A 57,671-nucleotide genomic window follows, 5' to 3' on the forward strand; every position below is an offset into this window, starting at 1 on the left:
GATATTCTTAAGTGTTTTACCTTTTAATCCCATTTCCTTTTGGTAATTAAGATCTATGGTTATAATGTCTTCATTCTTATTTAATATTAAAACAACAGTTTCATCTCCTAATGTTCTATACATAAAATATGTACCTGCAAATGGTGCAAAATGTGTTGTTTTGCCCTCATGAATAGCTTTGCTATTTTTTCTATAATTGAATAGCTTCTTAATGAAAGATTGCATATCCTTTTGCGCATCGGTCAAACCTTCTCCAGTAAACGCATTAACAGCATCACTTTCCCAACCACCAGGAAAATCTGTACGGATTAGTCCATGGTCTCCAGGTTTTGCAAAATCATTCATCAAAATTTCCGTACCATAATACATTTGCATAATTCTTGGTATAGTGGCATAAGTAGCCATAGCCATCTTTGTATTTGCTATATCACCATCTAATTGCGTAAAAATGCGACTCATGTCGTGATTATCCGAAAACACCATAATATCTTTTGGGCTCGGATAGTGAAAATCATTGGCCAATCCTTCATAAATTTTAACCAAGCCTTCGTCCCAAGATTCTTTCTCTTTGATCCCTTCAACTACCAAATTTTGCATGGCGAAATCCATAGTTGATCTTAGATTAGAATCATATCCATCTTTGTTATGAGCACCTTCTTGCCAATACCCTATAAGTAGTGGATTGTAGCTCCACTCTTCACCCACAATGCTAAAGTTTGGGTATTCGGTCATAATTGCCCCAGCCCAATCACTCATAAAATCTTTATCAGGATAAGGATAGGTATCTTGGCGAATCCCTCCTAATTGTACAGTCTCAATCCACCAAATACTATTTTGAATAATATATTTGGCCATAAACGGATTGCGTTGATTTAAATCTGGCATTGTAGCCACAAACCAACCTTGACTCATGCCATTTTTATCTGCTTCGGATGCATATATATCTTGATTTGTTGTACGCCTGTGGTTAGAGTTTATAGTATAAGAATTATTCCAATTGGCTTTATTTTCTTCAAAATTTTCCTGAAGATTCACCCAGTCCTTAAACGGTAAATCCTTCATCCACCAATGGTACAAACCACAATGATTTGCCACTTGGTCCATAATAAGCTTCATCCCTTTTTCTCTTAGTTTGGCCGATAAATCTTGGTACTCTCCTAAGGTTCCGAAACGTGGGTCTATCTCATACAAATCTGTAACTGCATAACCATGATAAGATCCTTTTTTCATATCATTAGTTAAAAGTGGTTGAGGCCAGACTGCTGTAAATCCTAAATCGTATATGTAATCTAAATGCTTGGTTACACCAGCTATATCTCCACCATGTCTGGCGTAATCATCAGTTCTATCTATGGTCTGTTCCAATAATGCGGGTTGTCCTTCGACACCTAATGGCGTATCGTTAGTTGCAATACCATTAACAAAACGATCTGGTGTAATTAAATAAATAGCATCAGAGCTATCAAAACCAACAAAGTCTTCAGCAGGTTTTACACGTTCCTTTAATTCGTATGTAGCTACTAGTTCTTGGCCTTTATCGTTCTTGAATTTAATATTGAATCTACCAGCAGAAGTCGTTTTGGATATATTAAGATCTATAAATAAGTAATTATTACTATTATTTCCTTTTGAAACTTTTTTAATGGAAACCCCAGAATACGCTATGCTCGGTTTATAATCTGAAATGTTTGGGTGCTTCACTAAAAGTTGAAGGCTATCACCCTTAAAACCAACCCACCAATTTGATGGCTCTATACGTTCTATGTCATTAGCCTCAATGAGAGGTGTATCTAATGAAGAAGATGTATCAGAATTTGGTGAATTCTCTTTACAAGACATTAAAACAAATACCAAAGCTATTAGAATACTACATATATTTTTCATATTAATAAAGTTTTTTAATGTTCTCGATTAACGACATAATCAATCTTCTAAAACTGTAACCAAATTGTTTGGTGAAATAGATACCGCTTTATCATTAACCACGATTTCTATGTCTTCATTACCTTCCAATTCAAAATGTGTATGGCCTTGACAAACATTAACTTTAAGTATTTGGTTTCTAAAGTTGACTTTAAAAGAATAGCCATCCCATTGTTTAGGAATTCTAGGCTCAAAGGTTAATGCATTGTTCTTAACACGCATACCTCCAAAACCTTCAACGATACTCATCCATGTACCAGCCATTGAGGTAATGTGCAACCCTTCGTGAACTTCGTGATTGTAGTCATCTAAATCCAATCTAGATGTTCTTAAATAGAATGTATATGCTTGTTCCATACGATCTAATTTTGCCGCTTGTATACTGTGTACACATGGTGACAAAGAACTCTCATGAACCGTAAATGGTTCATAAAAATCGAAATGGCGTTCTAGTGCTTCGGTTGTAAACTGATCCTCAAAAAAGTAGAAACCTTGTAAGGTATCTGCTTGTTTAATGTATGGGGAACGTAAAATACGATCCCATGACCATTTTTGATTTATTGGCCGTTGCGATTTATCTAAATCGGAAACAGTAATGAGTTCTTTATCTAAGAAACCATCTTGTTGCAAGTAGACGTTATGCTTTTTGGAATATGGAAAATATATATTATCAGCTACTGTTTTCCACTCTTTAACCTCAGCTTTGGAGAGCTTTGCTTTATTCATTATACGCGTATAATCGGTAGAAAACTCAGATGCAACACGTTCTATATTTTCAACGGCATAATTAATACACCATTGTGCAATGTAATTAGTGTACCAATTATTATTAACATTGTTTTCGTACTCATTAGGTCCTGTTACACCTAGAATGACATATTTATTTTTATCGGTCGAAAACGTGGCGCGTTGATGCCAAAAACGTGCAATACCAATAAGGACTTCTAAGCCCATTTCTGGAATATAGCTATAGTCGCCCGTGTAACGATAGTAATTAAAAATAGCAAAGGCAATAGCGCCATTTCTGTGGATTTCTTCAAATGTAATTTCCCACTCATTGTGGCATTCTTCACCATTCATAGTTACCATTGGATACAATGCGGCTCCGTTTGTAAACCCTAATTTTTCAGCATTTTCAATGGCTTTTCCTAAATGTTTGTAACGGTATGTCAATAAACTTCTGGCAACACTTTGATCTTTGGTTGCCATGTAAAATGGAATACAATAAGCTTCGGTATCCCAATAGGTACTACCGCCATATTTTTCACCCGTGAATCCTTTTGGACCAATATTTAATCTGGCATCGGTACCTAAGTAAGTCTGATTTAAATGAAAGATATTAAATCGAATGCCCTGCTGAGCTTTAACATCACCATCTATAGTAATATCTGCCATATCCCAAATCTTGGACCATGCATTTTTTTGAGCTTCCAATAAAACAGTGAATCCTGATTTGGTTGCTTTTTCTAAAACAGATTTTGCTGCAGTGACCAATTCGTATTTATCATGGTTTCTATCAACTGTATATCCTCCAAATTTATGTATGGTATATGTTTCATTCTGCTTTACCTCATAATTATAGCTAAATGAAGCACTATTAGAATCGGCATTAATATTAGGATTTACAAGAATGGATTTTCCATCAATAAAGACTTGAGATTCCATAAACGTACAGGTATAAAAGTCAGTCTTCATTGTCTTTGCCTGAATAAACGCCTGATTATTTTCGTGGCTTACATTCAAGGTATCCCAAAACTTATCGTCCCAATTGGTGTCTTCGTTTGTAATACCACTATCAATATATGGCCTATAGGTTATAGAAGCATTAGAGTTTAGAGGTGTAACCGAATAGTTAATAGCACCTAATTCATCTAAATCCAAACTCAAAAACCGTTTTGTATTTACTTCTATTTTTATACCATTTTGAAGCGTGGCAACAAAACTTCTGGATAGCCAACCTTCTTTCATGTTAAGTTCTCTTCTGAAGTTTTCAATGGCCCTACAAGTATGAAGGTCTAATCCTTCATCATTAATAAAAACATTGATACCAATCCAATTTGGTGCATTTAAAACCTTAGCAAAATACTCTGGATAACCATTTTTCCACCAACCTACTCTAGTTTTATCGGGGTAGTAAACGCCTGCAATATAACTTCCTTGAAATGTAGGTCCTGAATATTTTTCTTCAAAATTGGCACGTTGCCCCATAGCACCATTACCTATACTAAATAAGCTTTCGGATGCCTTTACATGGCTTGGATCAAATCTTTCTTCTATGATTGACCAATCATTGGGTATGATATAATCTAAATTCATATGCTTTTTTGTTTTAAAAGCCCATATGAGCCTTCTATGTTTTAATTTTTGATTAATGACTTTATAAATGTATCTGAGATTTCCGTGAAATCTTTAAATACGTAATCTGCATGCGCTAAGACTTCTTCGCTTCCAATTCCGATGGAAATCATGTTCACAATATTAGCGGCTTCAACACCAGCTACTGAGTCTTCAAAAACAATGCAGTCTTCAGGCTTTGTGTGTAACAGTTCTGCTGCAATTAAAAAGACTTCAGGATCTGGTTTTGCTTTGCTTACATCATTGCCATCTACAATGGCGTTAAAATTCTCTTTGAGATGAACACGCTCTAAAATGGTTCTGGCATTTTTACTGGCAGAGCCTAGTGAAATGAGCTGTTTATTTTCTTTTAATAGGTTTAAAATTCTTGGAACATCTGGTAATATTTCATTCTCATCCATTTTAGAAATATGGCTTAAGTAATCATCATTTTTCTTAGCCATTAATTCTGTAAACTTTTCTTCGGAAATTGTTTTATTTCCCCAAGACAATATTTTTTCTAAAGAACGGACACGACTAACACCTTTAAGTTGTTCGTTTTCTTCTTCTGTAAAATCTATATCTAAACTTTTAGCGAGTTTTTTCCAAGCCAAAAAATGATATTTGGCAGTGTCAACAATGACACCGTCTAAATCGAATATGAAGCCTTTTTTTTGCATTAGGATAATTTTATTCTACTGATTGATAAGAAATTGCAGCTTTATCAGTTATTAAGAAATTACTTAAACCAGCAATGAGTAAGCTTACCCCTGCAATGGTCATGGCATTAATAGCTTTATCCCCCAAAAGTCCTGATATAAAATTAATACCACCTAGTGCTGCAATGATTTGAGGAATTACAATGAACATATTGAAGATTCCCATAAACATTCCCATTTTCTTAGGATCAACTGAACTGGACAACATAGCGTATGGCATCGAAAGAATACTTCCCCACGCTATACCTATTAACATAAAGCAATATTTGAGTTGTTCTGGTGACACCACCATCATTAGTAGAAATCCTAATCCGCCAATGCATAAAGATAGCATGTGTACGTATTTCCTATTGACATTACGTTTAGATGTGTAAAAAACTAGTAATAATGCAAAAGCCATAGATGACAAACCATAAACTCCCATGGCTGAACCTACAGAATTTGACGCCTTCTGAAATGCTGTATTTTCTACATCAAAAGCTTCCTTATCTGCAGCATTCGTCATATCATAATTTGTTTCAATTGGTGCAGGCATCTTGTATACATGCTCAGTTAATGCAGGGTTTGCCATACTCCACATAGTAAAAAAAGCAAACCAGCTAAAGAATTGTATAACACCTAATTTCTTCATGGTAGAAGGCATGCTGCCTATATTGTTAATGATGTCTGACACAAAACTATTTTTCTCTGCCTTCTCCTTTTCAAACTCTTCCATATTTTCAGGTGGGTACTCTGAAGTTGTAAAAACGGTGTAGAGAATACTAATTAAAAACACAAAAGCCCCAATAGCAAAAGCAACTTTAACTGAGTTAGGTACAATACCTAAATCCGCAGAATCACTTACACCCATTTCAGAAACCATCCAAGGTAAATTACTAGCTACCCAAGTACCTATTCCGATAATCAGTGTTTGCATTACAAAGCCATAAGTACGCTGAGATTCATCTAGTTTATCTGCAACCAGAGCTCTAAAAGGCTCCATAGAAACATTAATAGAAGCATCTAGGATCCAGAGAAAACCAGCCGCTACCCATAAAGCTGGTGAGTAAGGCACAAAAAACAAGGCAATAGAACTTAAAATAGCTCCAACTAGAAAATAAGGTCGTCTTCGCCCAAAGCGTGAGTGCCATGTTCTATCACTCATATAGCCAATAATTGGCTGCACAATCAAACCTGTTAAAGGTGCCGCAATCCATAACAGTGGAATATCGTGTTTATCTGCACCAAGGGTTTGGAAAATTCGTGACATAAAGCCACCTTGTAAAGCAAAACCAAATTGAATTCCTAGGAAACCGAAACTCATGTTCCAAATTTCCCAAAATCCGAGAATACGCTTTTTCATTAAATAGTATGTTTAAATTAATACTATTCTGACAAGCAAAGCTTATCAAAACCTATGTGTTGAAGTGAAAATATAAGTTTTGATTTGCGGTAAAGATATAAAAGATTTTAAAACCGCAATGTTAAATTTCTATTTGGTAGATTCGCGCTCAATCAAATCAGTAGCAATGATTACAGTTTGGTATTCCTCATCAGCATCCTCATTAATCTCATTCTCTAATTTATCAATTAAAAGGTCTGCTGCTTTTTCACCCATATGTTGTGCATGTTGACTCACAGTGGTAAGACTTGGAGTTGAGTGCTTGGATAAAACACCATCCGTAAAACCAATAACTTGTACATCGTTAGGGATATCTAAACCTAGCTTTCTGGCAACTTTCATTGCAGAAAGTGCGTATAATTCATTGACCGCAAAAACACCATCAATTTTTTTATTAGACTTAAATAACTGTTCTATTTCTGATTCGAGCTCTTCTAAGTCCACTTTATAATCTAGTGTGTCGTCAATTTTTAATATCAAATCTGCCTTAGGGGTCATTTTATGTTCTTCCAATGCTTCCAAATAGCCCTGTGTCCTTAGCTTTCCAACACTAACATAATCTTTAGTAGTTATTAAAGCAATGGATTTACATTTGTTTTCAATTAATTTTTTCACTGCATTTTTCGCACCGTTTAGGTCGTCAACAATAACCTTATCACACTTAATATCTGACACCACTCTATCAAACATAACAATGGGCATACCTTGGCTCATGGTTTCATTAAAGTGGTGATAGTCTTGTAGCTGTAAAGTCTCTTTAGAGATAGATAGTATAAACCCATCTATACTGCCATTGGCAAGCATATCCATGTTTATAACTTCTTTAGAAAATGACTCATTGGACAAACCGATGATTACATTATAACCCCTATTATTGGCAACCAATTCCACACCTCTAATTACCTTAGAAAAGAAATGATGTACAATTTCTGGAATTATAATACCAATGGTATTCGTTTTTCTGTTTTTAAGACTAAGTGCAATATTGTTGGGCCTGTAATTATAAAGCTTAGCAAATGCCTGTACTTTTTGCTTAGTGTCTTCACTTATTTCTGCACTATTTCGAAGTGCTTTTGATACTGTTGAGATGGACACATCCAATTCTCTAGCAATCTGTTTTAATGTAATTTTTCTCTTCATAATCTCCTTAACTCAAAGGACGAATATAACTAAATTATAAAATTTAAATTTCGAATTTCATAATTAAAGCTATATCAAATTGAAAATGTGGCATTTTTTGATGTTTTTATCCATATGTTAAACAAAACTTAAAAAGTTTTTAACACGAAAACGTTTTCGTGACATCTGTCATGTTTTTTAACACACAAATCACGCTAAATTTACATAGATTTAACACCAAGAAGTGAAAATATAAATCAATTAACTAAGCAATTAACTTAAAAATATTGTATGAAAACATTCTTAAATGCTTTACTATTCTGTTTAATTATGGTACCCGCAACACTGTTGGCACAAACAACAGTTTCTGGTACAGTCACAGATAAAGCAGACGCAATGCCTTTACCAGGCGTAAACATTATTGTTAAAGGAACTTCTCGTGGAACCGCTACCGATTTTGATGGTAAGTTCTCACTAGAGGTTAACCAAGGTGAAACTATCGTAGTATCTTATCTAGGCTATACGTCACAAGAAATTGTCTACAATGGACAATCCACATTAGATGTAGTTCTCCAAGAAGATGCAGCACAGCTCGATGAAGTTGTACTCATCGGTTATGGTTCTACAACTAAACAAGACGCCACGGGTGCAGTTGAAAAAGTTGGAGATGAAGAATTTAACCGTGGTGCCATAGTTGCCCCACAACAACTTATAGCGGGTAAAGCCGCAGGTGTACGTGTTACAACTGGTGGGGGTGCTGCAGGTGAAGGCGGTGAAATTAGAATACGTGGTGGAGCATCACTAGGAGGCGATTTTGGAGGAACAAATGACCCTTTAATCGTAGTCGACGGTCTACCTATTGATCAACGTGGTGGAGCGCAAGGTATTACAAATGCCTTGAACGCCGTTAACCCAGCAGACATTGAGGACTTTGTCGTCTTAAAAGATGCATCAGCAACAGCTATTTATGGTTCTAGAGCCTCTAATGGTGTTATTTTAATTACCACCAAAAAAGGACGGGCAAATTCACCTTTTAAAGTTGAATATGGCTTACAAGCTTCTGTACGCAATGTAGCAAATACTGTAGATGTATTATCGGCGAGCCAATACAGAGCTTTAGCGTCTGATCCTCGTTTTGATACGTCTTCTTTAGGTAATGCCAGCACAGATTGGCAAGACGAAATCTATTCTACAGGTGTAGGTATGATACATAATATAACTGTATCTAAAGGTTACGAAAATTTTAATTTTAGGGTTAACCTTAACCACTCTTCACAAGAAGGGCCATTAGATGGTCTGTTTGAGAGATCGGGTATTAACATGGCTTTTGTACACAGATTTTTAGACAACGATTTAAAATTAACATTAACGTCTAATCTTACATCTAGTGAATCTGATTTCGCTAATGATGGTGCCATAGGTTCAGCCGTTAGGTTTGATCCAACATTACCTGTGTTTGATGAGAATGGTGACTACACACAATATCCACTAAACCCTAATGCGCCAATCAATCCACTTTGGTTTTTAGATCCTGCCAACGATAACGACAGACAAACCGTTAAACGTGCCATTACAAACTTCAATGTAGATTACAGATTTTGGTTCTTAAAAGACCTGCGCTTTAACTTAAATGCTGGTATCGATTACGCAGAGAATGATGGTCACAGATTTGAGGCAGCAAGACCTAACATCGCAAATGGAGTACCTTTAAGTGAAGTGTCTTCTGGTCTTAATAGAAATACATTATTGGATTTCTATTTAAATTATAAAACTGATATTGAATCTATCAATACAAATATTGATATTACTGCTGGACATTCTTTTCAAGAATTTTATATTGAAGGTTTTTTTGATAGAACATCTAATGCAAGTATTAGTCAAACAGATATTAATAGAAATGCCCTTGAGTCTTATTTTGCCAGAGCAAGTTTTGATATTGCGGATAAATATTTAATATCTGCCAGTTACAGACGTGACGGTTCTTCTAGGTTCAATGAAAATAATCGTTGGGGTAATTTCCCTGGGGTTTCTGTGGGATGGAAAATATCCAATGAAGCGTTCATGGAAGACTCTTTTTTCTCTAACTTAAAACTTAGAGCAGGCTGGGGTGTTACAGGACAGCAAGAAATAGGTGAAAATTATGGCTTTTTAGGTATTTATACCCCATCTCGTAATGATGCAGCTAACATACAGTTTGGTTATCAACTATCCAATGGACAAATAGATTTATCTCAACCTATATTCTTACAAACACTTCGTCCAGAAGGATTTGATGAAAACATTAAATGGGAGGAAACAGATCAGTATAATGTCGCTTTAGATTTCGGATTTTTCAATAATCGTTTAAATGGTACTATTGATGCTTACTACAGAGAAACAAAAGATTTATTATCTAGAATTCCTACGGCTGCAGGATCAAACTTAGAGGATCTTCTTATAACCAATGTTGGAGAGGTTACCAGTAGAGGTTTGGAATTATCGTTAAATGGTGTTATATTCCAGAAAGAAGATTTTGGATGGGATGCCAATGTTAATGTCTCGTTTCAAGAACAAGAGATTACGAGTTTAAGCTTAAATAATGATCCAAACTATTTTGTTTTAACAGGTGGAATTTCTGGTGGTGTTGGTAACAATATCCAAATTTTAAGAGAAGGGTTTGATCCGACAACATTCTTTGTCTTTAGACAGGTTTATGATGATAATGGAAACCCAATTGAAGGGTCTTATGTAGATGTCAATGGTGACAACCAAATTACTGAAGCAGATAGACAACCTTATAAGAAAGCGACACCCGATGCCTTTATTGGTTTTACCAATAATTTTAGATACAAGAGTTTCGATTTAAACTTCACTTTTAGAGGAAGTTTTGGTAACTATGTATATAACAACAGTGCTTCTGCAAATGGTAACATTACCGCGGTAGTAAACCAAGCAGGTTATCAGGCCAATGCTCATTCTAGTTTCTTAGATACAGGATTTCAGAATCAAAATCTGTTTTCAGACTATTATATAGAGCGTGCTGATTTTGTAAGATTAGATAACATCTCTTTAGGTTATACTTTACCATTTGAAAAGATGACCTTAAGAGCATCTTTAACAGCAACAAATGTATTTGTCATCACAGAGTATGACGGCCTTGACCCTGAAATTGGTAATGGTATAGAAAATAATTTCTATCCAAGAACCAGAGATATTGTATTAGGGTTAAACTTTACATTTTAAAAAAAATGAAAATTAATTATATAAACAACAAAGCTATGATGTTAAGAACAATTAAAAGTATCTTAATGGTATTCGCACTTGTATTTATGGTACAATCTTGCGAGGACCGTTTAGACCTTGAGCCAGAAGACGCGCGTCTTACTGCAGAAGCTGCTTTTGAAGACCCTGCTGCATATAAGCAATTTTTAGCGAAAATTTATGCTGGAATTTCTTTAAGTGGGCAAGAAGGCCCTGCAGGAGATCCCGATCTTCAAGGGTTAGATGAAGGATTTTCCAATTACTTAAGACTGTACTGGAAAATGCAAGAATTGACTACTGACGAAGCTCTTATTGCTTGGAATGATGGTACAATTCAAGATTTACACAGCCAAGTATGGACTTCTGGTAATGAATTTATTAGAACTATGTACAGCCGTTTAATGTATCAAGTCGCCCTTTGTAACGAATTTTTACGCCAAACTACAGATGCTAAGTTAGATAGTAGAGGTGTATCTTCAGAATTACGAGCTGAAATTGAAACTTATAAAGCAGAAACGCGATTTATGAGAGCATTAACGTATTGGCATGCTATGGATTTATTTGCCAATCCCCCTTTTGTAACCGAAGATGACCCTATTGGTGCATTTCTTCCTCCTCAAATTCAAAGAGCTGATTTATTTGATTATATAGAAGCTGAATTATTGGATATTGAAAACGACATGGTTGCTCCACGTGCTAATGAATATGGTAGAGCCGATAGAGCTGCTTTATGGATGCTATTATCCAAGCTTTACCTTAATGCTGAAGTCTACACTGGAACTTCACGATATGCGGATGTTGTTACTTACACTAGTAATATTATAGGTGCAGGTTACACGATTCCTAATATTCCATATCCTAATTTGTTTTTAGCAGATAATAACTCTAATGGAGCTCAAGATGAAGTCATTTTCACTATTCCTTTTGATGGACAAAGAACACAAGTATTTGGTGGTATGACATTTTTAACCCATGCACCAGTCGGTGGGACAATGGATCCAGTTGATTTTGGTATCAATGGTGGTTGGTTTGGTATTAGAACTACACCAACCTTTGTAGAAAAATTCCCAGGGGAAGAAAACTCACTTGACGGCAGAGAATTGCTTTATACAGATGGGCAAAACAAAGACATTGCAGATGTTAGTACATTTACAGACGGGTTTGCAGTTGCTAAATATAGAAATGTAGATGTGAACGGTAACCCAGGTTCTGATGTTTCTGGAGATCATACAGATATTGATTTTCCAATGTTTAGATTAGCAGATGCTTATTTAATGTATGCTGAGGCTGTTCTACGTGGTGGTGGCGGTTCTACAAGTACTGCAGTAGACTACATTAATGAGTTGAGAGAGCGTGCGTATGAAAATACTAGTGGTAATATTTCTGCGGGTGATCTTACTTTAGATTTTATTATAGACGAGCGCTCAAGAGAATTATACTGGGAAGCGCATAGAAGAACCGATCTTATAAGATTTAATCAGTTCTCAAGTAACGGTGTTTGGCAATGGAAAGGCAATGTACAACAAGGTACAACAACTGAAGCATTCAGAGATATTATGCCATTACCAGCAACGGATTTAGGTATCAACACCAACTTAGAACAAAATCCTGGTTATAACTAAAATTAAATTATGAACAAAATGAAATTAATAAAAGTATTACCATTAGCATTATTGTTGGTGTTCTTTATGGCAGGTTGCGAAAAAGAAGATTCTGATTTCGTAGCTTCCAACAGTACTCCCATAGTGCTTGAAGAACTATCAATTTCTGATATAGTAATCGATGGTTCAAACCCAAATAATCCCGCAGTAACCTTTAATTGGGATAATGCAGACTTTTCTGAAGCTGTAGTAGAAAATTACTCGGTTGAGTTTTCATCTGACCAAGCTTTTACAAGCCCTGTTGAAGGCACAAGTACAGCTGGTACAAGCTCTGCAACTATGTCTATGAGTGCCTTAAACTCAACGGCTGACAATATAGGACTTGACCCATTAGTATCAGGTACAGCATATGTTCGTGTTGTTGGATCATTAGGTACCCAAAATGAGCTACCTGTAGTCTCAAACATTATTAGTTTTAATGTTACTCCTTTCTTTAACTACACATTTAACGACTTTTATCTAGTTGGTAATGGACTTGATATTGATGGTAATGGAATTTGGAACGATGACGACTGGAATAACAATAGCATTAATCCCCCTTTGTTTAGAGATCCAGTTGATAGTGATTTCTATACTTTTACAGCTTACTTTTCAAAAGGTAGTGGTGGCTTCGATAATGGGCGGTTTAAAGTATTAGAAAGCCGTGGAATGTGGCAACCTCAATGGGGAGTGATACCAGAACAAGGATCAGATACTATTGAAACTTCAGGTACTATTGCAGGTAACCCTACTACTCAGGATAGTGATCCAGGTAGATTCGGAGTTCCCTCTGATGGTTTCTACACTTTTACAATAGATTTTGATGCTATGACTTATACTATGAATCCTTATGATGCAAGTGGTGCGAGCGACTTTACGAGCATGACGCTTCAGGGTTCTGCACTTTCTACCAGCGTAAGCATGCAGCAGTCTACTTTTGACTCACATCTATGGTATATTAGTAGTGTTTCGCTATTACCAGGCGATCTTCAATTTGAAACTAATACAGGTTCAACTTGGGGAGGTACAACAGAATTTTCTGGTCTGGCAACCGAGGGGTCAAATAACATTCCTGTTATAGTAGGTGATGATTACGAAGTTTGGTTTAGCGACCTTACCGGTGACTACATCATGATTCCATTAAATCTCTAAAAAAATAATTATGAAAAATAACATCTATAAATTTTTAGGACTTTTCTTCATCATTGCAGTTGCTTTTACTGCTTGTGAAGAAGATGATTCCGTTAATATTACGGAGCCTGATCCAGCACTTATGCTAGATTCACCAACATCGTCAAATGTTGTTTTAAATTTTGGCTTACCAGATAATCCTGCATTGACCGTTACATGGACCGATGAAGTTACAGGAAGTAGTTCATATGATATTCAGATGGATATTGTAGAGGATTTTAATAACCCTTCTACTGTGGGGACTTCTTCAACTAATTCATTTGCTTTATCTACATCAGAATTAAATGCTATTCTAAATTCTTTAACTACCAGTTCATTAGAAAATGTACCACTTTTTGTTAGAGTTAGTGCTGGTGGTACTTTAAGTAACGTTATAGAGTTTTCTGTAACTGCATATCCTGTTGACGGTGCGGAAATAACAAATCCTTCTGCAAATGATAGTTTTCTATTGTCTTCATCTACCGTAGATGATACAGCAATAACTATAGATTGGGAAGATACTAATACAACTTCTACAACGCATGAGGTACAATTAGCAATTTCCGGAACGGACTTCGCAAACCCAGTACCATTAGGAAGTGTAACTGATGAAAGTAGTTTTTCTGCTACTCATGGTGATTTAAATGCTGTAGTACTAAGCTTAGGTGCACAGGCAGACAATGCTAACGATATAGATATCAAAATTGTTTCAACTAGCGTTAATACTTCAGGAGCGACAGACACTCGCACTTCTGAATCTGTTACAGTTTCAATTACACCTTATTCAGCAGCTTTTCCAAATTTATACTTAGTTGGAGATGCCACTACTCCTGGGTGGAATAACAACAATAATAATACTGTTGTTTTTAGAAATCAAGATGCTGCAAATAATTACGTTTATACAGGGTATTTTAATGTAGGGGCATTTAAGTTACTAGAAACGCCTGGCCAATGGCAACCTCAGTGGGGAACTAATGATGGTTCTACTTTAGCAGTAAACCCTGGAGGAGGATCTGACCCTGGAACATTCAATGTGGCAACAGCTGGTTATTATACCTATAATTTTACAACAGTAGGGGAAGGAGGTAGTTTCACAGTTACGTCTTATGATGCAACGAGTGATCCAATATACGGATCTATTGCTATTATAGGTACTGCTACACCAAATGGTTGGGATGATACAAACGATACCAATTTAATTCAAGATTCTAATAACCCACATTTATGGTACTTGAACAATGTAGAATTAACCAATGGTGGTGAAATGCTTATAAGAGCTGACGATCAATGGAATAACGTTTGGAGATATACTGGCTCTGATGAACTCTACGGACAAGCCAACTTAGCTGGAAGTGGTGATAATTTCCCTTTTAATGCACCGACCGGTTTCTATGATATTTGGTTCAATGACTTAGATGGTAGCTATGTTATTATTCCTAATTAATTAATATCATTTTTTTTAAAAGGGCTGTTTTAATCGACAGCCCTTTTTATTAATTTTTAAAAAAATAACTATGAAGAAAACTTTATTAATTAGCTGTTTATTTATTGCTGGCCTTATTTACGGTCAACAACAAACTGTGACCTATAGCATATTTCCTTCTTCTTTTGAAGATACTGATAACATTACCATAACTTTTGACGGAACAAGTATAAATGAGGGTTTATGGGGAGTTACAAATAATCAATTATATCTTTGGTCATGGTCTTTTGATATAAATGACACCAACGAACAAGATTGTCCAACAAATGGTGCTTGGACCAATTCTAGTGAGGACAATGTACTTACTTACAACAGTGGTACAGACAATTACTCTATTAGTTTTGTCCCAACAACGTTTTACCAGAGAACGGGTGTAGGCCGTATAGGTTTTTTGATTAAAGCAAAAGATGGCACTGGCGATAAAAAGAGTCAGGATATTTTAGTCGAAGTTGGTTCATTTCAAGTCACCTTAAATTCACCAACTGAAAATGAAGCCCAAATTGTGACTTCAGGCTCAAACCTTTCCATCTCTGCAACGAACACAAATGGCGATGCCAATTATGTACTTTCGTCGAATGGTCTAGTTATTGATACTCAGAATAGTATATCTAATTATAGCTATGATGTTAATAACATTACATCAAATCAATTTTTTAGTCTGGATGTCACACAAAATGGCAATACTATTACCAAATCATTCTCAGCAGTTGTAAATCCTGGCAGTAATGAAGCAGCAATACCTTCAGGACTTAGTGATGGCATTAATTATAATTCTGGTGACCCAACGAGTGTAACCCTTGTTTTAGATGCGCCACTGAAAGATTTTATTTATGTAGCCGGAAGTTTCAACAATTGGCAGCCTACATCAGCTTACGCAATGAAAAAAGACCCAGGCTCTACAAAATTCTGGTTGGAACTAACAGGTTTAACATCTGGGCAAATTGAAACTTATCAATATTGGGTTTTAGATGAAACACCAATTGCAAATTCTCCAACATTAGTTAAAACTGCAGATCCGTTTTCTACTTTGGTTTTGTCTCCTTTTGATGATTCGGGCGTTCCTGCATCTTCTTTTCCAAACCTTCCTGCATATCCAAGTGGTCAGGAACGTGAGGTAACAGTATTGCAAACAGGTCAAACACCTTACAATTGGCAGGTCACAAATTTTAACAAACCAAATAAAGAAGACCTCATTATTTATGAAGTTTTAATAAGAGATTTTGATGCCAACAGAAACTATCAAGATTTAATAAATCGCATGGATTATTTTAAAAATCTGAACATCAATGCTATTCAATTGATGCCAATTATGGAATATGATGGCAATGAGAGTTGGGGCTACAATACTGGATTCCATATGGCTTTAGATAAGTATTATGGTACACCAGATAAATTTAAGGAATTTGTGGATTTGTGTCATCAAAATGGTATTGCAGTAATATTGGATATCGCACTTAATCATGCCACTGGTCGTAATCCTTTGGTACGCATGTGGATGGACGATGCCGATGGAGATGGTTGGGGCGGACCAAGTTCAGAAAGCCCTTATTTCAATACTGTACCTCAACATAACTATAATGTTTTCAATGATTTTAATCATCAGAGCACTTTAACTCAAGATTATACCAAGAGAGTGGTACGTCAATGGATAGAAGAATATAAAATTGATGGATTTCGTTGGGATTTAACCAAGGGGTTCACCCAAAATTGTGGCCCTGGTTCAGCAGCAAACTGTACAGATACATATCAGCAAGATCGTATAGATGTCCTTAGGTCTTATGCCGATTATTCTTGGGCATTGGATGATACACATTATGTAATTTTTGAACATTTAGGACAAGATGGTGAAGAGCAACAATGGGCAAATTATCGTCTTAATGAATCTGTTCCTAAAGGTATCATGATGTGGGGTAAAATGACCAGTGAATATACAGACTTAGCCCAAGGCTTTGGTGCAAGTATTAATCGTATGGGACATCAAAGTCGTGGATTTACAGAACCGCGTTTAGTTGGCTATCCTGAAAGCCATGATGAAGAGCGTGTAATGTACGAAGCCGTTACCTTTGGAAATAATTCAAATCCATCGCACAATGTAAGAGACTTAAATACTGCACTCTCAAGAATGTCTGCAATAGGTGCCGTATCGACAATGATACCTGGACCTAAAATGATTTGGCATTTCGCCGATTTAGGAATGGATGATTCAATCTGGACTTGTTCTGATGGTGTTACTGTTCAAATAGGTGATGATGGTTGTAAACTGGCAACAAAACCACAACCCCAATGGGCAAACAATTGGCTTTCGGATGCATTAAGAAGCCAGATTTACGAAGATTGGTCCAAGCTACATACATTAAAAGTTGAAGAACCTGTTTTTGAAGGTGATTACAGTATCACTACCAGTAATGGAAACCTTACACAAAGGATAGATATTTTTGATACCTCAATTCCGACTTCACAGTTGAGAAATGTGATTATTTATGCAAATTTTGATGTTAACACTAGAAGCATAAATACAGATTTTCCTAACGGTGTTACTTCTACTTGGTACGACCTTATGGATCCGACAGGAAATACAACAGTGAGTGATATATCGCTTTCAATAACCATACCTGCTGGTCAGTTTAGAATCTTAGGAAATCAGCCTTCAGATGTTTTGAGTATAGATGATAAAGAATTATTTGCTTTTACTATATACCCAAACCCATCTAGGTCAGCATTTAGTGTTAATACAAATGTCTCAGATATTGAAATCTATGACTTAACAGGAAAAATGGTAAAATCTTTTAATGGCGATTTTACAAGAACAGATACGTTTGATATTTCTAATCTTAATACTGGAATGTATATAGTAAGAGTAGAAAATGGCAATAAACAAACCATGACAACCAAGTTAGTCAAGCTCTAATTATTAAGTGTTATTTGAGCAAAAAAGGGCTTCTCGACGAGAAGCTCTTTTTTTTATTGCTTTTAAATATCAATCCTATTCTCAATGAAATATTTTGTGTTTACTTTGTTTGTATCATTATTCATATCTGTCAATGCGTAGCAAATAGAAAAACACCTTTGGAAAAATCGTGTAATACTTGTTATTTCAGAAAATAAAAAATCTGATTTATTAATGTTCCTGTTAGAATTACTTGATAAACCTAAAGAAATAAAAGAGCAAAAGCTTATCATCTATCAATTACATCCAAAAAAGTACAAGATCGTGAACGCAAAATGGAAATGGCTGGATTGATGGTTCTAAAATACATCAAAAACACAATCCAAATGACCACGAGTTTAAAGTTGTTTTAATTGGATTAGATGGTGGAATGAAACTTAGTCAAAATAATATCTTGACTGCTGAAAATTTATTTTCAAAAATTGATAGTATGCCTTTGCGCAATAGGGAGATAAAAACAGCCATAAATAAAAATCTTTTATATCTAAGGAAATTAAGTATTATGCACACTTTGTTGTGTTTTATGATTACAGCATTATGATTTTTTGACCATTAAGTTTAGACTTAATCCTATTAGGTGATTATATACTTGTTTAACCCAAAAGCCCCTAACTTAGCTGCCATTCCCGCGAATCCTGATAAGGTACCTACGGACTTTCCACCAAAAAAATCACTTGGTAAGGTTTGAACATTTCCGATTGCAATTTGAAAACCAAATAGTATGACTGCCATTAATATTACAGCAATTTCTTGCCCGCCAGGATTAGACATAGCAAATAAAAAGTTGGTGGCATAATTACAAATCCGAGTGTAATTATGCTACCAACTTACGGATTTTGTTTACTGACCATCCTGCTTTTATACAATTTTGCGCCAACAACCCTCCAAACCATGCGCCAACCATTGCCCCAACATAAGGTACCCAAGCATAGAAACCAATAGATTTTACATCCATACCGTAAACTTCAGGTATCCAGAAAATAAAGAGCCACCGTATTGGATCTATAGCTGCTGCTGCAATAATACCCCCAACTTTCTTTATGAGATAGCATTTTACCAGTATCTGGATTATAACCTTCATCAAAATCCCCATCTTCGTCTAAATCCTGATTTTTCTGACCAGTTAATATATATTTGCGTTCTTCTTTTGTAATCCATGGATGTTTAGATGGCGATGATTTTACCAATATCCACCATGGTATAAGCTACAATAAGCCCACCAATCCCACCAAAATAAAAATATAGTGCCAATCAAAATCCAAGTGTAGGAAATGCAATGATACCACCTATGGCTGCACCAGAATTAAAAATCACCTGCGCGAGTGCACGTTCTTTTGTTGGAAACCATTCTGCATTGCCCTTTGCAGCACCTGGCCAATTTCCTGCCTCAGAAACACCAAGGAGTGAACGGAAAATAGTAAGACTTACCACTCCTCTTGCAAAAGCATGTAAAGCTGTCGCTATTGACCAAAACCCTATAGAGAGTATAAAGCCAACTCTTGTTCACAATTTATCAAAGATTTTTCCGAAGATAGCCTGCCCAAAAGCGTAGGAAAGGATAAAAAATATTGAAATTAACGCGTATATCTCTTTTCGTTCGTCGGCTGTTCTTTCAGGATAAAGCTCCTCGGCCATATCAGGCCACAATACAGGAAGTGCCTGGCGATCTATGTAGTTGATTACCGTGACCAAAGCTATTAAGCCAATAACCCACCATCTTAAACCTTTAATATTCATCTATTTTTGATATAATTTTATAAATTTTAGGACTGATAGCAATATTGATACAGCACACTAAAATGATCTTTCATTTTCTTTTTGGCCAGTTGCGGATTTTTTTGCCTTATGACATCAAAGATTGCTTGATGCTCATCTATACCTTTTGTTGCCAAATCTTTATCACATATATGATATTTTTCAAAGTTGGTTATGATTCCAGGTGTTATAATTAACATAAATGTATTCATGGTGCTATTTCCACTAGCTTTAGCAATAGCTAAATGAAATAATAAATCTTCTTGAACGGCATCTTTGCCTTCATTTACTTTTTTAGTGTAGGCATCCAAGGCCTCTTTCATTTTTTGCAAATCTTTTTCAGTTCTTCTAAGAGCTGCTAATCTTACTGTTTTAAGCTCTAGTAATATTCTTGTTTCAACTAATGATTTAAAATCAGGATCCTCAAGTCTTAATATATCCTCAATCATCCCGTTCATTGCTATAACTCCTATGTTTGCGACAAATGTTCCGCTTTGAGGTATAGATTTCAACAAACCGTAAAATTCTAACTTTTGAATAGCCTCTCTAACACTGCTCCTCGTTACTTCAAACTTTTCTGACAACATCCTTTCTGAAGGCAGCTTGTCACCTGGCTCAAGATTCTTATAATTAATAAGGTCTCTTATTTGAGAGATAATAGTCTTTTGAAGACCAAGACCATCCATTTTCTGTAATGTTTCTAAGTTCATATTTCCCTGTAAATTATTGATTGGTTAACCAGATTAATGCTCTTAAATTTATGTAATTTAATTTACAACAAGTAATAATTATTGAAGTTCTATTATGTTAAAAAAGAACTCAATACTTCAAGGTAAAATATGGTACAATTTCCCATGGATAACATTTTTTAGCTCTTTAATGACTAACCTCTAATTCATAAAACTTCTCTTTTGCGTATGCTCCTTCATCTCTTGTCTGGAAATAATTACCTGCTTTAAAATAATTCTCGAAAGGCCATTTATCTAGACTAATATCTTCATAGACATATGATTCATCTTCATTTAACTGAACTTCAATTCTAGCATCTGACGCTGAAATCATAAAATCAAAAGTTTCATAACCAACATAACATAAATTAACCTTGATATCTGCCCAGGTATTGTTGTACACATCAAATAAATCAAAACCCGAAGTGGATTCATCTACCAATGATTTTTTATGGGGACCATACGTAACCATCTTTCCAATATATCTTAATTAATGGTGGGCCGTTATTTCCACTAAAGCCATAGGTATTGATGTCTGCTTGGGGGATAATGCCATGTATCTGCATTACTATTACTTTATGGTAATCATCTGAGGAAGAATTGTTTTCTGAAACATCGACTAATTTTAGCCTACCACGCATTTCACCTCCTTCAAGTAAAGTTCAATTTTCCTTAGAATTATTCGGATTTATTAATTCTCTTAGTTCTGTTCTGGAATAAGAACTATTTGTTGTTGAAACATCAGGAAATGTATAGAGCACAAGTGATGAATCTTCCGTATCGTCATACATGTAAAGCTGAACAGCCTCCAAAGTTTGATACCCGTAATTGGTAAGCTCATGGGGTTTATATTCATCTGGTTTGCCATTATTGTCTTCATCAATAGGTAAAGTGACTTTCCAATTGGAAAAATCAACATCAGCAAATTCTTCTTCGTCAATACCATTACCTACACCATCATCTATTGTAGATGGATCATTGGGTTCAGCACGATCTGTATCATCACTTTTAGAACAACAAAACACAAGTGATGTACATAATACTAAAATGAGCTGTTTGGCTTTCATTATAAATTGGTTTACCAGATATATAAATATTTTGCTAAAGTGCAAACATCTGACCGAATTTAATATTGATAAGAATGAGAAGCCTTAACTGTTTTACCGATTACAAAAACAACGAAAAGTGACTAATTGAAATTAAAGACCATAAGTCTAAAAGAAAGGTTTTTGTTTTTTGTTCAAGCAGACAAGCAAAGCATATATCCATAAAAAAAGCCTCAGTTATATACTGAAGCTTAATTTAGTACAGGCGGCGAGACTCGAACTCGCACACCTCGCGGCACTAGATCCTAAGTCTAGCGTATATTGCACCAAAGAAACACAAATACTCTCATTTTTAATGATTTAAGTGTTTGTCAATTTTCTTTAAAGTCATATAATATCATATGATATCAATATTTGTTGTACCTATGTTGTACCCAAACGCAGATAATAATTTGTATCTTTACATAAGTACTTAATCAAATGATATCCTGATTTGACTTTCGCAAAATAGGTCAACGATGTCAGCAAGTGCAAAAATAGTTCTACGTAAAAAGCCCAACACCAAAGGGCTTTATCCACTTGCAATTCGAATAACTAAAAATCGACGCTCTACTTATAAACTTATTGGTCATTATATAGATTTAGAGGATTGGGATTCAAAAAATAATGAAATCAAAAAATCCCACCCAAATTCTGAAAGTTTAAATAACCTCATAACGTTAAAATTATCTGAAGCTCGGAAAGGTCTTATTGCTCTACAAACCAACAATAAAGATGCTTCTGCAAATCAAATTAAAAAAGAGATTTACAAACCCACATCAAACCTAACATTTTTTGATTTTGTTGATGAACACCTTGAAGCTCTAGAAGTTGAGGGGAAAATGAATCGTCTTTCTACTGACTCAGCTTGGGTTAGTTATATAGAAAAATATTGTAAAGTAAGACATCTAACTTTTCAAGAAATCGATGAACGGTTTCTCAAAAAATTTAAAATATATTTAAAAGGCAACTGTTCTCTTACCGAAACTACCGCAATGAATGTCATGGTTTTTATTCGTCTGTTATTCAATAGAGCGATTAAGGATAAGGTTGTAAGTAAAGAGCTTTATTGTTTTGGGCCAGGAAAATTCAAAATAAAATTTCCAGAAACTGTCAAAGTTGGACTCTCAGAGAAAGAGTTAAAAGTCATCGAGAGCTTAGATAACCTATCTGATGTAGAACGTCATTCATTGAATGTATGGCTTTTTAGTTTTTACTTTGCTGGAATGAGGGTTTCAGATGTTCTAAAAACAAGATGGTCTCAAATTTATGATGGTAGATTACATTACAGAATGGGTAAAAATTCCAAATTGCTTTCTCTCAAAATACCATTAAAAATCTATATAATTTTAGAGGAATATGTTTGCAATAAGAATTATGATGATGACTTTATATTTCCAGAATTAAAAAAAGCTAATCTTGACGATGCTAAAGACTTATACAATAAAATTAAAACTGCTAATAAAAAATTCAACAAGAACTTAAAGTCTATTGCTCTGAAAGCTGGAATAAATAAGAAAGTAACAATGCACATTGCTCGCCACTCATTCGGAAATATTGCTAGAGACACCATCCACCCATTGATGCTTCAAAAGCTGTATCGTCATAGTGATTTAAAAACTACAATTAATTATCAAGCTAACTTCATTCATACAGAAGCTGATGATGCTTTGGAAAGTGTAATCAACTTTTAAGTTATTTTAAAAGCTCTTCGGAATAATAAAAATTTGCCGGCAAACCACCTGTATGCCAAAAGAGCACATTAGAGTTTTTCTCAATTTTGTTATTTTGAAGATGGTCTATCATTCCGTAAAACGCTCTGCCAGAATAAACAGGGTCTAACAATATACCTTCACTTTGAGCCAATTGCTTTATGGCCATCTTTTCGTTTTCAGTAATTACTCCATAACCAGGTTTATCATAATCTCTAATAAGTGTTGCATCTTTAATTGAGTATGTTTTTTGAATACTCAATTCTTTTTGACCTTGATGCAGTATCTCTAAAACAACATCGTCTAGTGTTTTATCTCCTAAACCAATTTTATCTATACTAATTGGCATTAGTTTTATATCAAGATCGTATAAATCTATACCAAGTTTAAGCCCAGCTTGTGTTCCGCCAGAACTTGATGCAAAGAAAATGTAATCGATTTTCAAGTTATTTTCTAAAAGTTGTTCCTTCAATTCTTTAACAGCATCTACAAAGCCGTAAGCTCCAAGTAAATTAGATCCACCATAAGGAATTTCGTAAACATTTCTTTTCTGTACTTCTAAATCTTGCTTTAATTTAATTATATCTTCCCCTTTTCTATTATCTCCAGTAAAATGAATTTTAGCTCCTAATAAATGAGAAAGCAATAAATTACCATTGTAATTTTTAGGCTTCTTACCACCTAACAGTAGATGGCATTCTAGTCCTGCTTTAGCACAAGCTGCTGCTGTTTGTCGGCAATGATTAGATTGTTGGGCTCCAGCTGTAATAATCGTATCACATCCTTTACTTAAAGCTTCATAAATAAAAAACTGAAGCTTTCTTACTTTGTTTCCGCCAGATGCTAAACCTGAATTATCATCTCTTTTGATATACAAATTATAGTTTGGATAGACTTTGGATAAGTTATCCATTCTCTCCAAAGCCGTAGGGAAAAAACCTAGTTTATACTTGTTATTCAGCATTTTACGCTTTATAATTTTTGATTCACACTAAGATAAGTTATATTTAGTACTCTCGGAATTTTAAGTTAAAATATTGTTGTACATGTGGTTATATGTTTTACTTAATTCAAAAATATCGATTTGTCCCAGAATACACCTACGCTTCTTCTATGCATTGGGTGGTGCTTTTCTTGTGCATAGTTATTAGCATAATCATAATTTTTCAACTTTTTAATATTGGATTTGGTAAGCGTCAAAACATTAAATCTAAGTATCGATATCTAATTTTAGCTATTATTTTTCTACTATATAATCTTTTGAATGGTTTATTACCAGACGATAACTTTCCTGGTCCTAGATTCCTTCAATACATAATAACTTATTCAATTTCAATTGTAATGTGCATCTATCTAGTTTGGTATTTATATAAAGAATTTAATATTAAAACACCAAATACATTTTTCAAAATAAAGAACTTAATTATCATTCTTTCCCTTTGTTTTGCATTACTTTTTGTAATCCCCTATTACTATACAGGCTCTCTAGATTTCGCTAGAAGTCTATTTCTAATTTTCCCTACTATACTTTCCATAGTTTTTATTGTGTATTTCTTTCTAGTGATTAAAAAGAAAACTAAAAGAGACCGCTATTTTAAAATCCAAACAGATTTAGGTTTAAGCTCAATTTTCTCTTTAGTTATGCTTCCTGCATTAACTTATTTCGGCGATTTTCAACCTATAACACATTCCATAATGACGTCATCATTCTTTTTCGTGACTATAATGGAAGTAAACAGCTATTTATATCGTTTAAAGAACACCTACAAATTAGATCAAGATATTGCAGACCTATACGGCCTTACAAATAGAGAAAATGAAATTGTACTTCAGATAATAGAAGGCTACAGTTATAAAAAAATAGCTGAAAACATGTTTATATCCTATGGCACAGTTAGAAAGCACGCTTCTAATATCTTTAACAAATCAAACTGTTCGAGCAGGCAAGAACTTATTGATAAAGTGAATTGATAAACTAATTTCAATAGCATTTATGAATTGTGTATAAAGTTCACATAGTAAATACGCAAAATTTACACAGTTTATAGTCATTAATCTGTCTGATTCTAACCATCTTTATTAAACTAACCTAAATCCGACCAAATACTACTAAAAAACCAATAGAAAATCTATTGGCTACTGTGTGCATAACTAAACCTTTGTGATGGATTTTACTTTACGCAATTCTATTTACGCTAATGAACTAGAAGAAATTGAACAACGTTCTTTACCTATTCTCGATACATCCAGACAAATTATCATATTATCACGAAACACATTAAATGATTTTAAAAAAGCCATTATTGAAAATGATTTTGATTCGGTGGTCAAGGAAGTAGAATTCTTCAAACACCAGAAGCAAGTCTCTTTAATCCAACTCATTTATTATACTGAAATAAGGTCGTTTGAACTTCAGTTTCCAAAATCAGAAGTTCAGAAACAAGAAAAGGTATTAAAGAAAAAACTTCGAAAACTCAACCGTTTTTACCTTTACAACATTGACTTTAACCAATATGTAGAACACAAGCTTAAACATTTTGATACGCAATATTACACCAGAGGCCATTTAGATAGTTTCTCAATTACATCATCAAAATTTTATTTTCAAGATCCCGATTTTAGCACACCACGTGATATGCTTTTAGGTAAAATACGAGCTTACAAGCTACTTATTGAGTATCTAAAAAATAAACTTCAACTTATTACCAAAAAACCTTCTATTTTAATAGACAATCCAAACCTAAAATGGACATCAACTAAATCTGCACTAACGGAATTAATCTATGCACTTTATTACAATCGTGTTATAAATAATGGAAATATTGATATTAAAGAAATTGCTATTGCACTACAAAGCGTATTACATTTTGACCTTGGCGACTTCTATAAAATATTCTCAGAAATTAAATCTCGTAAAATAAGTAGAACTAAATTCTTAGATGATTTATCTAATGGGTTACTTCTACAAATGGAAAATTCTGAAGAGTAAAAACACCCTATAATTTTAACCACATATGGTTGACCTCCTGCTTTCTATTTTTTTTATTAAACTCGCTTACTTTCCAAACACTAAAACCAAAAAAACACAATCAAATCGCAGCAAATAACAGCAAATGTTATACTGTTAAATTTTGACCGTATCAGGTTCAACTTGTGATTAAAATCCATCAATACTATTCAAATTTGTAGAACGAAAGTCAAATCAGGTCAAGGACTATCATTTTAGTTGAAAGAAAAATGGTAGTTCTTTTCTAAAAATAGTTCTACTATGCCAGCAACAATTATTACTACAGATGATCTCAGAGATTTTAAACTTGAATTGCTCGACGACATCAAAAAACTATTAAGTAAACAAGCACAAGGTAAACTGAAGAAATATCTAAAATCTTCAGAACTCATGGACTTACTGCAAATTAGCCCTGGCACTCTCCAGAATCTTCGAATTAAAGGCACACTACCCTATACAAAGGTTGGTGGAATTATTTTTTATGATTCCGAAGAAATCCAAAAGGTTATGGACAACAACCGTGTGCATCATAAAACGGAATAAATATGTATGAATTATATAAAACATCTCAATGCTGTATTTCAAAAATTCTATGCAGACAAAAGGCTAAACACAACTCATGTCAGCTTGTATATGGCTTTGTTTCAGTTTTGGAATTTAAACCGATTTCGAGAAGAATTTTACATAGACAGGCAAGAAGTTATGGAACTCTCAAAAATTGGTTCGACAGCAACCTATCATCGCTGTTTAAAACAGATGGATTCATGGAATTATCTAAAATATTTCCCTTCACACAATCCATATAAAGGCAGTAAAATCAAGTTGTTCAATTTCGGTACAACCTCTGAACAAGTTGTGAATGAGTTTGAAACAAGTAGTGAACAAGCATTGATACATAATACAAACATTAATAAACAAATAGAAAACATAAATAAAACTAAGCTACCAAAAAATGAATTTGAAGTGATTGATTTTTTTAAAAAGAAAAAATGGCCTGCTAATGAAGCCAAGAAATTCTATAACCATTATCAAGGCATCGGATGGAAAATTGGTGGCAAAATAAAAATTGAAGATTGGCATGCTACAGCGAGTAATTGGATACTAAAAGCCAACGAATTTGAAACTGCAGATGCAGTTCCTCAAAAAAAGGACAACCTGAGAACCAATAAAAACAAAGATTATGGTCAACCCTTGTAAAATAGTCGAAGAACACAAAACATATGACATTGGCACGTTTGATGGCAAAGAAGTGATATACGATTTTGAAAAAATCTTAATCTACCTCGATGTTAAAGGAAAAATGCTCTTTGGTAACCAATTTAAAATCTACGAAGAAGACCGTCCAATCATTTTAAAACTCTGCCATTATTTTATAAAAGATAAAGAAAACTGTGAAAAAAACGAGATTGATCCCAACAAAGGCATTTTACTTTCCGGACCTGTTGGTTGTGGTAAAACGAGCTTAATGATTTTGCTAAAAAATATCGTTCCATTGCAAAAACCATACATCCTAATTCCTTCCAGGAATATCGTATTTGGTTTCAATCACATTGGTTACAAAACTATTGAAGACTATGGCTGTAGGCAGTTTTTCTGTTTTGATGATTTAGGTGTAGAACCCATTGGAAGACACTACGGAAAGGATTGTAACGTCATGGGCGAAATATTACTATCACGTCATGAACTTTTTATAAACCATCATATAAAAACACACGGAACTACAAACCTAAATGCTGAAGAATTAGAAGATTTATATGGCAATAGAGTCCGAAGCAGAATGCGAGAATTATTTAACCTCGTAGCATTCGATCAAGATACTAGCGATAAACGAAAATAAAAACTTAGAAATTATGAAAATAGCAACTTTTAATGTTCAGAACTTATTTCACAGAGACAGAAGCCTGTTAGAAAAATTAACCAAAAATTTAACTGTCGATTGGACAATAGAGCTTGACAAACTCATGGTCAAACCTTCTAAATCATTAAACCAACAAGATCGGATTAGAGAACTCTCATTTTTAATAGGCTTTGAAAAATCAAGTCCTCGACCTTATGCGGTTTTAAGACGAAAAGCAGGTTTTCTCTTTATGAAAGGTCTTAGCCATTCTATTGACAATAAAGCTGGAAATCTCACAGATTGGAATGGATGGATAAAACTTCAAACCGTTCCTATACATCCAAAGTCCACACAACATAAAGCTCAGGTCATCGCCAATGTAAATCCAGATATTTTACTATTACAAGAGATTGAAGACAGAGCATCGTTTGAGGATTTTAACCAACTCATTTTACCAGAGTTTGACTGCAAACCTTTTAATCACTCTTTTGTGATTCAAGGCAACGACATGAATAGTTTAGAAATGGGAATAGCATTGCGACAAGGCTATAATCTAGAAGCTGTTAGAACTCATAATATCAATGCAGCAACTAATGATGATGGCAAAAATTTGATTGAATATGAAATTAGTACACCATCAAAAGAAACTATTTGGTTATTAAATGCCTATTTAAAAAAATCCTCTAAAGACAGAAAGCAATCTGATAATATTAGAAAAAAACAAGTGTGCAAGATTGCTGAAGTTTATAAAAGAATGATAGCTGAAGGTAAAACCAATGTTATCATCGCAGGCACATTTAACGCGCCATCTTATTGTAATTCTTTATCGCCTTTAATTCAGGATACAGATCTAAAAGATATTACGAAACATCTCTCTTTTGAAGTTGATATCGATAAGGGTAATGATGGTACTTATTTTAGATTGGGCGCTTACAGAATGGGTGTAAATATTAAGCAAAAAGATTACATGTTGTTCTCTCCAGCTCTATTTGATAAAATGAAGGATAGTGGCTTAAATCGAAAAGCGATGTGGCCAGAAAAGCATCCGCAATGGTCTATCTACAAATCTGTTTCTAATAAAAATGTTGCTGCTAGTGAGCATCCTTTGGTTTGGGGGAATATTGACATTTAAACTACTTAATTTTATTTATCTCCTTAAAAGAAAAGTCTTTTAAAGCTTCATTTATGAAGGTATGTAGACCATTTTTTATTTCTTCAATCTTATCATTTGACAAATGGTTTGCGATTGAAGGATGAAATAAAATTCTCAATTGTTTATAAAATATAATCAGTCGGTTCGATGTATCTAAGATCGAATTATAATCCTCTTTATTGACAGTTTTTTGTGGAATTAAAATTTCATCTCTATAATCTACATAAAAACCAGCATTTTTTAGGTCATTAAACTTTTTAATGCCCTCAATCCTGCTAATAGCCGAACTAACATTTGATAGTACAAATGATGCATCTGATAAAAATTGCAATGTATTATTAAGCCATTTCTTTTTCGTGTTAGGAATTTGCCTTTTGAGTTTTCTATTTTCCCATCTATCAATTGTATCAAATAGAGACATTCCTGTTTCAATAAGCATTTGAAGCGAATGTCTTATTTCATGATTTTTAAAAAATCCTTTAGCATCTTTAAGTAAATACACTCTATACCCATGACTATGCAATAATACCAATATTGCTTTTATGACTTCTTCGGAACTCAAAATAAGTAAAGAACTTGCGCTGCTATATGATTTATTTACATCAACTAATACTGAAGAATCAGATTTTAAACGTTTTGCATTTTCAAAAATGTCTCTGTTTAAATCTTTAGAATCCTTTTTAGATAAATTTATAAAAGTTACTTCTTGCATTTTATTAATTAGCTAAATTTAAGATGTTACAGCTTTTTATTTTTCTTTTTTAGAGCATTGAATATTTTCTTTTTTAGCGCCAATAACTCTTCTTTTTGCTCATTTAACTGCTCTTCAAGCTCATTAAATAATTTTTCAACTTTTTCTTTTTCAGTTTCTTCCTTCTCTTCCTCGCCATGAATAGAAATTGTTATTTCTCTTATTGAATCTAAATATTCTACTACGCTCTTTTCATCATCCGATAAAAAACTACCGTGCTCTTCAATCCATTCTTTATCTTTTTCCAAAAGTTCCTCACTTATCATTGAAATTAATGATTTACGGTATATTCTTTCAGAGTTGTTTTTTACTGTTTTCAAAAAGCTAAGCCAGCTTGAATTACTATTCTTTGATCCATTTTTTTTATCTAAAAACCTATGACGAATAAAAGGGTGTTCATTTTTTTTGAGTAATGAAATAACATCAATTATTGGTTTTAGTTTTTCAGTAGGTTTTTCAATCGGTAATCTTTCTCTTTTCCCCCATATTTCTAATATTATATTGCAGCATTCTCTTTGAAGGTTGTTTTTTTCCTCTTTAGACTCACACTTATCAATATCATTGATTAATTCAGCTAGATAATGAGCCAACCATCTTGCTAAGGTATTTCCTGTATAAACTAATTCTAATTCTTTTATTAGCTTCTTACCTAACTTTAAAATCTCTTCCTCTGAGTGTTTTGACTGTTCCATCCGCTTTTAATAAATAAATTTTAGTATGCTCCCAAGGCTGTTTCCTATTATCGCTCCTATATTGACTTTCCTTAAGTTGTTTGGTTATTTGACACTTTATAATCATATTCAAATTCTTCTTTTCCAAAATTTTCAAAATGAAATGAATATCAACTTTTAATATTTCTCCTGAACTTTCAATGTTCTTAACATCTCTATATCTACTATCACTTGTTTCATCCCAAAATTCTAATATAGATACTTTATCATCATTTATCTGAGCCATTTTTAAATCATCACTAAATTCAATTTGGAAAGCCTCTTGAACATTTGTTCCAAAAGTAATGATACTTTTACCTGTTCTTTTCGTTAGAGAATCATGCTTGTCTAAGCCATCATATATCGTGTCATTAACTTTTAACCAACTTTTAAAGATGAAATCGTTATTCTTAACCTCAAAACGCTCTCCATCATTTTCTATTGGAAAAGCATAATCATGCTGATCTTCTGCGCTCTGAAAAGCTCTTAATAAAGCTTCAGAACCTTTGACTGAAACTAGAGCTGAACGGATATAAACGGTTTCACTATTATCGCCAATATGACGTGTAAACCCAGCGTGAGGAATAATAAACCTTTCGTCATAAAATTCCGAAAAACCTATTTCTTTATCAAATCTACCTTCATGAATTGTATCTCTCCACTCTTTATCAAATTTATCATATTCATTTTTCCAAAACGTATCTAATAATGGTAATGGGTCTCGTAAATCTGAAGCCCAAAAATCATTCCAAGTGATGGCTTTGGATTTAAGCCAATAGTCCCAGGAATCGTAATCATCTTCGTCATCATAATATTTTACTAATTGAGGTTCTTTCTCTAGCAACTCATTTGCAGCACAAAACATAGCATGGTATTCAAAATAGGTGTCTAAACTTTCAACTTGTGGGTTGCTACCTTTTCTTTTATCTCTTAATCCCCAATCGTAATTTCGAGTATAATCATCTTTATTTATATCGCCTGTATATCCCCATTTTTCTACAATATATTTATCAGCTATATCTGCGACATCATATTCAGATAAATTAAAAATATCTCCAAGATTACTGTACCAATAAGGTAAGACATCCATACCATCAAAATCAAATCTCCAACTTTTATCTGAAGTCGAGTTATATCTTCTTTGCTTTCTAGAATACGATTCTTCTTTTACTTTATCAAATTTACTTACTAAAGCATTTTCAATTATTAGTTGTTCATCTTTATTGTAAATCTTATCATTATATTTTAATAAGTTCTGACAGACCCTTTTAATGAAAAAATTAATTAACACATGTGGTAATTCTTCATTTTGAAGTTCTTTGATGAAAAATTCTTTTAAGTCCACAAGTTTTTCAGGCACTTCAGCACTTACTCTATCTATTGCAATCCAAAGATATAATTTGGCCGATATCCAATAAAAAATGTATTCCTCATTCTGAAATGGACTACAATTGGTTTCATTTTGAGCTTTTATTAGATAGTTAAGAACACTCTTATTACCAAGATTAACTAGATTTCTTATACTATGAATTGCTTCCCATCTTAGTTCCTTATCTGGCAATCCTAGATATAATCGTAAAATATTTGCAATAGCTTCGTCGGTATCTGAAGGTGGCATCATCTTATCATTCCATAAGCCATCTCTAAAATCGAAATTTATGTTTTTATTCCATCTCGTTAAAACCCAATTAAAAATTTCGGTATTATCTTTTATAGTGAGCCTATGTTTGATTAAGAAAAATACACTATATATAGATTCATCAGTTAATACTTCTATCTTTTCTGGTAAAATTTCAAGAATGATTTCTCCTAATTGAGTTTCGTTAATATCAAACATTTTAGCAAACTCTAACAACTTACCGATACTAAGAGAATTACCATAATCAAAGTTTTCAAACCATGTTAGAATAACATACCTAAATTTCTCTTTTTTCCATTGTTTTAAAGAGGGATAATAACTCCATTCCTCTAGTCGTTCTTTAATAGCATCTTCAAACGAATAGAAACTTAAAAGCTCCGAGTCTATATCCACAATAGCATCCAATTGATTTGTATAATCCTTAGGCTGACAATTATTTTTTATCTCGATCAAAAAAATATCTATTTTCCATCTGTTAGAATAACTGTCGTTATTTTCAATTATAGTACTAATAGCTTTTTCCAAGTCTCTTGTCGAACTTATATCAATACCGCTAAGATCTATCTCATGAACATGTTTTTCTTTATCAAAATCATTAGAATATGTGCTTTCTTTTTCTTTTTCAATTGTTTCTCTAAAGTTTAAGTACGTTTCAATTTTTTGGATTATTTGCATTTCAACAAATGCGCCTGACTTAATTGCATTGTAAATATGATTTAAAGTACTTTTATTTTTATGAAGTAAGCAATCTCTATAAATTATTTCAACAAATTTAGTTTTACCTGTTATGTCTCTTGATTCATCGTATTTTGTTAAAATCATATCAAAAAGCTCAATCGATTCATCTGTATAATATTTATACTGATACATTGGAATTAACGAACCTGCTACAACATGATTAATCTTACCTTTCTTTAGAGAAAATTTTAAAATAGCAACAATATATTTAGACAAACTAATTACACCTCTATGATGCCATCTAGACGCTGTTGTAAACATTGAATTAAAATTGATATCCGAGATTCCATACAAAGCATTCTTAAAAGGAAAATGTTTTTTATCATAACCTTCTAGCATGTAATCACTATATTCTGTAAACCTAGCGTACTCATGGGCAAGTTTAGGATCTGGTTTTTCAAAACCTATCTTTGCTAAATCTGATAAACAACTGATTTTAGAAAAGACTTCAAAATCAATTTCTTCAGTAGCTTTTATAGCTTCATTAAAGTAATACTTACCAGAAGTAAAGTCTATCTTTCGGCTAATCAAAGCACATTTAATATAACTTTCTATTCTTTGTGATGAAGGGTTTGAACCAGTTTTAATTAGTTCATCAATTTCACTTAGTATTTTGAGATTTTTATTTAGAAAGCCTTTTGAGTATATTGTTTCTTCTACAATCCAAAATCTCATTGCTATTTTACTTGCGTTACTATCCAATGATGAAATGAGCAAATCTATTAAATCATTATTGTTAATTTTTACAGCAAAATTGGCTAATAGGCTAGCAAAATAATTTACTTTTTCTTGGTAACTATACCCATTTTCGTGCCTAAAACCAAAATCTCTAGAAAAAGACTCGCAAATATTACCAAACTTTTTTATTGCCTCTTCATTCGTGATTTTTTTGGATACAAAATCTATATTTAATTGAAAGATTGGTAGAATATGATTATAGAAACTAGTAAACTCTTTTTTCTCTCTTTCTAAAGAATTTTTCTTTTCATAATCCTCAATCTTTTCAAGATCGTCAAATTTATTTGGAAGTAAACTCTCGACAGACAATAATCCATTATCAATAAAAGCTTTTAAAGATTTGATCTTTAAAAATAGATTTATTTTGTTTGCATCATCATCGTTACCATGTCTTCGATAAAAGCTAGGAATATAATTTGGCAACTCATATTTAATATGCTTTAGAATACTATTTACCAACAATCTGTCAATATCATTAGATATCAATATCTCACAAAAATCGACAAGTATTTGTCTGAATTTAATATTGAACTTAATTATTTTTCTGGATAGCACTTTTTCAATTTCACTAGCAATTACCTTTAATTCAAAATCTTGATGTATCCCAAACTTAAAAGCCTTGGCAACAACAAATATCTTAGCATCAATTCTCAAAGATTCTATTTTAAACCATTTATTAACTTCAGTTTTATTACTTAATAAAAATAAGCTCTCAATTAAATAGTTTCCCCCAGACAACCTCACATCTCTAGGTGTCCAACTATTAATTGAACTCAATGCTTCGTCAACACCTACTAATCTTAAAACTGCTTCTGTGTAATAAGCTATATCCTTACTTGAAATAGGGTATTTATGTAAATCATCTTTCTTAACAGAGTCACTTCTCCAGTTAAGCCATTCTTTAGCTGTTTTTAAATGTTTTAAAGCAGCTTTTTGATTCTCTGTCTTCCTTGAATACACACCTGCTAACTTCATGTGAAATGAGCCAGCCCATGATTTTTCATCTGAATTGAGTTTTAGTTTATTAAGCGAAGTATCATCTCCAAATTCTGACACTAAATCGGGATAATCAATTAATAATGCAGTTAAGGCCTTCTCCTTTTTAGCTTCTTCGGCAGCGATAAATATGAGTTTAAAATAAGTTAAATTATCATCAACAGTATTAGCCACCTTCATTGCTAATCTAGTTCTACTTATATAAGTAGCTCTATTTTTTATTGGGTCCTCTGGAAGTAATAAGAACTTTCTCTCTAGAACTATATCCTTTAATAATTGGTTTTGTTTTGACTGAAAAAGTAAGTTGCCCAAATTAACTGAAGCATAGCTATCATTCTCTGCATTTTTAAGAAAAATTTCAGTTATTTGAGTTAGTCTTTCCTGACTTAGTGAATAATTATCTCGAATATAATTTTCAAAATCTTCATCTCGAAATTCAAAACTATTATTTTCATATATAAGTCCAGTCCAGACTTCAGATGATATATCTAATAGAAAACTTTGACCGACATTTAATATTTCTGATAAATAATTTATGGGTACAGGTCTTGGTAATCCAATTAAAAGGCTAAAAAAATCATCTATTATTATTTTCTCTTTATTAGATACCTTTTTTTTAGCTTCTTTAATCTTATCAAGAATAAGTAACTCTACTGTTTTTCCGTTTGGTTTTAAAAAATTTATAACTTCCTTTATACCTTTCTTCTTCAAATCGATTGAATAAAATTGAGCTCTAGGAATACCATTTGTGTATTTATGAAATTCAGAAATTTCTGTATCTGAAATGTCTGGAAAGTATTTTTTTATAAACTGAGTCGTTTCTTCTATACTAAATGGTTCTAACTCAATATCAATATAATCTTCTGGTAAATTAAGTGACTCTTTTCGATGTGTTCTAGTAGTCACTATTAAATTGCACCCTGAAGGTATTTCCATATTTAAAATATCATGTACAAAGCTTTTTTCTGCATTATTGCTAGCTGCTGTGATACTATTATCTGCTGCATCAATAATAATGGTAAGAGTAGCATTAATATCTCTTTGTTTTAAAATTTCTACGGCATGTACAATTCTTTTCTTGAATTCTTTCACATAAACATCACTCTGTAAAGGAAAATATGTTATCAAAAAATCTGTTCCTATTTTTTTAGCAATTTCGTTCGATATATGTGTTAATGCATTTTTATGTAAATGTCTATTATCTTCAGCATTTTGATATGAACCAGAACCATAGCAATCAAAGGTTATACATTCATTGCTATCTGGTAAGTAATTTTGTATTTGTTGGATTATGGTAGATTTTCCAATCCCAGCACCACCATGAATACATATTGGGATAAAATCCATGTTTGCAGCTATCTCAGAATTTATTGATTCTAATTGCTCTCTTAAAACACTATTCTTATTATCCTCCAAACTTTGAGAAACAGGGAATAAATTTTCTATACTGCCATCGTTAAATCCTAAATTTGCGATAACATCAGTAAGCGTAATTTTCCTCCTGCTTCTAGCTTCTGGCATCATTTTATCAAAAACTAAATCGCGTAATTGATTGTATTGAATTTTTGAATTGTATGTTGTTCTAGAAATAGCTTTATATTGTTGAATTTTCAGATTAAGCCTTGAATCTGTCCCACAATCGTCTAAATCTAGTATCCTTATAAAATCAGTAAATTCAGTTACTTTTAATCTGGAAGCAGCAAATAATTTTTTTAATGAATCGCTATTTTCAGGATTATTCTTAAGTACCGCATTAAAACTTACTTTTCCTTTCTTTTTAAGTAGATAAGCTTTGATATCATTAATAGTTTTGAGGTGATTAGTGTTAAAGTTTCTATTAGTGACTAATTTTATATGTACTTTTTTTAACACAGACTCTCTACCAAATTCATCTAAATAAATCTTGAATATATTTGCTAACCTATGAATTAATGAACCTTCAGTAGATTTGCTTTTTTTACCTAACCATAATTCTCCTAATGTATAATTCTTATTACTTCTAAGTGTACTATATTTTAACTGAGAGATAATAACTTTTTTCGCTTCAATATAATTATCCGCACCATAATATTCACTTAAATCAACTCCAAGTAAATTTTTCCCTGTTGGATCTAATTGCTCTGACTCTGACAATTCAACACCTTCAATGTTGATGGCCTTGACACCTAAGTCATTAAAGTTTAATAGTTCTAAAGACTTTTTTATCGTCCAAAGAATATGAAAATCATCTCCAGCACTAGAGATATCAGCATCTTGTATGTGCTTAATTTTGTTTTTACTCATTTAATCCACTAAATATTTTGATTAAAATAAGGATTTTAAAAAGTATTAAACGACAATAACTGATTAATTAATAAGAGCCTTACAACTTTTTAAATTTCTTATAAATCTCAAAGAATAAAGCTTTTACAATTTCCTTTATACTCTTTACAAGAGCAATCATAAACTCACTCATAATCCTAAAAATTTAATAATCGATTGAAGTATAACCAAAGCAACAGCACTTTGAGATTCTTCTTTAGTTAAATATATTGCCTCATCAGTTTGAGACAAAAACCCAAGTTCTAAAAGAATACTTGCACTACTGTTAGAACTATCTCGAAGCACTTGGAAGTTTCCATATTTCAATCCACGGTTTTTAATACCAAGTATATCAGCTAATCCTTTTTGTATAGTAAAACCTAAATAGGCGGATTCTTCAGCTTGCACTTCACTTTTAGGATGAATGAAAACCTCTGTTCCTGATGCTGTTCTGTTTATAGCTTGATTACAATGTATCGAAATAAATATATCAGCTTTAAGTTTTTTGGATAGTTCCGTTCTATCGCCTAGAGATATTAATGTGTCTGTATATCTAGTGAGATATAACATTAAAGGATTTTCAACTAACTTGTTATTTAGCACTACTATTTTAGAAGCAATACCCAAAGCAATATCTTTTTCTTTTATACCAGTTCTGGTTGTTGCACCAGCATCTTTTCCGCCATGTCCAGGATCTATAACTACAATAGGATTCCTTACTTGGACTTTACCATTTTGTGCATAAGTAATTTTTAAAAAAACTAGACAAAATAGTAAGAGTGTAATTTGATTTAATGTGCTCATAATAATCGTTTTAGATTACACAATATTCAAGAAATCAATCACTTCCTTAATAATCTTCAAAAGTTTAACACCAATTAGCGTTAAAATTTAGAGATTTTCTTCCATCAACTTCATTTCATAATAGATTTCACAAAATAAAATTAGAAACTGCCTCTACAGGCTAAACCAAATAATTATGAAAAAATCAATTTTTATCTTACTCGCATTCTTGCTAACATCAGCGTCAAGCTTTGCACAAATTGGTGGTATTGAAGATTCTGTAAACGATGTTTCAGATACCATTAGAACCATTTTCCCCATCATTCTTGGTGTCATCTTCCTTGTTGGGTTTCTATTTAATGCTGGTCATTTCTTTGGCGAAAACGCAGACCTTAAAAAAGGTATTACTCGTGTTTTAGTATTTGTTCTCATCGCTGGTGCTGTGGTAGGCATCTTCACTTACTTAATAACAATAGTTGTTTAATGAAGCGATACGAGGTCTATAAAAACATTAGGAAACGGGCGGTCATTTTTGGCTTGCCCATTTCCCTATTTGCCTTAATGATGGTTTCTATATTAGCATCATTATTAATTATCATCTTCTCTTTCAGTTTTGTGTTGATAATTGGCATTCTGATTTTCAATTCAGCCTTATATGTTGCCTTGACGCGCATAACCCACAATCCACAACTTTTTCAGATGGCAAAAGCCTTCCCAAGAATTATAAGCAACAAAAGAAATTCCGGCTTCGATTATGAACAAGATTAATATTTCAGCATATCAACCTATTGTAGATATTCAAGACCATATCGTATTTGCCAATAATGGCAATGTGGTTTTATGCTATGAAGGGAATCTGCCAGAAATCTATTCCTTGTCCGAAAAGGATTTTGAGGATATGCATGGTGCTTGGTTTCAAGCTTTGAAATCATTACCTATTGGAACTGTAGTTCACAAACAGGACATCTACCTTAAAAAAACGTATTCTTCAGAACAACTTCCAAATACCACCTTTTTAGAAAAAGCCACATACGAGCATTTCAAAGGGCGCGGACATATAGAGCACAAATGTTATTTGTTCTTCATTTTAACCAAAAACAAAGCTCTTAACAATCCAAAATACGTCAATCCCTTCAGAAAAATTTCAAAAGGCATTGTAAAAGAATTGGACGATAACATTAAGAGCTTCGCAAACGCTGTAATCGATTCGGTTTCCTTTGTAAATAACAGTAGAAAAATAGAATTTCTTCCATTAAAATCGGAAGATATTCAGCAATTAACAAGTAGTTATTTTAATGGTTTCAATGAGGGCTTTGATACCGATATTTTATTGGAAAAGAAAAGCGTCAATATAGGCGAAAACCATTTTGATGCGCTCGCCATCAACAGCGAATTATGCTTTGGCGAAAATGTTCAGAGCAGCAAAACCAATGAGAAATTCACTTCGGATGATTTTGTGTTTCATCAAGGATTTATCGATGGACTAGGACTTACACTTAATGAAAATCATATTGTTAACCAGATTCTATATTTAGATGATAAACAGAAATGGCGCAAACTACTCGATAAGAAAATAGAGGAACTCAATAAGAGTTCCAATTTTGGTTCACAGAACAAAGTGGTGCTTGGTAAAATTCAGCACATTTTGGACCAAATCAATGCAGATGATAATTCACGAATTGTACGTGGTCATCTCAATATTGTGTATTGGTCTAAGGATGCTAAAGAGTTAGATAAAATAACTTCCAAAATTAAAACCGAATTTAAGGAATTGGATATCATCCCTTACTATCCAAGAGGCGAAGAACGCAAAAATTACATCCTAAATAGTTACTGTTGCTTCTCTTCTAATTTTTCAAACAATGATTTATACGTAACCGATTTAAAACATGCGCTTTGCTTGTTCATCAATAATACCAATTACAAATCTGATAAAACAGGCATCATCTTTAATGACAGAGAACATAACATTCCGGTATTAAAAGATGTTTGGGATGAAAAAAAGAAACGCATCAAGGCTAGAAATTTTGCCATTTTCGCACCAACAGGCGAAGGCAAATCGTTCTTAGCCAACAACATTCTGCGCCAATATTTTGAAAGTGGTGTTCGTCTAGTAATTATAGATTTGGGTGGTTCTTACACCAAATTCGCCAAGCTCTATCCTGAAAAATATACCGTATTACGATATGAAAGCGGAAAAAACTTAGGTATCAATCCCTTTTACATTAGTGACGTAAAAGATTTAACACCTGAACGGTTAGAGGATTTATCTGTATTCCTTTTTGAATTGTTTGCTTCGGATTTAAAAGTAACTAAAGCGCAATCAGTTTCGGTTAAAAAGATACTGCGCCATTATTACAATAGCACTTCAGAAAATCATTCATTGGAAGGTTATTACAACTTTATAGAAAGGCACCAGGAAAATCTTCTGAGCACATTAAAAATCCATCCCGACTACTTTAATGTTACAAGCTTTCTGCATGTGATGTCTGAGTATGTTGGCGATGGTCTATATAGTTTTCTATTTGAGGTCAGCGAAGACCAAACTTATAAAATAGAAGACAAACGATTAATTGTTTTTGAACTCGACGAAGTAAAGGACAACAAGGAAATCCTGTCTGTAATGTTGAAGCTGATTAAATCTGCCATCCAAAGAACCATTTGGAAAAACAGAGCTGAAAAAGGTATCATCTTATTCGATGAGTTTGCTAAACAACTGAAGTTTGAAAACGTATTGGAAAGTGTCGAGTTCTACTATCAAGCCATACGAAAGCAAAATGGCGCCATTGGAATTATTCTACAATCCATTAATCAACTTCCGAATAATTCAACATCCGCAAGCATATTAGAAAACACTCAAGTTATCTACAGTCTGAATAATGAAAAAGGTTATGATGAACTGGTTAAAAGACTCAATCTTTCTAGCCACGACTTAAACCAATTAAAATCTATAAAAAACAATCTCTCTGGACAAAGAAAGTACACCGAAATGTTCATCAAAATCGGAAAGGAAAGCAACATTTTTAGGCTCGAAGTTCCTAAAGAAGTGTATGCAGCCTATTTAACCGATGGACGAGAAAATGAGGACATCATGAAGCTCTACGAAGAGCATCACGATATGCAAAAAGCAATAATTCAATTCACATCTAAAAATTAAAAGCAATGAAAACAATGAAAACAAAAATCAAAACAGTAGTAATCGGGTTAATCTTTAGTATTGCCTTTTTATTGCCTAGCGGTGCTACCGCCCAAGGTATGCCCACTTATGACAATACCAATTTTATCAGTTTGGTAAAACAACTTGTAGAATCTGGCAAACAGACAGCTCAAATGATTAAGTCTGTTAAATTTCTAAAAGATGCAAAAGAAGCCATAGAAAAAGTGTCAAGTGTGGTACAGCAACTCAGAGCGGTTGAGGAAATTGCGCAAAACAACCAGCGACTTATTCAGGTTATGCAAAACGATTTGCAAGACATTTTGAACTCGCCTTATATAAAACCTGAAGAAGTTACACGAATTGCAGAATCATTCGATGCGATAGTCCAAAACTCATTGGACACCGTTGAATTTATGGGCGAAATTTTATCCAGCGATAATCTTAAAATGACCGATGCCGAACGTGCAGAAGTTCTTAAAAAGAAGGAACAGGAATCCAAAGAAATGGTATCTAATATAACTACAAAAACAAAACGATACAGAGACATTATTTCCTTCAGAAAAATGCAGGATAAAGTCAATAATCGCGAAACAAACTATTAGAAATGACCGCAACCATCATTTTAGGAATTGGGCTAGAATATATCGACACGGTATTTCAAACCATACAGAACAGCAGTTTTTCGCAATATACCATTGCAGGAATGAAAACGCTTGCTGTATTGTTTTTCTTGGTCAATATCCTAAAAAAATACAATGAAGGTATTGCGGATAAAGATGGCTATTCTTGGGGATTGAGTCCAGGCGAACTCGCAAAGAATTTTGCTGTGGTGCTATTGGTTATTTTTTCAACGCAGGTGTTAGGGTTTTTCGATGGTATTTTAGTTGCTATTGAAGGACAATATCGAGGGACAGCACCTGCGTTATTACCATTGCAATTACAGGATTTACCGCTTGAAGAAGAAGTCGGTTTATTAGATGCTGCAAGTATGGCAATGACGTTGCTTTATGAAGCTTTAGTAACACCACTTTATGGATTCAAGATATTAGCTTTTATGCTGAGTACCATTTTATGGATTCTTGACCTGTTTATCTACCCTCTATTTTTAGCAGAACGCTTCTTTCTTTTAGGCATTATGCAAGCATTTTTCCCATTGGTTATAAGTTTAGCTGTATTTGAAAAATTCCGCTCTCTTGCCTACACATTTTTCAAACTCTATGCAGCAGTTTATATGTTAGTGCCAGCATTTTTTCTGGTCAATGTATTTGTCAATGCTATCTATACTGAAATAAACACCAACTTCTGGACCAACTTGTTTGGTACCGATTTTGGCCAGGGCTTTTTTGCATCTGTTGTTCAATTAGGCTCGGTAGGCTTTATCGTATTCCTGAAGTTCAAGTTATATAAACGCGCTACATCTTTCACTCTTAGATTGTTTACCAGCTAATTCAACTCACAATGAAAACACCTTACAAAAACATATACAACGTTCTAAAATTGAATCGATTTATCGTTTTGGCAGTAGTCGTTTGCGCATTGCTATCTAGTACTTTTTCGGTTTGGATGGCATTTAATACAAATAAAAATGCGATGAATAGTGCTTTTGCCATTAATACAGATGGCAGTATCATTCCGCTGAAACTCGTCAACCAAAAAGAAAATTTTAAGGTTGAAGCTTTGGCACATTTAGAACTGTTTCACAATTACTTCTATAATATTGATGCAAGCAATTATGAAAAAAATCTTAAAAAGGCACTTTGGCTTGGTAATAGTTCAGTCGATAACTTATATCGTCAGAAAAAAGCGGATGGTGTCTATAATCGATTATTACAATATTCATTAGTCCAAAAAGTACTAAGCATCGAGTCGCAGATAACAGAAAATAATGGTTCATATAGTTTTACTACCACAACCATTTTTGAAATCAATAGAGGTTCTATAATCGACACATATGAATTGGTTTCCACCGGAAACTTAATTATGGTTGACCGAAACTTCCCAAACAATCCGCACGGACTTTTAATTACAAATTATTTCGAAAACACTCTAAAAAAATTAAGCGATGAAAGTAGAAAAGAATAAAATCGTATTTATAGCAGTATTAGCTATTGTTTTCATATTCCTGATTTCCTATTCCGTAATGGTAATGGGCGATGACGAAAGCGAGAATGACAATCTTGAACAAACCTTAATACCAGATTTGGAAGAAAATCAAAAAGAGTATGATTCTAAGTTAGATGCTCTTAATGATTTAAAAGAAGTGCGTGAAAACAATGCACCCAGCATCTATGATGAAAAATTAATTGATTCTTTAGGCTATTACGATCCAGATCTTCCAGAACGTGAAAGAAAACGTATTGTAGATAGTATTTATGATGCAGGTAAAATTCAATACTCAGATAAAAAATATCAAAACTTCGGACAGAAGAAAGTCGAAAAGAAGCAACCTATAGAAATTGATTCTTCAGAAATACTTAGAGAACTTAAAATTCAAGCTAAAGAATTAGGCTTGGAACATCAACTGTTTTTTGCAGCTGCACCAAAACCCAATGAACTTTCTATTATTGGCAATACGGATGCTACCATTTACGTGGTTGTTGATGGCGACCAAATTGTAAAGGCAAACACCAGATTGAGAATGCGACTTACCAAAGCTGCAACAATCAACAGTAAACTAATGCCCAAGAACACACTTGTATTTGGTTTCATCAGCTTTCAACCCAATCGTGCTTTAATTGAAATTGAAAATATCAATCATCATCCCACAAAACTCAAAGCTTTCGATTTACAAGATGGTAGCGAAGGTATTTATGTGGAAAACAATTTTAGAGCTGAAGCGACAAATGAAGTTCTAGACGATGTTATTGGCGATATCAATATCCCAACTGTTCCGCAGGTAGGTGGTATTACAAAGGTACTAAGACGTAGTAATCGAAATGTAAAGGTTACTGTACTGAATAATTATAAACTTATTCTAAAACCAAAATTATGACCCATAATGGGTATTTAAAAACGCACTCTTATGAAAAAATATATCAACATTTTGACTCTAATTATTGTTTCCGTTTCTATGAATGCGCAAACAACAAACATTCTTGACACTATTTATGCTAATGACACCAAAAATGTGGCTCTCTTTTTTCCTGAGCCTATACGTCAAGGTATAACAGGTTCAGAAAATTTCGTATTTACCTACAATCGAGAAAAAGAACAATATTTCGGCTTACTGCAAGCTAAACAAGGAAAAGAAAGTAATCTACTGGTAATCAACAGAAATGGCGCAATTTTTTCGTATATTGTAAGGTACAAAGCGCTGCTTTCAAAGCTCAATTATTTTATCCCGATGACAAGTAGTATTGGGAATGAAAAACCAAAAGTCAAAGACTCAATTCAGACTGAAACTTTTGAAAAAAAGATTGATAACAGTACGTATTATTATCAAAAATTCTGCTCTTATCTTCTCGATAGAAGACAATATCTAGGAAGATATACAAGGCGAAATAGCGGTGTTATCATGAGGCTTGAAAATATTGTTTTTGATAAAGAAGAGCTCTACTTCGTTATTCAAATTAGGAATAATTCTACTTTGGATTATGATTTGAATTTCCTTAACCTTTCCGTTGAAACACGACAAAAAGGAAAAAAGAAATCTTTACAACGTTTGTACATAGAGCCTATTTTTAAACATCATCTGCCTTCTAAAATTGTGGTAAATGAAACGGTAAGATTTATATATGTTATGCCTAAATTTTCGTTATCTAATGACAGAAGAGTAGTTTTAGAATTAAATGAGAAAGATGGCGAACGAAATATTGAAATGAAAGTATCACATAAATATATCAATAACCCAAATTAATAATATCATGAAAAAAATAACCGTTTACTCACTTGTAGTCTTATTTATTTCCTGTGCTGGAACAACTAATTCAGATCCTGCATCGGTAGCAGAAATCGTTGCAGAAAGCTTTTATCAAGGTAAAGAAGCCACGCTTAAAAAGCATACAACACCAGAAGGTTTTTCCACATTTTCCAATCTTCAAAAAATGTTTGCTAAACCTAAAGGTTCAGAATCTAATTTTAAACTTATCGATGAAGTTACTGAAGGCGATGTCGCTTGGGTAAAATACTCGACCTCTTATGATAAAACACCAGGCATTTTTAAATTGGTAAAGCAAGATGGTGTTTGGAAAGTAACTGTAAGAGATCCTAAGGAAAAGGCGCCTTTGTAATTGTTTTGCGTTGTTCTTAAATCATTTGTAATGAGAGAAACCAAAAAAAATTTCTTGTAAAAAATTCCTTTTTTTTTAATTAGTTCACCTGTGTGATGACTTAATTAATCATCAGAAGATAATAATCCAAAAATCGATAACAATGCTGCACCTCCTAAAATCCAAGCCAAAGCATTTGGGTTTTTATCTATCTCCTTTTTTAATTCTGTTATTTTCTGATGTAGCAGATTAATTGCATTTTGAGGATAATTTCTATCAAAAATAATATATGGGCTTTTGAAATTTGGATCAATAGGAACGGTATTTTCAATCATCAAAATGGATGGCACATTAGATACATTTGCCAATTGCCACTCTTTTAAAACCCTGTCTCTTTCCTGACCTTGACCTGTGATTATTCCAATGAATAAATTTGATTTATTAATATTAACTTTTGTCAATGAACTCATTTCTAAATGAAAATCATTGCTCTGCGTAATTGTAACACCTTTTTTATAAAGTTCGCTAGAAAGCAAAGTCAAAAGGTACTGGTCTGTATCATTAATTGAATATGATATAAATGTTCTCATTTCGCTTTATTTTTAAAGGTTTGTATATACTCATAGTATTCTGGGAAGAAAAGTTCTTGAATTTTTTCCTGCAAAATAAGCTTTCTTAAAAATTGACTTCCATTCCAACACTCATAATGGTATTTGTCTTTGCATTGTTCATTTAGCCTTTCAAACAAATCAGTGACTCCTGAAGTTGCTCTTGTTTTACAAACAAGTAAATATCCTTGCGCATTATATGAATGTATTAAAGTAGGTATATTAATTGCATTGAGATGCGAAGGTGATACAGAATCTTCTCTAAACTTACATTGTATTACCCATTTTCTCTTGAAAATCTTAATATCATCAGAAAGGTTAAATTCAATGAGTATATCTCTACCTCCATCAGTTCCTTCTCCTGTTTCCTTCACAACAACATCAGTTATATTATTATCTGGTGATTCTTTTAATTCTCGAAAATACGATGCTGTTAACTCTTCAAAGATTTTATCATCTTCTATTTCGTCAAATGTTAATTTCATTTATAACTATTTTATTAAGAATTTATTTCGCTTTTATATTACACCTATATTTCCATTAAATTTTCTCTATCTTTCAAATAATAATATTTTTCCTTTCCTGAACTAAAATAAGCATTTCGAGTGGCTTTAAATTCCATTTTCTTCAAGTCTATATTCATTGTTAAAGCTCTTATTTCCCCACCATCTTTGTGTTGAATAATAAATGTTGAAATTGTAAATCCGTGTTCGGACAATCCTGTAAAATATTTAATATCAATTATTTTTGAGCCAGGTTCAAAACCTTTCTTTATCATTTCTCTTGTGATATGGTCTTTACCATAATCAAATATGACTTGAATATCGTTTAAACGTTCTTTCCTTTCAGCCTCAGATAGTTTTGTCCACATTCGATAATCGTCCATAAACATAAACTTCGTTTTCCTAATTAAATCTGAAGCTTCAAATTTAGATTCATCTTTCGATAAGTTTTGAACATTAGTTTTATTTCCTTTTTTCTTTTTTGAAATCAGTTTATAAATCCAATAGAATGGAAGTCCGAGAAAGAATAATATTAATAAAATAAGTAGAATTCCTGTCATTGGTTATTTACTCATATTAATTTCCCAATACCCTCTAGTACCATCTTTTCGTTCTAAATAGCCTTTTTCTTTAATAGCATTTATATGTTTACCAACAGCAGATTCATTGATACCTAAAACTTCAGCTATTTCATTATAAGTTATGGTTTTATTTTCAGCAATTAGTTTAAGTACTTCTTTTTGCCTTTTAGTCAATTTAGAATTATCGTCTATTTCACTACCTATTACACCACCTATTACACCACCTATTGCACCACCTTCTTGACCCCCTTCTCCATTATCTTCTTTATCATCTACTTTAGTAGTAAGTTCTTTAGTAACAAAAGCCATTCTAAGAAAGTTTTCAGAAAAATTAAAACTCTCTTTACCATAGTGATCTAAAATACGTGGAATACCAGAACCTAGTTGCTCTACTAACTCCAAGTCTTTAAATATGCGCATCAGTTCTTTGTTACGAGGGACTGAAAACCCTTCAAAAAATTCTTGCTGACTCAATCCTTCAGGTAAACCTCCAGCAGATGTAATTTCAATTCTATCTGAAAAAATCTCAAACTTGGGCGGTACTTCATTGGTATAATCATTATGTACAAAAGCATTAATAATGGCTTCACGTAATGCAATAGGATTCCATAGGTGGCTTTGTTCTCTCTCCTTTGAAGTGATTTTTGTAGCTATTCTATTTTCTACAGCAATTTTATCTATGACTTGTTTAGTTGCCTTTGCTAAACACTCATTGCCATACTCATTACTTTCTATTAAATCTGTTCGATTTGTACCAGAATATTTAGCAACTTTAATAGACGTATTATTCTTATCAGCCAAAAGATAAGCTGCATAATTATATGCGCCATCTTCAGTAAGTAGTTCTAAATTTTTAGCAAATGCGTTGCCTAGTTTATAGCCTGATTCTTCATAATATATTTTCAGTTGGCTAAAAGTCAAGTCTTGTGTCGTTGCTTTGATTTTACTTATTGAATTTCGAGTACGTTTAGAAAAAAGCGTATCAATCATTTTTTGAGGCATTGGTTCTGCAGCAGTTCCAATTCGTATAAAGCACCCCTTTTCACTCATACCATATTTTCTTAAATGATATGGTTTTTCTGGTCCACTTGCTACAATAATTTTTATGATATCCTTACCCTCACGTTCTTCACTAACAATATCAAATAAGCCTAATGCAGATGGTTTAATATTGTGTTTCAACCGATCCTTTATCTTTAATTGGTCACTATCTGAATCTACCAAACCATAAGTTTTTCCTGTTTTATCAATACCTATATAGATAATGCCACCTTCACGATAGTTCAGAAAAGCAATGACTTCTTTTTCTAATCCTTCAGTAAGCTCTTGTTTGTATTCTATACGATTGGTCTCGGTCATGAAAATTGAAATGGTCTAACTAATTACGCTATAAAGATACTGATATTAATTTTTGAAAATCGATCTAACTTCTTTATAAACTCTATCAAAATTAGCTTGTAAGTCAGCCTCAGAATAGTCCTGTTGTTTCGTTGGTAATCGCTTTTCAATTTTAGGAAGTTTAAATTGTACTTTCCTGTCCTTTCCATCAGCGAACGTAATAAACTCGCCTTCTTTCAGCCTAAAAAATACATCGGCTCTAATTTTAGCGACTTCACGTTCTCCTGTTGTAATTCGTGTATCAAAATTAAGATTGTGTCCTCGATTTACGCTTGTCGTTTCTTTCTTTACGATTTCAAAAAAACGTTCATAATATTTCGCGGTGTCTGGATCGTTTACCTTTCCGAAGAATTGATACGATAAATTACTTAGAATCGCTTTACTCGCTTTATCTCCATACATCATATCATTCTGTATTTTGTCTTGCATCACGTAAATGGTAGCAATATCATAGCTTCGTAATGTCGCTGGAATTCTGTGCATATTTAATAATCTGATTGTTGGTGCTTCTTCCATCAAGAGAAACGAAGCGTTTGAATTTCGTACACTCATTTGCTTAGTAATGGTATGAATGATAGTAGCTATAATCGGCGAATAGGCAGTCTCATATTTTGGATTATTGACTACTGAAATCGCTAAAGGTTTGTCCTGGCTATTTATATCGAGCGGAACATCATCTGCGGATAAAGCCATAAAAATACGTTGCGTACTTATTTTTTTGAGCGCGTTGGCCAAAGTGCTTTTTACACCAGCCGTTTGTCTGTCAGAATCCTTACCACTAATAAACGCATCTGCCATCGCTCTCGATGTTGTATTCTTACTTAAAAATGCAATTAGACTTGAAGTGTTGAGATATTGGTAAACAGCTATTAAGTGAGGTAATGTACAATATTGTGGATGCGAGGTTCTTAACTTCCAAATCAATCCACCAATTAAGCCTTCAGCTGCATCATTAAAAAATTTTGTTGTTCCTATACTTCCGGACTCTCTTTGTTCTAATAAGTTTTCTATAAGTACTCTTGCAACCTCATTTACGCTTTCTTCATTGGTCATATATCTTGGTGCTATTGGATTTACTCTATCATGAATATTATCAAATGAAATCACTTTGAAATCAATCTCGTTTTTTTCAAATAAAGGAAATGCCATTTCTGTGATTTCAAAATTCTTGTAATCGTGAATCACACCGGAAAATTTATGTTTGCTGAAATGTTGAAGAAAATTAAAAACGACACTTTCAGTTTTTCCACTTCCTGCAGAACCAATGATTGAAGCACCTCGTTTGATGTTATTTATTTTGAAATTTCCACGCTTTGCTTTAAAATGAACTTGGTGCTTATCATTTGGTTCCAAAATTTCATTTTCCTTATGAAGAAATACATATAGAATCGTATTGATAAGCACTAGTGGACAACCAACATAAAGCAAATGTGCAGACCAATGCATTAAATACGGACTCAATTTAAAAAGCAATCCTAAACAAATAACAATCAAAATCAGGTTTACAAAAAAGGCGTATCTCGTCATTTTGAAAAGACTTGAAAACACCAAGCTCATTCCAAACAGTAACCCAATCATAAATGTAACTCCTTGTATTTCCATGTTATATACCTATTGAACCCGATTTAATTGCCACGTCCACACCTCGTTTTAAATACTTTATGGTTTTAAGTGCCAATTGTACTTGACTGGTTGGAATACTCGCAATGGGAACTCCAGATTTTGCGAGCATTTTAAAAGCAACTGCTTTTTCATTTGCTGGTAGTCCTAACAATGTTGTGAAGTACAGGTTTGGGTTTCTAATAAAATCTTTCTTTGATTTATATGATTCTGCATAGTTACGTTTGTAACCAAATGTTTTGTCAAAGGTGCTTTCGGCTTTTGTAAAAAATGCATCTCTATCAAAACCACGTTTTACAATTTTACCATGCATCTCAACTTCCGAACCTTTGTATTTAGATCCTGGTGATAGACTCACAGAATTTGAGGCATCTTTTCGACTCACGATAATATGAATATGACTTTGATTACCTGCTTTTTTCATGCCTTGAACAATTCGTTTTCCATTTTGTTGATGTGGTGCTTCGGCTTCGAGTTTGCTAATTTGGGATTTCATTTTCTTTATATTCCCATCTAATTGACCTTGTTCAATTTTCCGAATGTCAGTTTTTAGCTGAAGTATTTTAGTGGCAAAAGGTTGGTTTTCTTTAACCTGTTTATCTGTGCCTTTGAATGTTCTTTGATGCTCAATTTTTGCAAAATATTTTATGTCGTCAACAGTTATTGGTTTACCATTAATTTCTCGATTAAAAGACGTTGCATAATCGTTCATTATGGCTCTTGTATATCTTTTTAAATCTTCAGAATTATTCTGTAATTTTCTCAATTCATATTTACTTGGACTAACTGTAATGGAATAAAATTTTGGTTCTTTCTTTTTGAGTTTTGCAGTATTGCCATCGATTTCTTTTACCACATCTTTGGCTTCAATTTCATCGCCATATTGATTGAAAAAATGTTCCACGTCTTCTTGCTCCAAACCTTGATTTTCTTTCTCCAGATACTCAGCAAAATCCGCAGAACTTTGTGAATAATCTCCTCCTAATTTTTGAGCTGTGATTGTGATATACATAATATTATAATTGATTACTTGAATCATTTTTTTCTACAATTAACACTTCCTTCTCTTCGACCTCTTTTTCTAAAATCAACTTTTCTTGCTTTGGTTCAAACTCCATAAATAAAGATTGCAACATTGCAGTTGTGGGTTTATCATGGTTCTTTTCTATGTCCTTTATAATGGCAATTACAGCATTGATTCGCTTCTTAATTTTACTCTCCAATGTTTGCATATTTGGTCCTAAAGTTTCATTTGGTGAAATGCCATTGTCCTCAAAAAAGTCCAGCATCAGAAGCAAAGTCATCGATTGTGATTTAGATAATTTTTTACAAAACACTCGAAAACGCTCTGCTACTGAAGTTTTGATCCCGAGCTTCTCAAATCGCTCTTTTTCATATCCTTTATCCATTTTTTCTGAAAAAATTTGTTGTTTTGATTGGGCTGCGAGGATTTTTTCTGAAAAAACCATGTTACATATTCAAATATCAAAACAATCAATCGCCGAAAGGTGTTGATTTTACTAGGGTTTTGAAAAAAACTGAAAATCGAAACATCGCGCTAGCGTGTTACCCTCTTGCTATTCCTTTTCGTCCAGCTCGCTGGACAAAAAAATACCATTACATCCAAAAATGTAATGGCTTTTTCTGTAATACAAATTGAAATTAGATTTTTTAAGAGTGTTATTATTGAAGTTTAAAAGTATCTTTAACAAACCGCTCTTTTTGTTGCAGAATATAAAAAAAGACCTCTGAAATTTTCAAAGGTCTTACAATTTTTAAGAGCGTTTATATATTAAACACGTATGTGTAACTATATAAATTTCTTATTGCTTCTTCGTCTAGCATCTTGTCCAAATTTTGATTATTAGCAGATGCATATTCGATAATGTCCTTTCCATATTTATGCTTAACATCTTCTTTAGAATTGTTAAGCAAACGCTCTTGCGCTTCTTCACTCAAATCGGTAAAATTTATATAAATCATAGCTTTTCGTTTTATAAAATTCCGTTATCTGAAAAACTATAATAATCTCCATCAGGTGCAAAAATCAAATGGTCGAGAAGCTTAATATCAAATAATTTTGCAGCATTCTTAATCTTCTTAGTAAGGCTTTTATCAGCTTCACTAGGCATCAATTTTCCACTTGGATGATTGTGCGTTAAAATGATTGCTACCGATAGCGATTTTAAAATGACCGCAAATAAAATTCTTAAATCTACCAACGTTCCGACAATTCCACCCTGTGAAATTTGATATACGCCTTTTACCTTATTGCTATTATTTAGAAGTACAATTTTAAATACTTCGTGTAGTGCAATAGTATCTTTATCCCAATCCTCAAACAACAATTCGGCTGCATCTTGAGAACTGTTTATTTTTTGCCACATAGATGATTTTAAACCGCCTTTGTAGCTAATTTTTATTTCATTAACTTTGTTCTTCATTGTTTCTATTATTAGTTATAGTGAGAATGAAAAAGAGGGCGCATCTTTCCACAGGAACGCCCTCTTTTAATTTCAATTATTCAGTAGCGTTATCCTCGCCTTTAATTCCCAAAAGCAGAATTTCATCAATTACCACTTCGGTAACATATCTTTTTTCTCCATCTTTGGTTTCATAAGAGCGTGAGGTCAATTTTCCCTCTAATGCTACTTCTTTTCCTTTGCCTACATATTTCTCAACGATTTCGGCAATCTTTCCCCATGCTACAATATTGTGCCATTGGGTGTTTGTCACTTTTTCTCCCTTAGAATCTTTATAAGATTCATTGGTTGCGATTGAAAATTTTGCAACTTTCTTTCCGCTTTCAAGGTTTGTGATTTCTGGCTCGTTTCCGACGTTGCCAATTAACTGTACTTTGTTTCTTAGAGTACTCATAATTAAAAAATTTAAAGATTAATATTGACCTATCTGAACTATTCAGAAAGGCTTTGTTATTGATTTACTTATTATATCCAGAGCGTTTTCCTTTTTTTGTTTTTTTAACTTTTGTTCCGCTTCCTTTTTATTGATTTTGTAAGATTTCATAAGATTCATTTTAGATTTACTTCCCATAGAGCCGACGCTGTTACCTTCTTTTTGTTGCTTAGTGCTTTCGATATTCAGCTTTGTTTAGACATATAAAAAGTGCGAGGCACGAGCCTGGTTATGCTGTCGTTCAAAGCTGAATGTTGTTATTTTGCTGTCAAAAAAAGGTATGATGGTGTTGGATTACGGAAGTGATTCTAAAGTCTTTGTGAAATACAAAATCATAGGAAGTGGAACAAAATGCAGATACATTTTCCTTGTCTGGCGGACTTGATTCGCACTTTTTACTAGGGAATGAAGTGTTCCTTTCCAGAGCAACGGAAAGGGTTAACGGAATGAAAAGTAAAAAGTGTGGATTAGGTTCAAGACTTTGATAATGAAGCTCTTTTTCTGGAATGAAGTTTTTACGGAATGGAAGGAAATGTGCTGAATGGAATATAAAAACTGATTTTTACTGGTTATTTCAAACAACTAGTTCATATAATTAGTTGCATGGGTTAGCAGCTGGTTTTATTATTTCCACTTTATTAGTCTATTCCAAGTCTTTTATGCATTTCTTGCCATTCTTTACCAAATTCAATTTTTTCCATTGCAGCTTTTCTTTTTTCTTCAGGCAAACATTGTATACAAGTTGGATATTGGATGCCTTTATAGTGTTTTTTACATTTGGGGCATAATTCCATTTTGTGTAAGTCAAAGCTAGATGCACATTTTTTGCAAGCCGTTATTGTATCTTCAAAGGACAGATACTTAATGTTGTCATTTAAATAAAGTAAAAATGCCTTTTTTTCAATCGTTACAGCATCTTTATTTTTTGCTAATTCTCTCTGCAACCAATACCGAATATTTGATAGGTTGTGGTTGTTTCTCCATTTATCTTTTGAAATAAAACACCTATCTCGAACTTCGTATGCATCCTCATCTTGATAAAAAATAGAAATGAGTTCTATTTCTGTCCTATAAATCGCTTCTTCAAATTCTTGTTTACAATCCGCACAACGATACTTTGGGATTTTCCTTACTCTTTCTCTAGGATTTTTACACATACAATTCGGACACAAAGGAATTGGTACATATTCATATTTTTTTAGAACATGAGCAGTAAATTCAGATTTGTCAATGTCTGGATTAGTGTCTATATAATCTTTCGCATATGTTCTTGTTATTTCTCTTTTAAATTCTGAATATTTTTTTGGGTGTGAAAAATGCTGTATGGTTAATGTTTCTTCACTACTACATATTTCACATTTTTCTTTTATGAATTTTGACCTTCTATCTTTCCAGTCTTTTGTGTGCCAAGACCGTTGTCCTTCCTTGAAGCCACTCCAACACTTTTCTTTTGCAAGTTCAAGACCAATCTCGTTATTTGCAAGTTTATCCCTTAATTCTATAAGTTCATGATATATCAACATTTTGAACTGTTATATGAATTATAAATATAATGTTATAACATAAAAAGAGCAGAGATAAAATGACTTTTATTGAAAATATTTATTACTAAAACAACTTTTCTTGAATATCTAAAATACCATCGTCTTTTGACACTTTATTCTTTTTCAAAATTCCCTTAAGCGCTTTTCTTCGCTTATCATAAATCCATAATCTCAGATTTTTTAAGAGTCGTTTTTCATAATCTGATAGTTCTTTTGGTGCTATTTCAATCATAGCTTCCAATTGGTCTTTACTTTTGGTCTGCATTGCATATTGAAGTCCCAGCCATGTGTAAATGTTTACCCATTCTGTTTGCATTGGTGCTTCATAAGTTCTTGGCATCATATAGGCTAAAGTCTCTGTTAATGATGCCATTTTATCTCCTGTCATTGAGCAAATTATTCTTGATAATTTTATTCTACCAAGAATGTCTTTTGGAATGGTATCTTGCCATGCGGATTTAAAAACAATGATTGGACTCGCAAGGCAATCCATAAAATCGAAGACAAAATCACTCTTATCCTTTTTAGTTGGTTTCACTACTTTTTCCTTTGCTGATATCGGCTTACATTCAAAACCGAAATCGAACTGAACTACTTTTAAATTTTCCATGATGTGAGACTTTAAATTAAACACTATCTAATAATACTTGATAATTCACAGGATGCTTATCTCTGTAGTAAGCTAAATGACTTTCTCCACTATCGACATCGTAATTTTCACTACTTAATCGGTAATGTTCTTCTACTTCTTGTAATGACATGTTGAATTTTTCAGTTACTTGTTTCATGATTCTAGGTTTTTTTGATTAAACAATATTTGAGCAGTCCCTAAACGGAAGTTAAAATCACAGCTCAAAAGGAAACGGAATAAATAAGCGTTGGACGATGCGTAGGCTTTATGCCGTAGTCTTTTGATGGGTGTATTTTACGAGTTTACCTTTGCGCTGATATTGATTGAATAGGTTCTACTTACCTTTTTTTAAAGGACTATATAAAAAAATAAGAGCCAGCACGAATGCTGACCCTTACTTCCAACAACAAAAGCTAATCGTTTAATTCCTGAATTTTCTTTTCAAGATTTCCTATCCGCTCTTTCAAACGTGTTTCACGCTTATTTCTCTCTTCAGCATATTCCTTTTCAATATTGGCAATTTTGGTTTTATAATACCCTTGCATCGCATTGTAGAATGAAATGTTTGTCAAGTTATTAACGTGATTACTTTCGCCAAAATGTACTTGCTTGGTAAGGATATACCGAATCAACTTATAAAAGGTTTCCTTTTTGAAATTCTTTTTGAAGTTCTCGACAGTTTCCACATCAGTCTTTTTAGATGTGTTACCCAATAATTTTGAAAAGTGTTTTTGCCGACCTACATAATCCACATTGTTTTCATATAGGGTTAATGAGAAAGCTACCATTTCATCTACCGAAAGTGATTTCTTCTTTTCGATATAATCGGTTTGACGAATCATCTGAACCATATCCTCAAATTGCTTATTGTGCTCGATATGCCTCTTTCGTGTTTCTCTTTCATTGATTTTAACAATTTGCTCTTCAGGCGAACACTCTGCCATTTTTCTATTGGCCAACGGTTCCGAGTATGTAGAATTTTCGATTTTTGAAACTTCTACTAGCTTCACAAAAATTACTTTATGTACATACGTTTTTGGATGAAACATAATACCGTTTACAAATCCATTTTCTTTTGCGGAATTATACACTTCCAATTCTCCCTTGTAATTCTGATTTGCTTCTTCAAGTTCGGCTTTTAGCTCATCTTCAGAATAGTCGTAATGTTGATATTCCGTCTTAATTGCTTCAATTGTAGGTTTAATTGGCTTTTCGATTATTTCAATATCATCCAGAAGGTAGACTTTCAATCCCTTTTTTTCCAGTTGCGATATAACGAGCTGGTTATTCTCGTCATCTGCCCAGTATTTGCGAATTTCAGGAATCAACAACACATTCTCGTTCTTCGATTTTTCAATCAAGTTCAAAAACGACTTGCTTTTCTTCGTTTCATAACAGGCTGATTTTGTACACACCATTTTACCATCGCCAAACAGATTACCTTGATTTGCTGCGTTGAACGGACATGTTGTACATGCTCCTACTTTAGTAATCAACTTTTCATCGACTACATCGAAAGGTGCATTCTCTAAATCGTAGGTCTGGTTTTTAATCATCTGATTAATTTGATGGGCATTAAAATCCTGGTCCATTGTTTCCAACATCATTTGCTGTTCCTCTGGCTCGAAAAGTGCAACACCTACACCTAACGAAATCGTCATTTCGCCATTTCGAACAAACACTTTAAAACCTTCAATTAGACCTGCTAATTTTAAACGTTGTCTTACAAAGTTTTCTGTTCTACCCAAGCGTTTTGAAATCTCCGTTAGCGAATATTTTTCGCTTAGGAACGTAACCGCCTCAGCTTCTTCGGTAGGTTCAACATCCTGTCTTTGCAGGTTTTCGATAATTTGAATTTCCAGAACATCATTATTATCGAATGCTCTAACGATGCTCGGAATGGTTTTCTTTTTCGCCAATTTGCTTGCGCGATATCGACGTTCGCCCATGACGATGATGTAATCTTTTCCAGATTTTCGGACCGTAATAGGTTGTAGGACACCGTGTTCTTCGATGCTTTCAGCCAGTTGTTTTAGAGCTTCCTCGTTAAAGGTTTTTCTTGGTTGCATTGGGTCAGGAATAATCCTTCCGATAGGTAGTTCTTGAACTTGAAGTCCAATGGCGCCTTGTGTCAATTTCTTCTTGACTTCATTTTTCATGGTGGCTGTTGTCTTTCCGTTTTTGCTTGTAGTACTTGCTTTTGTTGTCATAATACTTAAATTTTAGATTAAACAATATTTTTGCAGAACCCAAACAGAAGACAAAATTTCTGCTCAAAAGGAAACGGAATAAATGAGTTGTGGGCGAAGCGTTGGCTTTATGCCGTAGTCTTTTGATGATAATATTTTGCGAGTTTATCTTTGTACCAATATTGATATAGATATCTCTCCCCTTTTTTAACAGAAATAAAGTATGAATCTAAAAAATGCTCTAGTTTTAAGGTACTAGAGCAACCTTTAATTATTGGATATTAAACCATTTCATATATTTCATTGAATAGTTTTTTATCCCACTTTTCTTGTTGTGAAAATGTCTTCTTCAATGTATTGTGTAACATGGAATTGAAGGCATTGTAGCCTAACCATAAATTCGGTTCCTCGTTTAGCAGTAGTGCTT

The 57,671-nt window shown here is 33.3% G+C and carries 52 protein-coding genes and 1 pseudogene (2 of these 53 cut by a window edge); 21 read left to right on the forward strand and 32 right to left on the reverse strand.

Translation table 11 applies throughout. The features are described from left to right. From KCG49_RS10120 to KCG49_RS10140, 5 genes are all read right to left on the reverse strand, one after another. Positions 1-1,884, reverse strand: the 5' portion of a protein-coding gene (locus KCG49_RS10120; protein WP_218546292.1) for a glycoside hydrolase family 13 protein. Its footprint begins 81 nt before the window's first position; the window shows 1,884 of its 1,965 coding nt (coding positions 1-1,884); its start codon is at positions 1,882-1,884; its stop codon lies beyond the left edge, outside the window. A gap of 39 nt (positions 1,885-1,923) precedes the next feature. Continuing rightward, positions 1,924-4,239 carry a glycoside hydrolase family 65 protein gene (locus tag KCG49_RS10125; protein ID WP_218546294.1) on the reverse strand — a complete coding sequence of 772 codons (2,316 nt, stop codon included), beginning with the start codon at positions 4,237-4,239 and terminating at the stop codon, positions 1,924-1,926. Positions 4,240-4,280: 41 nt separating this feature from the next. After that, positions 4,281-4,937 carry a beta-phosphoglucomutase gene (gene pgmB / locus KCG49_RS10130; RefSeq protein WP_218546295.1) on the reverse strand — a complete coding sequence of 219 codons (657 nt, stop codon included), beginning with the start codon at positions 4,935-4,937 and terminating at the stop codon, positions 4,281-4,283. Positions 4,938-4,947: 10 nt separating this feature from the next. Further along, a complete protein-coding gene (locus KCG49_RS10135; protein WP_218546297.1) occupies positions 4,948-6,318 on the reverse strand; it encodes an MFS transporter in 1,371 nt (456 codons plus the stop codon). 129 nt (positions 6,319-6,447) lie between these two features. Then, entirely contained in the window at positions 6,448-7,497 is a 1,050-nt protein-coding gene (locus KCG49_RS10140; protein ID WP_218546298.1) for a LacI family DNA-binding transcriptional regulator, read from the reverse strand. Positions 7,498-7,767: 270 nt separating this feature from the next. Here KCG49_RS10140 and KCG49_RS10145 point away from each other — a divergent pair, with 270 nt between their 5' ends. The 6 genes from KCG49_RS10145 (at position 7,768) to KCG49_RS16545 (ending at position 18,497) form a co-directional block, all read left to right on the forward strand. Next, complete coding sequence (locus KCG49_RS10145) at positions 7,768-10,698, forward strand: SusC/RagA family TonB-linked outer membrane protein (RefSeq protein WP_218546300.1); 2,931 nt, start codon at positions 7,768-7,770, stop codon at positions 10,696-10,698. A gap of 5 nt (positions 10,699-10,703) precedes the next feature. Next, a complete protein-coding gene (locus tag KCG49_RS10150; RefSeq protein WP_256259950.1) occupies positions 10,704-12,338 on the forward strand; it encodes a RagB/SusD family nutrient uptake outer membrane protein in 1,635 nt (544 codons plus the stop codon). 18 nt (positions 12,339-12,356) lie between these two features. Beyond that, the gene (locus tag KCG49_RS10155; protein ID WP_218546302.1) at positions 12,357-13,508 is read left to right on the forward strand and encodes a SusE domain-containing protein; all 1,152 of its coding nucleotides are present in this window, start codon (positions 12,357-12,359) and stop codon (positions 13,506-13,508) included. A gap of 10 nt (positions 13,509-13,518) precedes the next feature. After that, the gene (locus KCG49_RS10160) at positions 13,519-14,970 is read left to right on the forward strand and encodes a SusE domain-containing protein (protein ID WP_218546304.1); all 1,452 of its coding nucleotides are present in this window, start codon (positions 13,519-13,521) and stop codon (positions 14,968-14,970) included. A 70-nt stretch (positions 14,971-15,040) separates the two neighbouring features. Further along, positions 15,041-17,917: an alpha-amylase family glycosyl hydrolase gene (locus KCG49_RS10165; protein ID WP_218546306.1), complete on the forward strand. Its 2,877-nt coding sequence runs from the start codon at positions 15,041-15,043 to the stop codon at positions 17,915-17,917. Positions 17,918-18,260: 343 nt separating this feature from the next. Next, positions 18,261-18,497, forward strand: coding sequence for a DUF4174 domain-containing protein (locus KCG49_RS16545; RefSeq protein ID WP_369680359.1), 237 nt, complete (start codon positions 18,261-18,263; stop codon positions 18,495-18,497). A 32-nt stretch (positions 18,498-18,529) separates the two neighbouring features. Here KCG49_RS16545 and KCG49_RS16585 read toward each other — a convergent pair whose 3' ends face one another. From KCG49_RS16585 to KCG49_RS10185, 7 genes and pseudogenes are all read right to left on the reverse strand, one after another. After that, positions 18,530-18,727, reverse strand: a complete 198-nt coding sequence (locus KCG49_RS16585; RefSeq protein WP_439901101.1) for a hypothetical protein — start codon at positions 18,725-18,727, stop codon at positions 18,530-18,532. 43 nt (positions 18,728-18,770) lie between these two features. After that, the gene (locus KCG49_RS16590; RefSeq protein WP_439901102.1) at positions 18,771-19,037 is read right to left on the reverse strand and encodes a hypothetical protein; all 267 of its coding nucleotides are present in this window, start codon (positions 19,035-19,037) and stop codon (positions 18,771-18,773) included. 170 nt (positions 19,038-19,207) lie between these two features. Further along, entirely contained in the window at positions 19,208-19,444 is a 237-nt protein-coding gene (locus KCG49_RS16595) for an MFS transporter (RefSeq protein ID WP_439901104.1), read from the reverse strand. A 15-nt stretch (positions 19,445-19,459) separates the two neighbouring features. Further along, the gene (locus KCG49_RS16600) at positions 19,460-19,693 is read right to left on the reverse strand and encodes a hypothetical protein (protein WP_439901103.1); all 234 of its coding nucleotides are present in this window, start codon (positions 19,691-19,693) and stop codon (positions 19,460-19,462) included. Between the two features lie 26 nt (positions 19,694-19,719). After that, a complete protein-coding gene (locus KCG49_RS10180) occupies positions 19,720-20,421 on the reverse strand; it encodes a FadR/GntR family transcriptional regulator (RefSeq protein ID WP_218546307.1) in 702 nt (233 codons plus the stop codon). Positions 20,422-20,587: 166 nt separating this feature from the next. Continuing rightward, positions 20,588-20,911 carry a polysaccharide lyase family 7 protein gene (locus tag KCG49_RS16460; protein WP_256259952.1) on the reverse strand — a complete coding sequence of 108 codons (324 nt, stop codon included), beginning with the start codon at positions 20,909-20,911 and terminating at the stop codon, positions 20,588-20,590. Further along, positions 20,889-21,506, reverse strand: a pseudogene (locus tag KCG49_RS10185) (polysaccharide lyase family 7 protein). Before KCG49_RS10185 ends, KCG49_RS16460 begins: the two are co-directional and overlap by 23 nt. 497 nt (positions 21,507-22,003) lie before the next feature. Between KCG49_RS10185 and KCG49_RS10190 the strand changes: the two are divergent. Next, complete coding sequence (locus tag KCG49_RS10190; RefSeq protein WP_218546308.1) at positions 22,004-23,218, forward strand: site-specific integrase; 1,215 nt, start codon at positions 22,004-22,006, stop codon at positions 23,216-23,218. 1 nt (position 23,219) lies between these two features. On the opposite strand, the gene KCG49_RS10195 is transcribed toward KCG49_RS10190, so the two are convergent. Continuing rightward, positions 23,220-24,200: a D-cysteine desulfhydrase family protein gene (locus KCG49_RS10195; protein WP_218546309.1), complete on the reverse strand. Its 981-nt coding sequence runs from the start codon at positions 24,198-24,200 to the stop codon at positions 23,220-23,222. 296 nt (positions 24,201-24,496) lie between these two features. Between KCG49_RS10195 and KCG49_RS10200 the strand changes: the two genes are divergently transcribed. The 6 genes from KCG49_RS10200 to KCG49_RS10225 all read left to right on the forward strand — a co-directional run bounded on the left by KCG49_RS10200 (position 24,497) and on the right by KCG49_RS10225 (position 29,212). Further along, positions 24,497-25,207 carry a helix-turn-helix transcriptional regulator gene (locus KCG49_RS10200; protein WP_218546310.1) on the forward strand — a complete coding sequence of 237 codons (711 nt, stop codon included), beginning with the start codon at positions 24,497-24,499 and terminating at the stop codon, positions 25,205-25,207. Positions 25,208-25,400: 193 nt separating this feature from the next. After that, a complete protein-coding gene (locus KCG49_RS10205) occupies positions 25,401-26,225 on the forward strand; it encodes an RteC domain-containing protein (protein ID WP_218546311.1) in 825 nt (274 codons plus the stop codon). Positions 26,226-26,504: 279 nt separating this feature from the next. Further along, positions 26,505-26,786 carry a helix-turn-helix domain-containing protein gene (locus KCG49_RS10210; protein ID WP_028283588.1) on the forward strand — a complete coding sequence of 94 codons (282 nt, stop codon included), beginning with the start codon at positions 26,505-26,507 and terminating at the stop codon, positions 26,784-26,786. Between the two features lie 6 nt (positions 26,787-26,792). Continuing rightward, positions 26,793-27,440 carry a hypothetical protein gene (locus KCG49_RS10215; protein ID WP_218546312.1) on the forward strand — a complete coding sequence of 216 codons (648 nt, stop codon included), beginning with the start codon at positions 26,793-26,795 and terminating at the stop codon, positions 27,438-27,440. After that, positions 27,424-28,080 (forward strand): P-loop NTPase family protein, encoded by a 657-nt coding sequence (locus KCG49_RS10220; protein ID WP_218546313.1) that lies wholly within the window; start codon positions 27,424-27,426, stop codon positions 28,078-28,080. The genes KCG49_RS10215 and KCG49_RS10220 overlap by 17 nt, the downstream gene beginning before the upstream one ends. 13 nt (positions 28,081-28,093) lie before the next feature. Further along, the gene (locus KCG49_RS10225; protein ID WP_218546314.1) at positions 28,094-29,212 is read left to right on the forward strand and encodes an exonuclease/endonuclease/phosphatase family protein; all 1,119 of its coding nucleotides are present in this window, start codon (positions 28,094-28,096) and stop codon (positions 29,210-29,212) included. Between the two features lies 1 nt (position 29,213). On the opposite strand, the gene KCG49_RS10230 is transcribed toward KCG49_RS10225, so the two are convergent. The 4 genes from KCG49_RS10230 to KCG49_RS10245 all read right to left on the reverse strand — a co-directional run bounded on the left by KCG49_RS10230 (position 29,214) and on the right by KCG49_RS10245 (position 37,910). Continuing rightward, positions 29,214-29,945: an AbiV family abortive infection protein gene (locus tag KCG49_RS10230; RefSeq protein WP_218546315.1), complete on the reverse strand. Its 732-nt coding sequence runs from the start codon at positions 29,943-29,945 to the stop codon at positions 29,214-29,216. Positions 29,946-29,971: 26 nt separating this feature from the next. Beyond that, entirely contained in the window at positions 29,972-30,676 is a 705-nt protein-coding gene (locus KCG49_RS10235; protein WP_218546317.1) for a hypothetical protein, read from the reverse strand. Continuing rightward, positions 30,630-37,088 (reverse strand): NACHT domain-containing protein, encoded by a 6,459-nt coding sequence (locus KCG49_RS10240; protein WP_218546319.1) that lies wholly within the window; start codon positions 37,086-37,088, stop codon positions 30,630-30,632. Before KCG49_RS10240 ends, KCG49_RS10235 begins: the two co-directional genes overlap by 47 nt. A 168-nt stretch (positions 37,089-37,256) precedes the next feature. Beyond that, positions 37,257-37,910: an N-acetylmuramoyl-L-alanine amidase family protein gene (locus tag KCG49_RS10245; RefSeq protein WP_218546320.1), complete on the reverse strand. Its 654-nt coding sequence runs from the start codon at positions 37,908-37,910 to the stop codon at positions 37,257-37,259. A 175-nt stretch (positions 37,911-38,085) separates the two neighbouring features. Between KCG49_RS10245 and KCG49_RS10250 the strand changes: the two genes are divergently transcribed. The 8 genes from KCG49_RS10250 (at position 38,086) to KCG49_RS10285 (ending at position 45,275) form a co-directional block, all read left to right on the forward strand. Beyond that, on the forward strand, positions 38,086-38,373 hold the full coding sequence (locus tag KCG49_RS10250) for a hypothetical protein (RefSeq protein WP_218546322.1): 288 nt from the start codon (positions 38,086-38,088) through the stop codon (positions 38,371-38,373). Positions 38,374-38,643: 270 nt separating this feature from the next. Then, a complete protein-coding gene (locus tag KCG49_RS10255; RefSeq protein ID WP_218546324.1) occupies positions 38,644-41,046 on the forward strand; it encodes a TraG family conjugative transposon ATPase in 2,403 nt (800 codons plus the stop codon). A 14-nt stretch (positions 41,047-41,060) separates the two neighbouring features. Next, positions 41,061-41,648, forward strand: coding sequence for a conjugal transfer protein (locus tag KCG49_RS10260; protein ID WP_218546325.1), 588 nt, complete (start codon positions 41,061-41,063; stop codon positions 41,646-41,648). 2 nt (positions 41,649-41,650) lie between these two features. Then, the gene (locus KCG49_RS10265) at positions 41,651-42,493 is read left to right on the forward strand and encodes a hypothetical protein (protein WP_218546326.1); all 843 of its coding nucleotides are present in this window, start codon (positions 41,651-41,653) and stop codon (positions 42,491-42,493) included. Between the two features lie 11 nt (positions 42,494-42,504). Further along, positions 42,505-43,128, forward strand: a complete 624-nt coding sequence (locus KCG49_RS10270; protein WP_203255954.1) for a conjugal transfer protein TraK — start codon at positions 42,505-42,507, stop codon at positions 43,126-43,128. Next, on the forward strand, positions 43,109-44,038 hold the full coding sequence (traM, locus tag KCG49_RS10275; RefSeq protein ID WP_218546327.1) for a conjugative transposon protein TraM: 930 nt from the start codon (positions 43,109-43,111) through the stop codon (positions 44,036-44,038). The genes KCG49_RS10270 and traM overlap by 20 nt, the downstream gene beginning before the upstream one ends. Before the next feature lie 30 nt (positions 44,039-44,068). After that, entirely contained in the window at positions 44,069-44,902 is an 834-nt protein-coding gene (locus tag KCG49_RS10280; RefSeq protein WP_218546328.1) for a DUF4138 domain-containing protein, read from the forward strand. A 7-nt stretch (positions 44,903-44,909) separates the two neighbouring features. Further along, positions 44,910-45,275 carry a hypothetical protein gene (locus KCG49_RS10285; protein ID WP_218546329.1) on the forward strand — a complete coding sequence of 122 codons (366 nt, stop codon included), beginning with the start codon at positions 44,910-44,912 and terminating at the stop codon, positions 45,273-45,275. Positions 45,276-45,379: 104 nt separating this feature from the next. On the opposite strand, the gene KCG49_RS10290 is transcribed toward KCG49_RS10285, so the two are convergent. The 15 genes from KCG49_RS10290 to KCG49_RS10360 all read right to left on the reverse strand — a co-directional run. After that, positions 45,380-45,844 (reverse strand): hypothetical protein, encoded by a 465-nt coding sequence (locus tag KCG49_RS10290; protein ID WP_218546330.1) that lies wholly within the window; start codon positions 45,842-45,844, stop codon positions 45,380-45,382. After that, positions 45,841-46,347 (reverse strand): restriction endonuclease, encoded by a 507-nt coding sequence (locus tag KCG49_RS10295; protein WP_218546331.1) that lies wholly within the window; start codon positions 46,345-46,347, stop codon positions 45,841-45,843. The genes KCG49_RS10290 and KCG49_RS10295 overlap by 4 nt, the downstream gene beginning before the upstream one ends. Positions 46,348-46,391: 44 nt before the next feature. Continuing rightward, positions 46,392-46,925: a hypothetical protein gene (locus tag KCG49_RS10300; protein ID WP_028283572.1), complete on the reverse strand. Its 534-nt coding sequence runs from the start codon at positions 46,923-46,925 to the stop codon at positions 46,392-46,394. Between the two features lie 3 nt (positions 46,926-46,928). After that, positions 46,929-48,305, reverse strand: coding sequence for an RNA-binding domain-containing protein (locus tag KCG49_RS10305; RefSeq protein WP_218546333.1), 1,377 nt, complete (start codon positions 48,303-48,305; stop codon positions 46,929-46,931). A gap of 45 nt (positions 48,306-48,350) precedes the next feature. After that, the gene (locus KCG49_RS10310; RefSeq protein WP_218546334.1) at positions 48,351-49,946 is read right to left on the reverse strand and encodes a type IV secretory system conjugative DNA transfer family protein; all 1,596 of its coding nucleotides are present in this window, start codon (positions 49,944-49,946) and stop codon (positions 48,351-48,353) included. 1 nt (position 49,947) lies between these two features. Then, positions 49,948-50,976, reverse strand: coding sequence for a MobB family relaxase (mobB, locus tag KCG49_RS10315; RefSeq protein ID WP_218546411.1), 1,029 nt, complete (start codon positions 50,974-50,976; stop codon positions 49,948-49,950). 4 nt (positions 50,977-50,980) lie between these two features. Continuing rightward, a complete protein-coding gene (locus tag KCG49_RS10320; RefSeq protein WP_369680358.1) occupies positions 50,981-51,433 on the reverse strand; it encodes a BfmA/BtgA family mobilization protein in 453 nt (150 codons plus the stop codon). Positions 51,434-51,749: 316 nt separating this feature from the next. Then, a complete protein-coding gene (locus KCG49_RS10325; RefSeq protein WP_069831866.1) occupies positions 51,750-51,947 on the reverse strand; it encodes a hypothetical protein in 198 nt (65 codons plus the stop codon). Positions 51,948-51,958: 11 nt separating this feature from the next. Then, entirely contained in the window at positions 51,959-52,408 is a 450-nt protein-coding gene (locus tag KCG49_RS10330; RefSeq protein ID WP_203255961.1) for a JAB domain-containing protein, read from the reverse strand. Positions 52,409-52,484: 76 nt separating this feature from the next. After that, positions 52,485-52,841, reverse strand: coding sequence for a single-stranded DNA-binding protein (locus KCG49_RS10335; protein WP_218546336.1), 357 nt, complete (start codon positions 52,839-52,841; stop codon positions 52,485-52,487). A gap of 677 nt (positions 52,842-53,518) precedes the next feature. Beyond that, positions 53,519-54,403: a hypothetical protein gene (locus tag KCG49_RS10340; protein ID WP_218546338.1), complete on the reverse strand. Its 885-nt coding sequence runs from the start codon at positions 54,401-54,403 to the stop codon at positions 53,519-53,521. An 85-nt stretch (positions 54,404-54,488) separates the two neighbouring features. After that, positions 54,489-55,034 carry a hypothetical protein gene (locus KCG49_RS10345; RefSeq protein WP_218546339.1) on the reverse strand — a complete coding sequence of 182 codons (546 nt, stop codon included), beginning with the start codon at positions 55,032-55,034 and terminating at the stop codon, positions 54,489-54,491. Positions 55,035-55,050: 16 nt separating this feature from the next. After that, positions 55,051-55,212 (reverse strand): hypothetical protein, encoded by a 162-nt coding sequence (locus KCG49_RS10350; protein ID WP_218546341.1) that lies wholly within the window; start codon positions 55,210-55,212, stop codon positions 55,051-55,053. A gap of 256 nt (positions 55,213-55,468) precedes the next feature. Then, positions 55,469-57,265: a ParB/RepB/Spo0J family partition protein gene (locus tag KCG49_RS10355; RefSeq protein WP_218546342.1), complete on the reverse strand. Its 1,797-nt coding sequence runs from the start codon at positions 57,263-57,265 to the stop codon at positions 55,469-55,471. Between the two features lie 260 nt (positions 57,266-57,525). Next, a protein-coding gene (locus KCG49_RS10360; RefSeq protein WP_069831876.1) for a DUF932 domain-containing protein crosses the window boundary here: on the reverse strand, positions 57,526-57,671 show its 3' portion. 691 nt of this gene lie beyond the right edge of the window; only the last 146 of its 837 coding nucleotides appear in the window; the start codon falls outside the window, past its right edge; it ends in the stop codon at positions 57,526-57,528.

Source organism: Winogradskyella luteola, assembly GCF_019203985.1.
Lineage (GTDB): Bacteria > Bacteroidota > Bacteroidia > Flavobacteriales > Flavobacteriaceae > Winogradskyella > Winogradskyella luteola.

Bases quoted from the DNA above. Each gene is read 5' to 3' on its own strand.
- KCG49_RS10230 (WP_218546315.1), bottom strand. From the start codon at position 29,945: ATGCAAGAAGTAACTTTTATAAATTTATCTAAAAAGGATTCTAAAGAT.
- KCG49_RS10145 (WP_218546300.1), top strand. From the start codon at position 7,768: ATGAAAACATTCTTAAATGCTTTACTATTCTGTTTAATTATGGTACCC.
- KCG49_RS10340 (WP_218546338.1), bottom strand. From the start codon at position 54,403: ATGTTGATATATCATGAACTTATAGAATTAAGGGATAAACTTGCAAAT.
- KCG49_RS10245 (WP_218546320.1), bottom strand. From the start codon at position 37,910: ATGAGCACATTAAATCAAATTACACTCTTACTATTTTGTCTAGTTTTT.
- mobB (WP_218546411.1), bottom strand. From the start codon at position 50,976: ATGTATATCACAATCACAGCTCAAAAATTAGGAGGAGATTATTCACAA.
- KCG49_RS10135 (WP_218546297.1), bottom strand. From the start codon at position 6,318: ATGAAAAAGCGTATTCTCGGATTTTGGGAAATTTGGAACATGAGTTTC.
- KCG49_RS10220 (WP_218546313.1), top strand. From the start codon at position 27,424: ATGGTCAACCCTTGTAAAATAGTCGAAGAACACAAAACATATGACATT.
- KCG49_RS10295 (WP_218546331.1), bottom strand. From the start codon at position 46,347: ATGAAATTAACATTTGACGAAATAGAAGATGATAAAATCTTTGAAGAG.
- KCG49_RS10205 (WP_218546311.1), top strand. From the start codon at position 25,401: ATGGATTTTACTTTACGCAATTCTATTTACGCTAATGAACTAGAAGAA.
- KCG49_RS10290 (WP_218546330.1), bottom strand. From the start codon at position 45,844: ATGAGAACATTTATATCATATTCAATTAATGATACAGACCAGTACCTT.
- KCG49_RS10180 (WP_218546307.1), bottom strand. From the start codon at position 20,421: ATGAACTTAGAAACATTACAGAAAATGGATGGTCTTGGTCTTCAAAAG.
- pgmB (WP_218546295.1), bottom strand. From the start codon at position 4,937: ATGCAAAAAAAAGGCTTCATATTCGATTTAGACGGTGTCATTGTTGAC.
- KCG49_RS16460 (WP_256259952.1), bottom strand. From the start codon at position 20,911: ATGGTTACGTATGGTCCCCATAAAAAATCATTGGTAGATGAATCCACT.
- KCG49_RS10350 (WP_218546341.1), bottom strand. From the start codon at position 55,212: ATGAAACAAGTAACTGAAAAATTCAACATGTCATTACAAGAAGTAGAA.
- KCG49_RS16600 (WP_439901103.1), bottom strand. From the start codon at position 19,693: ATGAATATTAAAGGTTTAAGATGGTGGGTTATTGGCTTAATAGCTTTG.
- KCG49_RS10250 (WP_218546322.1), top strand. From the start codon at position 38,086: ATGAAAAAATCAATTTTTATCTTACTCGCATTCTTGCTAACATCAGCG.
- traM (WP_218546327.1), top strand. From the start codon at position 43,109: ATGAAAGTAGAAAAGAATAAAATCGTATTTATAGCAGTATTAGCTATT.
- KCG49_RS10255 (WP_218546324.1), top strand. From the start codon at position 38,644: ATGAACAAGATTAATATTTCAGCATATCAACCTATTGTAGATATTCAA.
- KCG49_RS10225 (WP_218546314.1), top strand. From the start codon at position 28,094: ATGAAAATAGCAACTTTTAATGTTCAGAACTTATTTCACAGAGACAGA.
- KCG49_RS10300 (WP_028283572.1), bottom strand. From the start codon at position 46,925: ATGACAGGAATTCTACTTATTTTATTAATATTATTCTTTCTCGGACTT.
- KCG49_RS10150 (WP_256259950.1), top strand. From the start codon at position 10,704: ATGAAAATTAATTATATAAACAACAAAGCTATGATGTTAAGAACAATT.
- KCG49_RS10160 (WP_218546304.1), top strand. From the start codon at position 13,519: ATGAAAAATAACATCTATAAATTTTTAGGACTTTTCTTCATCATTGCA.
- KCG49_RS10285 (WP_218546329.1), top strand. From the start codon at position 44,910: ATGAAAAAAATAACCGTTTACTCACTTGTAGTCTTATTTATTTCCTGT.
- KCG49_RS10270 (WP_203255954.1), top strand. From the start codon at position 42,505: ATGAAAACACCTTACAAAAACATATACAACGTTCTAAAATTGAATCGA.
- KCG49_RS10190 (WP_218546308.1), top strand. From the start codon at position 22,004: ATGTCAGCAAGTGCAAAAATAGTTCTACGTAAAAAGCCCAACACCAAA.
- KCG49_RS10280 (WP_218546328.1), top strand. From the start codon at position 44,069: ATGAAAAAATATATCAACATTTTGACTCTAATTATTGTTTCCGTTTCT.
- KCG49_RS10335 (WP_218546336.1), bottom strand. From the start codon at position 52,841: ATGAGTACTCTAAGAAACAAAGTACAGTTAATTGGCAACGTCGGAAAC.
- KCG49_RS16585 (WP_439901101.1), bottom strand. From the start codon at position 18,727: ATGTCTAATCCTGGCGGGCAAGAAATTGCTGTAATATTAATGGCAGTC.
- KCG49_RS10320 (WP_369680358.1), bottom strand. From the start codon at position 51,433: ATGGTTTTTTCAGAAAAAATCCTCGCAGCCCAATCAAAACAACAAATT.
- KCG49_RS10345 (WP_218546339.1), bottom strand. From the start codon at position 55,034: ATGGAAAATTTAAAAGTAGTTCAGTTCGATTTCGGTTTTGAATGTAAG.
- KCG49_RS10215 (WP_218546312.1), top strand. From the start codon at position 26,793: ATGAATTATATAAAACATCTCAATGCTGTATTTCAAAAATTCTATGCA.
- KCG49_RS10155 (WP_218546302.1), top strand. From the start codon at position 12,357: ATGAAATTAATAAAAGTATTACCATTAGCATTATTGTTGGTGTTCTTT.
- KCG49_RS10165 (WP_218546306.1), top strand. From the start codon at position 15,041: ATGAAGAAAACTTTATTAATTAGCTGTTTATTTATTGCTGGCCTTATT.
- KCG49_RS10330 (WP_203255961.1), bottom strand. From the start codon at position 52,408: ATGAAGAACAAAGTTAATGAAATAAAAATTAGCTACAAAGGCGGTTTA.
- KCG49_RS16590 (WP_439901102.1), bottom strand. From the start codon at position 19,037: ATGAAGGTTATAATCCAGATACTGGTAAAATGCTATCTCATAAAGAAA.
- KCG49_RS10355 (WP_218546342.1), bottom strand. From the start codon at position 57,265: ATGACAACAAAAGCAAGTACTACAAGCAAAAACGGAAAGACAACAGCC.
- KCG49_RS10325 (WP_069831866.1), bottom strand. From the start codon at position 51,947: ATGATTTATATAAATTTTACCGATTTGAGTGAAGAAGCGCAAGAGCGT.
- KCG49_RS10210 (WP_028283588.1), top strand. From the start codon at position 26,505: ATGCCAGCAACAATTATTACTACAGATGATCTCAGAGATTTTAAACTT.
- KCG49_RS10265 (WP_218546326.1), top strand. From the start codon at position 41,651: ATGACCGCAACCATCATTTTAGGAATTGGGCTAGAATATATCGACACG.
- KCG49_RS10125 (WP_218546294.1), bottom strand. From the start codon at position 4,239: ATGAATTTAGATTATATCATACCCAATGATTGGTCAATCATAGAAGAA.
- KCG49_RS10195 (WP_218546309.1), bottom strand. From the start codon at position 24,200: ATGCTGAATAACAAGTATAAACTAGGTTTTTTCCCTACGGCTTTGGAG.
- KCG49_RS10240 (WP_218546319.1), bottom strand. From the start codon at position 37,088: ATGAGTAAAAACAAAATTAAGCACATACAAGATGCTGATATCTCTAGT.
- KCG49_RS10260 (WP_218546325.1), top strand. From the start codon at position 41,061: ATGAAAACAAAAATCAAAACAGTAGTAATCGGGTTAATCTTTAGTATT.
- KCG49_RS10305 (WP_218546333.1), bottom strand. From the start codon at position 48,305: ATGACCGAGACCAATCGTATAGAATACAAACAAGAGCTTACTGAAGGA.
- KCG49_RS10140 (WP_218546298.1), bottom strand. From the start codon at position 7,497: ATGAAGAGAAAAATTACATTAAAACAGATTGCTAGAGAATTGGATGTG.
- KCG49_RS10235 (WP_218546317.1), bottom strand. From the start codon at position 30,676: ATGGAACAGTCAAAACACTCAGAGGAAGAGATTTTAAAGTTAGGTAAG.
- KCG49_RS10310 (WP_218546334.1), bottom strand. From the start codon at position 49,946: ATGGAAATACAAGGAGTTACATTTATGATTGGGTTACTGTTTGGAATG.